This is a genomic window from Acinetobacter bohemicus ANC 3994 (genome assembly GCF_000367925.1).
GTDB lineage: Bacteria > Pseudomonadota > Gammaproteobacteria > Pseudomonadales > Moraxellaceae > Acinetobacter > Acinetobacter bohemicus.
Map to the genome: position 1 here is coordinate 115,344 of NZ_KB849176.1, position 57,671 is coordinate 173,014.

Here is a 57,671-nt window from a genome sequence, read left to right on the forward strand (position 1 = left end):
CTTCAAGTGCAGTACGAATTGCACCAATACGACCATCCATCATGTCACTTGGTGCAAGCACATCTGCACCTGCTTCAGCATGACTTAAGGCTTGTTTAATCAAACATTCAATCGTTTCATCATTGAGCACATAACCCGTGTCATCAATAATTCCGTCTTGACCATGCGTGGTGTAAGGGTCAAGCGCACCGTCAGTGATGATGACCATTTCCGGTAATTCTTTTTTCAGTAAACGAATGGTGTTTTGCACTAAACCATTTTCATGCCAAGCCGCTTCGGCAGTTAAGCTTTTATCTTCTTGTGGCGTGACTGGAAATAAAGCCAGTTTAGACACCCCGAGTTCCAGTAAGCGTTCTGATTTTTTTAACAGCAGATCAGCAGATAGGCGCTGAACATTGGGCATACTTGGAATATCTTGAGTTTGGTTTTGCCCCGGAAGTACGAATACTGGATAGATGAGATGATCGGTCGTCAATTGGGTTTCACGTACCATAGAACGCAATTTATCATTTTTACGAATTCGACGCATGCGAGTGGCAGGAAATGCAGGACGATTGAACGTATAAGTCATAACAATCTCATTGATCAGTATTAAACTAGCGCTATTGTAGCCCTAGAATTCGCTTTTAGGGCATAAGTTAATTGCTATTTCTCAAATTAAGGTATTCGAGCAGATTATGAATGATTCAGATAAAAAGTGGACAGGGAGTATTCATTTGGGTTCAAAAGTGGATATAGATGTTGTCCTCAAACAATTGTGTCATGCATTTAATAGCTCGCCTTACTTTAAACACAACGATATGTTGATGCGTGTGGTGGATGGGCAAATTGAAGCCTATATTGAAATGCAGCCTTTTATGATTGGTAATGTGGCTTTTCAAATTTTGCATGGCGGGGTCGCTGCGACTATTTTAGATAGTATTGGTGGGATCGCGGCAATGGGTGAGTTATATAAAAAGGCGGAAGCCGATGAACTGCCTGATACCATTAAAAAGGTAACGCGTTTGGCGACTGTCGATATGCGCGTCGATTATTTGGCACCGGGTCGTGGCAAATATTTTATTGCGCGTGCTGAAACGTTACGTTTAGGCCGTAAGGGTTGTACGATGCGGATGACCTTGGTTAATGATGAAGATAAGCCGATTGCAACCGCAATCGCATCTTATGCATATTAAGTTGATTTTAAGCTTGTAAAGTTAAAATCAATAGAACTGAAAAATTTATTTGGCATTGAATGACAATTCAATGCCAAAATCATTTTAAAGACTGACGAGTTACATTTTTATTCTCGCATCATGATTTTTTGTTATTAAAATGCGCCATCAATATTAAATAAAAAATGACTTTCTCATCGACACCATCGCATCACATGGATGGTCTTTATAGCTGTTGGTTTTATCTCGATCAAAACAACTCTATGATATGTGGTGACCAAGTCTGTTGGATGTAGGAATAATCATGACAGATGCTCAAAACACCTTGCCAGAACCAGATGAACAAATTTCGGATGCTGCTCTAAAAGCAAAACGAAAGAAAGCTTTAAGCATTGTCGCATTGATACTCATTATTGCTGCTGTTGCATATGCGGTATGGACTTTGTTTTTTAATCACTCCGTCAGTACCGAAAATGCTTATGTCGGTGCAGAAACCGCATCCATTACCTCTATGGTTAGCGGGCAGGTTTTGGATGTGATGGTCAGTGACACTCAACAAGTCAAAAAAGGTGATTTGTTGGTACGTGTGAATGAACGTGATGCTGAAATTGCGTTGGCACAGGCACAGGCTGAATTGATGAAAGCACAACGTCAATACAAACAAACGCAGGCCAATAGCAGTGCTTTAAATTCTCAAGTTTTTGTTAGTGATGACGGCATTCATAGTGCAGAAGCACAGGTGGCTAAGGCACAAGCAGAGCTGAATAAAGCGCAAAATGACTTGGCACGCCGTAGTCAACTCAGTACTTCTGGGGCAATTTCCAAAGAAGAACTCAGTACTGCCCAAAGTGCGGTAAATAATGCACAAGCCGGTTTTGATTTGGCGAAAGCAGGCTTGGCGCAAGCACAATCCAGTCAAAAAGCGGCACAAAGTACCTTGGCTGCCAATGAAGCATTGATCCGTGGTAGTAATGAAACCTCGACGCCAGATGTATTGATTGCACAAGCACGTTTAAAACAAGCCATCCTTGATTTAGAACGTACCGAAATTAAAGCGCCGTTTGATGGGGTAATTGCACGTCGCAATATTCAAGTTGGACAACGTGTCGCACCGGGTACAGTGTTGATGATGTTGGTGCCTATTTCAAAATTGTATGTCGATGCTAACTTTAAAGAAAGCCAGTTGGCCAAAGTTAAAGCAGGGCAGAAAGCCGTCCTGACCTCTGACTTATATGGGGATGAGGTTGAGTTTCATGGCACAGTGATTGGATTTTCAGGCGGAACGGGTTCAGCATTTGCTTTAATCCCGGCACAAAATGCCACAGGTAACTGGATTAAAGTGGTGCAGCGTTTACCTGTGCGAATTGCGCTTGATCCTAAAGAATTAGCCGAGCATCCTTTACGTGTGGGCTTATCTATGGAAGCGAAAATTAACCTCGCTTCGAAGTAGTGGCTTATGAATAATAACTACGTACCATTTGGTGACCTCAAAGGAGGGCGCCTCATCCTTGCGGCTTTTGTATTGGCATTGGCGAACTTTATGGTCGTATTGGATATGACCATTGCCAATGTTTCAGTGCCGCATATTACTGGCAGTTTAGCCGTTTCAAGTTCACAAGGCACATGGGTGATTACCTCGTATGCCGTTGCCGAAGCGATTTGTGTTCCATTGACTGGATGGTTGGCGGGACGTTTTGGTGCAGTCAGGCTGTTTATCATCAGTTTGATTGGCTTTACTATTTTTTCGGTTTTATGCGGATTATCGACCAGTCTAGAAATGCTGGTGATGTGTCGTATTGGACAGGGGCTATTTGGTGGGCCAATTATGCCGCTCAGCCAGACCTTGCTGATGCGTATTTTCCCTCCAGAAAAACAATCTCAAGCCATGGGCATGTGGGCAATGACCACTGTCGTAGGACCGATTCTGGGCCCTATTTTAGGCGGTTCAATCAGTGATAATTTATCTTGGCACTGGATTTTCTTTATTAATATTCCGGTCGGAATTTTTTGTGCTGTTGCTGCATTACGCTTATTAAAACCTGCTGAAACGGTCATTTCAAAAATTAGAATTGATAGTATTGGATTGTTTTTGCTGATTATCTGGATTGGTGCATTGCAGTTGATGCTGGATCTAGGGCATGAAAATGATTGGTTTAATAGTACTTTTATTTGTGCTTTAGCGCTGATTACCGTGGTCGGTCTGATCGTTTTCATTATTTGGGAATTAACCGAACGGCATCCCGTGGTGAATATTCAGATTTTTCGCTACCGTGGTTTTACCATTTCAGTGTTGTCGCTTGCCTTTGCCTTTGGAGCATTCTTTGCCAGTATTGTACTGATACCACAGTGGGTGCAGATTAACTTGGGCTATACCGCAACATGGGCCGGTTATCTCACGGCAACCATGGGCTTTGGTAGCTTAATGATGTCACCGATTGTGGCGAAAATGGCGACCAAATATGATCAACGTGCTTTGGCCTGTTTTGGTCTGATGTTGTTGGGTGTGGTGACCCTGATGCGGTCATTCTGGACCACTGATGCTGATTTTATGGCATTGGCATTGCCGCAAATTTTACAGGGTTTTGCCGTACCATTTTTCTTTATTCCATTGTCGAATATGGCATTGGCTTCGGTCAAGCCACATGAAATGGCATCTGCCGCAGGACTGATGAATTTTTTAAGAACTATGGCTGGGGCAATTGGCGCATCTATTGCAGTGACCATGTGGGATGATCAAGCAAAAGTTGCACGCAGTGAAATGGTAAGCAATTTACATCCTGAAAGTACACAAAGCACTTTGATACAAAGTGGAATGAGTCCAGACGGTGCTTTGGGTTATATGTCCAGTTTGGTGGATAAAGAAGCCTTAACCTTGTCAGCAAACCATGTGTTTTTAATTTTATCGATGGTTTTTGTTTTTGCAGGATTGATCATTTGGCTGTGTCCTAAACCTAAAGCCGGCGTTAGTGGTCAACCTATGCATTAATCGCGTTGGTTTATAAAACTGTCTCTGCATCTCAGATACAGAGACAGTTTTGATTAGATCTCCGATTTTGACCGTTTTAACGCAGTTTTCCATTGGTCTAAATGAAATTGGCGCTGCTCAATATTCATATTCGGTTCAAAGGCACGATCTAGTTGCCAAGATTCTGAAATTTCAGACATATTGGAAAAAATTCCAGATTTTAAACCTGCCATAGCCGCAGCACCCCATGCGGTCGATTCCAACATTTTGGGACGAAGCACGGGAACATTCAGAATGTCGGCTTGGAACTGCATCAACATATCATTTTGACTGGCACCGCCATCGACACGCAATTCTTTCAAGGGGTGTGCAATATCAGATTGCATAGCAGTTAAAACATCGGAAACTTGAAAAGCAATGGATTCCAAGGCTGCTCGTGCAATATGGGCTTTATTGGTGCCACGCGACATACCACAAAGTAAGGCACGTGCATCGCTATCCCAGTGCGGTGCACCCAGTCCTGTAAAGGCCGGAACCAAGACCACACCATCGGTATCTTTGACTTGGCAAGCCAGTTTTTCGACTTCATTGCTATGCTGAATAATGCCTAAACCATCACGTAACCATTGCACAATGGCACCGGCCATAAACACACTGCCTTCAAGGGCATAAGTGGTTTGATTTTGGCATTTCCAAGCCAGTGTGCTGAGTAATTTATTCTGACTAAATTGAACCTTATGCCCTGTGTTAAACAGCATGAAACAACCTGTACCATAGGTATTTTTCGCCGTGCCTATTTCAAAGCAAGATTGACCAAATAAAGCAGATTGTTGATCGCCTAAAATACCGGTAATTGGAATATTGGCACCCAGTAAACCTGTTGCAGTATCTGCGACATAAGTGTCGGATGAAATAATTTTAGGTAAAACAGAATGAGGGATATTAAAGAGTTCAAGTAACTCTTCATCCCACTGTTGGGTCTGTAGATTCATCAGCATGGTGCGTGAAGCATTACTGGCTTCAATGACGTGTTCCGCACCTTGAGTCAGATTCCACATTAACCAGCTATCGACCGTACCAAAAGCGACATGCCCTTGTTCAGCAAGATCACGTAAACCTGCTACATTTTCCAGTAGCCAAACCAATTTCCCTGCACTGAAATAGGGGTCGATGCGTAAACCAGTTTTATGGTGAATTTTATCGTGTAAATTTTGCAGTGTAAGTTGGTTAGACCATTCCGTTGCACGGCGGTCTTGCCAAATAATGGCAGGGGATAAGGGCTTACTGTTTCGTTTATCCCAAACGATGGTGGTTTCCCGCTGGTTGGTCAGTCCAATCGCTTTAATGTCTTTGGCCAGAATGCGAGCCGATGCTAAAGCCTGTTGTACCACTGCAATTTGTGTTGTCCAGATTTCCTGAGCATCTTGTTCCACCCAGCCCGAATGCGGTGTTTTTATGTGGGTTTCACGTTGGGCTGTTGCCTGAACTTTTCCATGTTCATTGAAAATAATCGCACGACTAGATGTCGTCCCCTGATCGAGTGCAAGTAAGTAACTCATAATTTTTTCTATTATTAGACTTGAAAAGTAAAATATTAGCTCAATTATGTAATTAAACGCATCTAGTTATGTAAAAGTTTAGAAATTACATCGTAATTTTTGACATTTATGCTATAATTGCGCTGTACTTTGGGGGTGTTTCTGGCTTCGACGCTGGTGATGAAACTCATAGATGCATGCCGAGAGCGCATTTTCTCTCGTAAATCAAATTTGCATTTTTTAGTCGCAAACGACGAATCATACGCTCTAGCTGCCTAAGGGCAGCTTGTCCGCCTCTCCGAATACTTGTGGTTAGAGAGTCCGACTGAAGCGCACGCACACAAGTCCGTATAAAACCAAGCCTCGGGGTTTTGTACTAAATTAAGAGGATCGCGATTTGTACCCTGTTCGTCGGGTCACAAAGAGTTAAAACAATAGACGATATCTAAGCATGTAGTATTCTCGAGCGTAATGCTGGCGGACGCGGGTTCAACTCCCGCCACCTCCACCAAATACCTTCCCAAACATGGCAAAATATGCCAAGTTTTGGAACTGAAAGGCTTAATCCTAAAGGGGTTAAGCCTTTTTTTATGCCTAAACATACCTAGACATAAAAGCATATAGTGTTGCTTTCCATGTATCCCCACGTGTATCCTTTAATAAAAATTGAACTCAAGGGATACACGGTTAAATGAAAAGATCAGAAATAAAACGCCGTCCTTTGTCTGATACTGTGATTGCCAATCTTGAAGCAGAACTAAAAGAATATCGTGAGCTTGACGGCAATGGCCTGTATATCAGAGTAAAACCCGATGGTAATAAGTCATGGCAACTTAGGTATAAAAAGCCCGATGGTAAGTGGTCGTGGTTAGGACTAGGGGGTTATCCTGAAATCAGTGGGCAATTAGCACGTAAGAAAGCCAAAGAACTTTTAGATGATGTATCTAGGGGTGAAAACCCAATTATTTCAAAACAGGAACGCAAACGGCAAGAAGTGGAACAGAACAATGCCACTTTTGAACTACTGGCTCGTGAGTGGTTGGATACCAAATTAACTTCATGGGTAGCAGACACAATGACCCGAAATAAGGGAGCATTAGAAAAGCATGTATTTCCTGTTTTTGGCAAACGCTTGTACACCACAATCAAGCCAATTGAGTGGATGAATCATTTAAAAGGTATACAGCAGTCACAGGGTATATATGAACAGGTGAACCGTGTCCGTGCGATGTGTCGTGATATTTATGACTTTGCAAAGGTTACAGGTCGAATTGATTACAATCCATTAGAGGGTATTCAAAAATACTTACAGCAAGGTAAAAAAGAAAACATGGCTCATGTGAGTGAGGCAGAGTTACCAACATTAATCCGAGCAATTAATAATTACCCCACTATGGACGTAAGAATGGGATTACAGCTTTTAGCTATGCTGTTTTGTCGCCCTAGTGAGCTAAGAGGGGCTAAATGGGATGAGTTCGATTTAGAACAAGGCTTGTGGAATATCCCTGAAGAACGAATGAAAAAACGCCGTGAGCATGTTGTGCCTTTACCTAAGCAAGCAGTAGCGATACTTCAAGAATTAAAAACCTATGAAACTAATTCTGAGTATCTATTTCCTAGTAGATCGGATAAGAGCAAACCCAAATCAGATACTGTCTTTATCATGGCATTACGTCGCATGGGGTATGAGGGACGACAAACACCACACGGATTTAGGCATATCGCTAGTACTCTGTTAAATAATCGTGGTTTTGATGAGCATCATATTGAATCTGCTTTAGCGCATGTAAAGGATGGCGTGGCGGGTGTGTATAACAAGGCTCAATACTTACAAGATAGGGTGAATATGATGCAGTGGTATGCGAATCATTTAGAAGAAATAGCAGATCAAAGCATTATTCAATTTAAGAAAATTAAATGACAAAGTATATACAAGTATAATAAGTCTTAACTTATTAATTTATTAACAAAGAATAACTGCTATGGGGGACACTATGCAGGGTTTAGTAGAAGAAGATTTATTTAAATTGATGGATGATTTTTCAATTAATGATGCTTCCTGCTTAATAGCAGGGATAAGCCCTCATAAATATTATTTTGAAGATCAATATGGTGAATGGGGATTTAGAGAAATTAATAACAGTGATCCTGATAACATACGTGAAGCTGTTGAACTTGTTAAAAAATCTTTGTGTAATGCTATTAAAAAAGGAAAGTTAAAAGCAACTGTAGTGGTGGATAATCACAATACTAAATTTTTAACAAAAATAGATATGCAGGCTGATTGGTTTTTGACTCATGAATTAGATGTGACCAGAACAACTATTGAAAAAACAGATTTAATAGAATGGCTTAGAGATAGAGGGGTATATCCCTTATCTTTTTTTCCTCAAGGAAAAATTGCTGATATAGGTAATCAGTCTCATCCTTTATATAGCCCTAAATTACATGCAGTTGTCAGTGCATGGGAATCATTATTTACAGCAGACATTCAAAGTACAACAACAAAAAAATATCTAACGGATTGGATATCAACCCATTCTGAAAAATTTTCTTTGAATATTAAATCCCCAACAAAATTTGAAGAAATGGCTGAAATTGCTAATTTTGATAAAAGGGGGGTTACGGTTTTTGGAAACCCCCTCCACCATTTTGGAGGTGATGCCTATACAATTAAAGAAAGTTCTAATTCAACACAATTAAATAAAAATATTTTAGCTGAAATTCCTGAAACATTAGCTGACGCTTTAGATACAGAATTACCTTTTTAGTACTTGAATTTATTGAATTTTTAATCTAATTTAAAACTTATTTAAAAAAATCCCCTACTATGATTTTATCTAGATGGGGATTCTATTTATCATATAAATTCAATGACATATTTGACTTATCTTTTTAACAGAGTAAGTATGAATATGCCTATCTATCCTGTACGTATCCAGTTTAAAACAGCTTGCCAAATTCTTGATGTAAGTCGTGAAACTTTAAATCAGTTAATCAAGTTAGACCCTACATTTCCTCAAAAAATTAAGATGGGAACTGCTAAACAGTCACCTGTGTATTTTGATTATGCCGAGCTTGCAGAGTGGCATAACAGCCAAAAGCAAGGCCTTGCAGCAATGGAGGCTTAATCATGAATCAATTAGTGAATCTTTCTGCTGCTTCAATGTCTAGCATGCATATCTCCGAGTTAGTTCAATCTCGCCATGACAAAGTAAAACAATCTATTGAAAGACTTGTAGAGCGCGGTGTAATTATTCAACCCCCAATGGGGGATGAACAATCTATTGACACTATGGGGAGATCCAGAAGTACGCAAGTTTATGTATTTTCAGGTGAGCAAGGTAAGCGCGATAGCATTATTGTCGTAGCACAATTATGGCCTGAATTCACAGCGCGACTGGTCGACCGCTGGCAAGAGTTAGAAAAACAAGTTAAGCATACTAATCTTGACCTACACGATCCTTATGCCTTACGCCGTGCTTTATTAGACTATACCGAGCAAGTCATTCACCTTGAAATACAAAATCACTCTCTTGAATGTACGATCGACAGCATTACTCAAACACCTTCAGGTGTGAAGTTTCAGCAAGCCTGCAAGATACTGAATATTAAACGTCAGGTATTGGCCACATGGTTAAGAAAACACGGATGGGATCGACATCTAAACAATGCACGTGCATCTACTCACTACAGCCAAGAGCGAGGCTATTGTGAAACCAAATATGAAGAAGTGACGAGAGTCAAAGCGAATGGTGAGTTAGGAAGCTACAGCAAAATTGAATTCTTTATTCTACCTAAGGGCATGCAAGTACTGGCCAAATATTTTGGCAAGGCGGAATAGATATGAATACCTATTCATTTGCAATGTTCATTTCTCGCCAAAATGAGCGTTGCAAATCAATCCCTGTATTTCTAATACCCAAAACATTAAATTTAGGAATTTTCATCGTAGGTCTTGAAAGCTGTCATGAGCCTCGTTATGCTAATGGCGTTCACCCACATGGTGAATTAGCTTTGGTCGGCTACAATAGTAACAAAGGCGCACAGTCCGCAAGGGCTTTTTTTGTGCGTAAAATCTCTATGCGTTCGCATGTTATGGCGGAGCTGGAGAGGGACACTTTCGAGTGTGCAGGTTTCCTTTGTTCCCTGTCGACCAACCCTTTTCAGCTTTGCCACCCTCATTTGGTCGTGAATGGCAAAGCTCCCTTAAGCAACAAAGGAGCGCATTAAACGTGCCTAAAAATATTCATCAAATTACACGTCAACGTATCCAATCTGCTGATTTTGCACACAAGCAAGGTTTAGCCAAGCGCATTTCTTCAATGCTTAAAAAAGTATGGGGAGTGTGATCATGTCCAATTCTAAAAAACCGTATAACCTTGCTTTAGGCTGTATTGAAAGTTTTTATATCCCACACCCAGAAGCCGATTATGCAAATGCTCAGGATGTTGTATATAGCATGGTATCCAGTGCTAAAAATATCTCAATTGCGACGTGGAGCTGTTTTAAAGATGGTAGAGAGTTAGCCGTTAAGGGCGAGGTTGTTGCGGACCTAATCTATGAGCTACAAACAAAATTAGAAATGATTGAAAAGATACTGCCTTTAGCTTTTCAAGGTGAGGAGGTCTAATCATGTCTAAAATCAATTCTAATAACACGCCTAAAACTTATGATGCTGGCGACATGGTTGAAGCCTATTTACTTGCCTATGAACAAATGGCTGACACAAGTGTAATGCTAGGGGTTATTGCTAATGAACTTGAACGCACCAAAGAATATCTAAGCAATGTCTACAATGTCCCTGAATTATGCTTTAACAACCTAAAACGCATTATTGCGATTACCAATACGATAGTTCAAGAATCGGCTGAATTTAATCAAGTGCAAGAACAACAATACAAAACAGAATGGGAAGCAAATAAAAAGGCGGTGTCACTATGAATAACACCGCCCAAAACTTTCAGCAAGACTTTGATCAGCCTGAAACGATATTAGCGCAATGCACTACTCTAAATCCACTGGATGCAACATATCTAAACCATTCAATCATTGAGCGTTTTGGTAGTCCTGAACAGCCGATCTATATTGACCCAAGTAAGGTAGAGATAAACGGCGTTAAGTATGAAAGCCCTGTGATCTTGCCTATTGTGAATGGGCAGCTGGAGCTTGTTCAATGTGCCGTATTGCAGGATGGCCAACGAGTATCTGTCATCCCTGATGGATTGGCCAAAGGTTTTGCAAGGTATGGTGATTTTGACCATGCCAAGCCTGTCATAATCACCTACAACCTAGAAGCATTTTTTAAGATTGCTCAAACCGGTTACGCCGTGGTATTGGTGATATTGCCGACTCTATGTAATACCCAGCCAACAGCACTCAAGCCTTTTGATTTTGAGCAGATTCAGTTTGTGATTCATCAATTATCAAAGGCGGGTTATACACAATTATATCTACCAGTACGCCCTGAACATATTCAGCTTGAAGCCTTTCAAAGCCTAGAGAAAAATACGACAGTTCGATTGCTGAATCAGTATCAAACCATTTTAGAAGGTGAGTTTTTTACAGAATTATCAAAGGATGAAAGCAAAGAGGAAGTTACCGCTTTTATTGATGAAGCTATAGAGCAACTGCCTAAACTTAGTCTGTTACCTAAAGGCCACTTGGCCAAACCTTTTAGGATGGATGACGGCGCATTTCTACATATTTTGGACAATGGCCTCTACCTGATTAAAGAAAAAAGAGATGAAGACGGCGAACTCAAACAGACCCGTACTTTTATCTGTCATTCAGCCATTATTTTAGGTGAGGCACGAAGCCTCAATAATGACAACTGGAAGCGTGTTATTCAGTTTCATGACAAGGACAATACCTTGCACCGGCTATTAATCCCTTATGAGCATTTTATGGGGGAAGCACAGGAAGCCTTAAAGATTATTGCCAATCATGGCCTGATGCCTCCACGCCAAGCCTATAAGAAAAATGTATTCATTAACTACATTCAGGATTACCCCATAGAGCAACGCTTTAGGTGTGTAGATCGTGCGGGATGGCATGGCTATTGTTTTGCCACACCCAATAAAACTTATGGCAATAGTGAAGATGAAGAACTACTTTTTCACAGTGACAATAAAAGCCCTTACACCGTATCAGGGAGCTTTCAAGAATGGCAGCAATTAAGCCAATTAATTGAACCTCATGCTTTGGCGGTACTGGCCTTCTCCAGTGCATTTTCAGGGCAACTGGTTTTGCCTCTAGGCGCTGAAAGTGGCGGTTTTCATATCTATGGTTCATCAACGGATGGCAAAAGTACCGTGACCAAAGCATCATGCAGTATATGGGGCAATCCTAAGCATATCTCTAAGTCATGGCGAACCACAGACAACGCTTTAGAAAATGAAGCAGAGTTAAGAAATGATAGCTTTCTAAATCTGGATGAACTACGCCAAGCAGTACCGAAAGCCGTGTCTGATATTGTTTATATGCTGACAGGTGGCCAAGGTAAAGCCCGAAGCACTAAGGCCGGTAAAAACCGCGATGCCAAGCAATTTAGCCTGATGTATACCTCTACGGGTGAAGTCACCCTTGAGGAGCATTTGCGCCGTGGCAATATCGAACTGGATGCAGGGCTCTTATTGCGCTTTGCACATATTCCCAGTGATGCAGGTAAAGGCTACGGCGTATTTGACTGTATTAACTACGGCACAGCACCACAGGACATAGGCAACCGCATAAATGAACTGGCATCAAAGCATTATGGTCATGCAGGGATTAAATGGCTGGAGTATCTGACCCAAGATAAAGATAAAGTCATGGAGAAAGCCCAAACCCTACTGGATAGCTTTGTTGAACAACATGGTCAAACCAAGAACGGACAGGCCAGCCGTGTTTTACGCCGTTTTGCACTTGTGGCCACGGCTGGAGAACTTGCCACACAAGCAGGTATTACAGGATGGACACAAGGTCGTACATTTGAAGCGGTAGCACACTGCTTTAATACTTGGCTGGGTAATCTAGGCAACAGCGAGAATATAGAGGAAACCAAGACCCTTGAGCATATCAAGGCATTCTTTGAAGCCAATGGCACAAGCCGTTTTGAGGATCTAACGGTAATCAGACAGGTAGATGGCGAGGTAATACGCCCACGTATCAATAACCGTGTCGGCTACTATGACCCTGATTCAGGGCATTACCTTGTATCAACAGTTATGTTTAAAAAGGAAATGTGCATAGGTATGAATGAAGCCAGTGCTAAAAAGGTTTTAAAGGCAAGCGGATGGCTTGATTGTGAAGATGGTCGTTATACCAAGCGGATGGGTGGTAAGCTCCCTGATGGTTCACGTCCAACCATGATGCATTTTAAGGTTGATGCTATACAGAACTTTAATAATGAAATCTAAAAATGATGATTAGCTACTGTGACGAGTGTGACGTAAGGCTTTATTTTGTTAATAAGATACTGTTATATATAATATTTACCGTGTCACACTTTTCATTTAAAGCTATATTTAATAGTGTGACGTGATTGTGACGAGTGTGACGCATATTTTATGCTAAGAAGGAACGTCACACTTTTATGTCACAGTGTCACAATTTAAATGAGTTAGATTATTCAATAAATGTGACGTGTTTTTATTAGATAACTATATATAAAACATGATCTTAATTAGATACGTCACAAACGTCACACTTGTCACAGTGAAAAAGACACATATAGGGTAGGAGAAAGAGAAGCTATGCAAACTTAGATATAAAGTACAAAAATTAACTTCAAACCTTAAATACATATATGCGATAAAAGCTCAAAATATGATCGATGGCCTTTGAGCCATTTCTCGGATATTTTATTACCTATTAGTTGTTGAATTAACTCGTTTTCAAACATCCCATCACTTATATCTATACCTTTCACTACTATTCCATTGCTAATTAAAATATGATTCCTTTCATACAAATAATCGCATCCCATTAAACACAGAGGCATTACAATATAAGGGTCAAGTCTTTCTGCCTCATTACATTGCGAGCGCTTCTTCTTATGTGCCGTAACTAAGCTACAAATACTAAAGGTTCGATTACATATGGCACAACATTCTTGCTTCTTACCATCAAATAACCATGATTGAAGAAAGTACTGTTCTTTACGATATTTACTTTCAGTTGTTTCATCTGTACCACAGTTCAATAGTTCACGAAGTTTCTTTAAATAAATTTTATACCGCTCACGGTCACTATTTGTGGGCTTACTTTCAAAGTTATAGCCAACCAAACTATAAGTATAATGAGTCCGTCCATTCGTTTTATTTACGTAAACCAAAGGAGAATAACTAGTCGCTTTGGATATATGAGGATCCCCATAGCCTTTGTCTCTTAGAAATTGCCTTAGTTCAGGAAATTTAACTTCTCTGTTTTCTCGTAGAAAGTTCGAAACTTCAATTTCAATTTCATTTAATTTACTTGGCTCTCTAAGAAAAGATAATTTCCCATCATTACATTCGAAGTAAATGGATGTCTCAAGGTACTCTTTAATAACAGATTCTGGCGGATAAGGAAGGTTATGTGTCCTGCCATCCATAGCATTTCTATAAACCTCTGCCAATCGAGATGAGTCTACTTCAGCCATAAAAGAAAATACTTTTTCGCTGTAGTTGATAATTGAGCTTTCCCTATTTTCATATAAGAACCAGAAATCATCACCATGCTCATAACACCAACTAGTAGGGGAGCTTTCAATGAGAGATTTAACTAATTGATAATGCGAACCCAATTCATTGGATAAATATTGAAGATTTGCAATTCCACAACGACCAGGCAATAGTTTTGCTTTTTTTAAAAGGGCTTTACCTGTTTTTATTTCATTATTATTAATAAGATAAGTATTCTCCCAAAGGTCAAGACTAGCTCTTGAAGCTTTCTCTAGCTCAGGGGTGTATAACTCATATTCACAGCCTACACCCACATCGATTAATAGGTTAAGAAGTCCCTTAAGGCTATAGCCTTTAGTGACAAACCCTTGTGATATTAGCTGATTTTCTAGATGAGAAGCGATCCAAAAACCTTTACTCTCAATTAGCTGGTAAGCATTTCTCAAGTTAGGGAGATCGCTGATTTTTATGTTATGACGGAAGTTTTTATTTAGAAGTTGACGAATTCGTTCTCGTGTGCCGACATTAAAATATTTAGCCGTTTCTTCATATGTAGGCCAACTTGTTTCTCCAAAGCCATAATAAAATGTTGTGATTCCTATATTTCGAGTTTTATTAACACTTTCTTTCAAATTTCTAGTAAGAAAGTATATTAGCTCATTTTGAATATTCATTATTTCCCTACTATTTGTCGCCTATTGCTACCATTTAGCTACTAAAAGCATCTTCATATACAACGATGATGCAGTTTTTCATTTAACACTGCAATTAACATTAATAGGTTAGTGATAATGGATTGAGTAGTAATAAATTGATGTGAGAATAAACTTACTCTTTTTACGAAAATTATTATTGATCATCTGCGATGATTCAACAAACGTTCTTAACGTAGTACAGCAAGGCATACAGCGATTTAATAACTTTAAGTCTGTATCACTACGTAAAACCAAACATCCTAAAATTATTCTCACAGCATTTATTTAAATTACTTTGATAAGTCACCAGTAGAAAGACTATTAAAACGGATTCAAGGCTTATATATAGCAAGGTTTACCACTATTTGAGGAACACCCATATTATCAAGATCTATCAAGGAAAAACTCCATCACCGTATAGAACCGTAAAGAATTTTTTGTCTTACAGCACCACATTAAAAAGGCTATCAAAACCATACTAAAAGCTAAGCATAGCAAGAATATCCATTTCATAAGACTACGTAATCGCCTATACCGCATTCATTTAATTTATTTTAATGGACATAGGTTTACAGAATAGTTAGTTAATAAAATAGGTAAAGCCTTGCTATATATGCCATAAAGTACAATTTAATGCCTTACTCTTGCCATATCTAGTTAGCCTAAATTGAAAATACCTTGTCTATATAAATTCACGGCGTTATGTCGGCGGGTAATTTCAAAATAATGTATAGTGACGGAATAATAAGTAACTAAAAAGCAATATGGTTTGACGTTTAAGCCTGTTTATCTTGGGAGAGTTAAGCGGGTTTTTTATTGCATTAAAAACAATCAATTGAGGCGATAAGCCCACCAAAATAATTTTACTGTAACAATTAGAAGATATACATAGATTTAAAGTTAGCTGGGGTTAAAAATGGATAAAAGTTTAAAGAATATAAATAAGCAGATTAATAATTTCATTGAGGCTGGGAAGCAACCTGAGTTATTAATTGTAGGCTATAAGACTTATACGTCTTTAATGAGCGAAGATAGATTTGCAGAAAAAATTACTAAGGATGAAACAGATCCAATCATTCGATATTACAAGGGTATCAAAATTCAAATGGTCACAGAAAAACATTATTTTAAAATCAAATAACTTTTAGTCTGCACAAAATTTTGCTGATACTACAGCAAGGCCCTAGCTTACAGCAGGGCTTTTTTAATCAGCATTAACATTGAGCAGAAAGCTGCACAAGAAAAAAACTCTGAAGAATAAAGTTATGTAAAAAGCCCCATAGAAGGGGTCTATCTATCGTTAGCCATTTCTAAACACGTTTTGAGTATCATTGAAAATTGTTCCAATGATTTTTCTTTGCATTCTCAAGAATCAGTTGAACCATTTTGTACTCTTTAACACGTTTCAAATCTTTATCCGTAATTGTAGACAGGCGTGATAAATCCATATTGTGTGCTACATCAGCAAGTTTAACTTCACATGCAAGTCTATTATTTGAAACACGGTGAGCTGAATCAATACGGTTCTCATTCTTAGATTTTGTCAAAGCAACTACCGCTTGAATGATCTGCTCACTGCATCCCTGCGTTCTTAGATCATCTATAGTTGTATCTGTATCTTCAAGTAAATCATGACTCACAGCTACAATTTTTGCGTCTATAGATACGACCTGATTCATAACAGCCAAAGGATGAAGTATGTAAGGTTGACCACCTTTGCACACTTGTCCGCTATGTTTTATCGTAGCGAAAATGATCATTTTGCTGAGTAAATCCATATTGTTTTCAGTGTTCACATTATCACTCCGTTTAAAGTCACCATTAAATTATCAATTTCACTCTTTATTCCATATAGCCAATAAAAATAAATCATTAAATTCCTAAAAACACAAAAAGCCCCATCGAAGGGGCCTATAAGCATCAAAGCGATTGCAGTACATCAGCTCTAATCTCGGTCACTTCATTTTCATTGTTGCTTTGATCTTTCTTCCGCAAATCACTAATAAGCCGCGCTGAAGCAACAAACTTGCTCAATGCTGTATCTTTATCAGCGGTCCATTCTCTAGGGATTAAATCGGCTATTTCCAGCAATTTATCCATTGTCCGGGGATGAGCCTCTCCAAACTTGTTTTTGTAATAACGATAATTTGAGAGTTCAGTTTGAATTTTTTCAGCGGGAGTCATTTTCTCAACCTTTTATGAGCCACATGCAAAAAATCATTGCATGTGGGTGTGGGAACTATTCAATACAGTGGAGTGTTACTACTGGGTATAGATAACTGTTTCTTTGATAGAACGTGCTTCTGTATAAATCTCATCAGTACGTTCATTCAGTAGAATTTTGATTTCATTCTTATATTTAATTTCTTCTAAAATTTTACCTTCATCTAAGGATTCACCCATGCCCAATATGGTCTTAATCTGATCTTGGGTAAGGCCTTCTGCTTTTAATCTTTTTTCTTGCTGGCCATGAATTTCTTTCTTGCGCTGTAAGTCTTTCTCTAAAGAAGAAACTTCCGTTGTTAGTCTTTCAATATCCTGTTTAATTTGCTTCAACTCTCCTTGATTCTTAGCAATATGATGATCATAAGCTTTAACAGCTTCATCATTGCGCCGTTTTTGCTGTTCTTCTAATTGTTTATATTCTTCACATAGAATGCTATATGCGTTGTCTACAGTGGTTTGATGATCGTGGGCGGTAGACAGCAGTAACTTTGCTGTATCAGTGATAATGCCTTGATGCGCTAAGCTAGCTTGTTTTAGGGCAAGCTCTGCACTCAGGATTACAGCAGTAGCTTTGGATTTATTGCTAAAAGTCATCTTTAAATACTCATGGATAAATGATGCAGTCATTATTTATTAGTTTGTTTTAGTGATTTACGAGTAGTTCCAGATCCTAAAATTTTTTTGATTCCAGTAATTTCATTTTCAATGTCCTGTAGATCCTGTTCAAAATCTAGATTTGAAAGTTTCTTTAACAGCTTGACCTGTTTTTTCATTAATTGATCTAGTTCTGCACATGCGAGATTTGCAAAGTTAGATCGGGCGTTCTGGCTTGAGGCCTTTTTTCCATCTTCTGTTGTTGGTCCGGTGGATTTAAGCCACGGTTTATTTTGCATAATCCGTTCACGTTGCTTTCTCCTACGTTCAGGTGTCCAGCTGTTTTTATAGTTGGGAGAGGTGGTCATTCTGTGTCAATTCCATAGCGAAACGAACTAAATAATAGGTCTAAAATCTGACGTTAAAAATGACTAGTTCCATTGTATTTAAGTCAATGAATTATATATAAATATTTTTTGGTGGTTAAACGTCAAAAATAATGTCATTTTGATCAAAAAAAAGGGATTTTGTTTTTAGTGTTAAGTCAAAAATGACTACCTACATGGGAACGCTAGTTTTAGTACATCCATTTCCAAATAAACAATTCTATTTGTATTCATCCATTCATTAAAACTGATGCGGTAATCTTCTTTTAAATTTAGTTTTTCACCGTTTTTTTCCATTGAGCTGGTTAAGCACTTTGTACCTCTTTTCCAGCAATAAAGTAATTTACCGCTATCAATTAAATACTTTTCTATCCTATCTAGATGCACAGAATCTAAAGCTATTACTTCTGATACACAATTACGCCATTCAGTTAAAGTGACCTTTGCATATTTTGTTGGACTGTTGAGAATTATATGTTTTTGGTATTGCATTTCTAACAGGTACAGATAGGCATTAAAAGCACGTGCTTGGCAATCAGCTTCATACAGAATAGAGAAGTATTTTTCCAGTTTTCCTAATCCATACTTGAATTGCGTTTGTATTGGCTCAGGCATTTTTTCATAGCTAATCTTATCTATACTGATGCCTTTATCTGGTGTGTACCTGATAATACCGCCGTGTTCTTTAATCAGATCGGCTAAGCGTTTTGTATTCTGGAGTGAGTAAAGAAATGACTTTTCACTTTCAACTTTATAACGCTTGAACTTTTTAAGTTCTTTCTCAATTTCTTTCGGTGTTTTTATCTTCTTATTTTTATCTGAATCTATTATATCAACGGCGTTATTTACATCACTCATCGTATCTACTTCCTATCTAATAACTTGGCAACATTGTAACGAAGCTGCTAGTTATCATTTTTAGGGAAGACCAATCTATTATATTGTTTAGAGGGCTTAGGCAGAAAATGTAAGAGTGTGGTAGGTGTACCTCACTTTCTAGACTAAGTGGAGGGTAAGGGGGCTAAATAATAATAGGGATAAGCGTTGAGTAATATACTTTGAGTTGTACTCCCGATATAGCAACCAAACCCGAAGAAATGGCCCAGCAGCAAGTAATTTGTATCCCTGTGTGTATCCCTTGTTTTTGATATAAAATTTATTAATTAAAAAACATATACTTATTAATCCAGTTCAATTGTCGCCACCCCAAATACCTAGCTTTATATGACTGAATATGATGTGATATAAGGCGGAAAGGCTTGATTCTAAAAGGATCAAGCCTTTTTTTATGCCTGTATATAACTTTGTATGAATGAGCATATAGCTTGTTGCTGTGTATGGTGGTATGTATAGTGTGAGTTAGTAAAAAGCTATAAATTTTCGGCTTATTTTGCACTATTTTGTTTTTTATTCTGCACTACCTAATGGTATACCAGACAATGCAGGACAGTTTAATTAACGAGTAAAAACAATAACAAAACCAATATCGCCATCCGCCCCGAATTGCTTCCATTTTTCCCGCCTTGGTCTTTAAAAAGCCTTTAAAAATCAATTCTAAAGGCTTTTTTATTGTCCGATTCCATCCAAAGCTATTTGATCCACAAATAAAGTATAGAATGTGGACAATAAATATGGATTTAACGGATATAGAATATAAAAAGGCCCAGCCTAAAAAAACAATATCATCTCTCTAACAATAATAGTTTGTCTTTACGAATAGATCCAAATGGGAAAAATATTGGTCTAGCTGTATGGCAATCTATAAGGCAGTTTCGAATATCGCCATTAAAATTCATTAATGATTTTTATTTTTCAATGGTTTAGTCATAGTCCTCTTTAAATCTTCAAAAAATATAACGATTCAGTTTGCTGTATTAAAAAGCCCAAATAAATTTTAATAATCCTGTATGTCCTTCAGGGCGGTTTTCAACATTGGTTTCTTTTAAATATTTTGCTTCAATAGACCAATTCTGATCCTGATATTGAATAGCAGGACCAACTGCAAGGACTTGTCCTTTTTGACCAATATCATCACCATTGACACGATCTGATTTAACTTGTTTAAAAGCATAACCTTCTATTGCCAATTTGACATGATCATTCAGTTTATAGCCCAAACTGTAGTCACCGGCGAAATATTCTCCGGATTGATAATGCGTGTCGTCATTTTCATCATTAAAGCTATACGACAGTTTGGTTGAAAGATCTAAGCCATTTGCTGGCGCGTAGGTATAAGCAATAATGGGTCGAATGGTATTGTAATTTTTACCAATATTGGCAACCACAGGCTGAGTTGCTGTGGGCGTATCATATTTCCCCGTTGCTACAACGCCCTCAATTGCGCCAATCCAGTGGTGGCTTCCCCTGTGCCAGCCCAACATTGAACCGAAAATTAAATCACCTAAAGCACGGTTATGATCGGACATGCCAGCGGCGGTTAATCTTAGGTCAACCAAAGGTTGTGCTGCATAAAAACCGAGCTGCCCACCCAGATAGTTTTGTTCTGTCATCCAGACCAAGCGTGGGATGAGGGCATTGGCATCTAAATGAAAATCAGAGGGGCCATTGTCCAGCTGACCAGCATGGTAGTTTTGATAGTACGTTAGTAAATAAACACCCGGTGGTGGTAATGCACCCGCCATCATACCTTCAGCACCTAAGGCAAATGAATCGGCACCATTTTCTGTTGCAAATGTGAATGTACTGCTCAAGCCTAGGATTAGGCTCAGAGATAGCTTTAAAGTCAGTTTTTTCATAGAAAATCCTTTTCAATGATGTTGTTATTACAAAGATTGATGTCATCGATAGCGCACCAATAAAACGCTTATTGGTGCGTATTTTGCATTAAGCACTCACACGGCGACGATCGACCTCTGTCGAAGGTGCTTGATCAACTTCTTTAACCAATTCGAAATTAAAAGTGATGTGTTTAAAGGGTTTATCTAGATTGAGTTTTGACATTTCTGTTGAATCGGTAACATCGGTTGCGGTTGCAACCAATCCATCGCGTGTTGCAAAGGCAAAGTCATCCCAAAGGTATTGATCACCCTCAATGTTAAATTGGGTGGTGAGTTTGCGATAACCCGGAGCCGAGACAAAATAATGAACGTGAGAAGGGCGATTACCATGACGCCCCAAGAGGTTGAGAACAGCTTGTGTGGTGCCTTCAGGCGGACAGCCATAGCCTACGGGCATGGTGGTTAAGGCCGTATATTTACCATCTACATCGGTCAAAATCGTGCGACGTAAATTAAATTCAGATTGTGATTTATCAAAGAATGAATAATTGCCTAAACCATTGGCATGCCAAATTTCGACTTTTGCATTGGGGATAATATTTCCCTGAGTATCGGTCACTGTACCTTCAATGACTAAGGTATCGACATGATCTGACTCAGTACCATCATCCATACGTGCAAAACTGACGGATTCAGGTGCGCCAGCCACATACAGTGGGCCTTCGATGGTCCGTGGTGTTCCGCCTATAATTCCTGCCTTAGCATCGGCTTCATCCGCGCGTAAATCTAGATAATGTTCTAAGCCTAAACCCGCAGCGAGTAATCCAAGTTCGTTGGCTTGACCTGCATCGGTGAAATATTCCAAGCCTTTCCAAAGTTCAGTTTGAGAAATATCCAAATCTTCAATGGCCTGAAAAAGATCACCCAGTAAACGCACAACAATTTGCTGCACACGTGGGTTTACTTCACGTATCGCAGTATCTACATTCATTTGTTTTACTAATGTGTCGATTTCTTGACGGTTCATTTTTATCTTCCTTTTTTATCGTGTCATTGTTCCGAATACTCTGAAACGGACATGAAACAGAGCATCCGAAAGGGGGAGAACCAAGTAAAATTGGTTCTATGTCTAGAATTTCTTAAAACGTTTTAATCAGCGTTGTGATTTGCTATATGTGTCTAAATAGCGCTGAGCGAGAGGCGGTTGCTGCACCATCAGCCGCACTTAAGAAGCGTTCGGTATGAATATCTTTTTCAAAGAGACGGCTTTGCATCAGTGTTGAAATAGCCGCATCAATCATGGGCGGTGGGCCACATAAATAAGCTTTATGACCACTGCATTTATTTTCAAAATAATCTGCCACCGCTTCATGCACAAAACCTGTAAATCCTGTCCAGTGATCTTCTGCTTTAGGCGCATTTAGTGCAGGAATGTAGCGGAAGTTTGGATAGTCTTTGACTAAGGTTTCAAACATTTCATGGTTATAGAGTTCAGAAACATCACGCGCGCCTTGGAACAGATAGATGGTCCGTGTATCACCTTGTTCCAAAAGGTCCAAGATCATGGATTGCGGACTGGATAGACCAGAACCACCCGCAATAAAGATGGCATCTTTTTCATCGGATTTACGCACAAAAAACTGCCCATAAGGTCCTGAAACTTCAAGTTCATCACCTACTTGCAGGGTTTCGTGTACATAAGTGGTGGCCGCACCGCCCTGTACTTGGCGAATATGCAACTCAATTACACCTAATTCACTTGGTGCATTGGCAATTGAAAATGCACGGGTCCCTTCAATATTCGGCAATTGAAGATTGATGTATTGCCCAGCCTGAAACTCCATTGGACGGTCAATCTGTAAACGCACACCTTTAATGGTTGGCGACAGTTGTTTGATCTGTAAAACTTTGGCTTGGTAGTCTTGTACCAAGTAACCCAGAAAATCTTCGTCTTCATCAACATCGGCTTCAATCACCATGTCTGATTCAGGCTTGCAGCAGCAAGCAAGGACTTTATTTTCTTCGCGTTCAATGTCCATTAGCGCAAAGGGTGAGGCTTCACCGACATCATAAAAACCGTCCGTGACCTGAACTTTACAGGTGCCACATGTGCCATGACCACAGGCAAAGGGCAGCCAAACACCTTGGCGTAAGGCCGCATCTAAAATGGTTTGATCTTCTTCCACTTCAATGGTCATGCCTACAGGTTCAATCGTGACTTGATAACTCATGATCGTTCTCCCTTATACATGCGTGCCGTTGTAGCCATCTAAACCGGGCGTCACAAAGCGCAGTAGCGATTTATGATCAAAATTTAAATCAGCCAACGTCTGAGAAAAATCGATATCTGTTAATAATTGACGATTGAGGGTGAATTGCACTTTTGACCAATCGATATGTTCAAAATCAGGATGCTGATTGAAACCCGCTTGAATTTGCTGATCAATCAAGTCTTGTAAACTTTGCTGTGGTGAGACTACAAAAGCATGTGCGGCACAAAACAGCGTGTGATGATCCCATCCCACGTAGAGCAACATGTTGTCGCCATAATTTTTTTGTGCATCACGTGCATCAAATTCATAGTTTTTTTGAATCGCTTGTACTGGCATGAGAAAACTCCTAAATTCCTTGTGTGAAGCCATCTCGAAACTTTGATCCATGAGATGACTTCTGATCCTTTTTTACTTAAGCGACATGACCTTTCCATTTTCTCCAACGTTCTTGGTCTGGAGAGCCTTCAATGTCCAGATTGTCTGCACCAACATTAAAGTTGTAGTAATCACGTAAAATACTTTCTAAGTCGGGACCACCACAGTTACCTTGTAAAATTTGATTCACTGGCAACCACGCTTGAATGTATTTTTCAGGTTCACGTTCAAAAATGTCATGACAGCCGTCTGAACAAGTGTGGTAACGCTCGCCTTTATAAATACTGTCACGGTAACTGAACACGGTTGGGTCGCCATCCATTTCAGTAAAGGTCATTGGAATTTGACAAATTTGGCACAGTTGCGGTAAGCCACTGCTATAGAAGCGTTTACCTTCGGCTTCCAACTTACGCGCCAACTCCCATTTCGGACGGTAATATTTGTCGAAAGTGTCTGGATATTTCTCAGATAACCAATCCATTTCTTCGTCGGTTGGAATCCACGTATGGAAACCAGCAGCATGGCCAAAGTTATAGAAAATCCACCATGCTTGATGTGAAATATGCTCTTTTTCTTTCACAATCACGTCTGAATATTTCGGCATACGAATACCGTAACGGCTGAGGTCTTTAAACAATGCACCACCCGCTTCTTCGAAATAGGTTTCCCATGCTTCTTTCCAAGACATCACTTTGTTTGGCAACATGTAATCCATCATCATGCCGACAATCGACAGTAGGCGAGTACCGCGCCAGAACCATTTATCAATCCATTCTTGAACAATCGGCACGTTATCTTCATGCTGTTCCAGTAGGAATTTTACGATTTCCAAACCTAATGTCATGTGGCGTGCTTCATCTGACTGTGCACTAAAACCAAAGGTTACGGTCGCCATATCACCGTTGTAGGCCGCACCTGACATGAACGGCACGAACAATAAGTTGGTGAGTACATATTCAAAGGAGAAACTAATCGCCAGTAAGAATTCGAATGGACCTGCTGAACGTGCATCTTCAAAGAATGATTTTGGTACAGACAAGTACCAAACACGGTCATGCATGTGTGCCCAATCTTGGAAGCCGTCAAAGAACTTGTTGTAATGGCTCATGGCGTGAATTTGCGTTTGCACATGACGCAGTTCATCAATCGATTGCATTTGTGAAGCAATTCGTGCGCCGATTCCGCCAAATTGGCGACCCACATGCGCATAACCTTGATAAGCCTGATATTCCAATGGTGTGACAGCGGTTAAAAACAGTTTAATGGCATTTAAGTAGCGTTCATTGCTGACATTCATTTGACCATTGTTTTGAGAAAATGCATCAAAAATGGCATACAGTTTTTTCTCTTTTTCCGACTGATATTTCCAGTATGAATCCATGGTTAAACGGAACGGGTCTTCCCATTTTGACCAGTCTGTAATTTTAATCCCTTCAAACTCTTCGTAAGGAAAAGCCTCTTTACGATCTGCATAGGAAAAATCCCAATCCAGATCACGGGTCAACATACGATAGCGATCTTTCGCATTGAGTTTTTTGGTTGCAGTTTTAGTCGCGCTTTTTGCTTGGCTATTCATCTTGATCATCCTTTTCAATCTGTTGAAGCGATCGGCTTCTTATATTTTTCGTGTGGGATTAATTCCACTGCAAGGTGAAGGTGTCGTCATCTTCATCAACATTGCCACCTAAGGTGATCATGTTGAGTTGCAATTCTTGAATGTCCCAATCTTGTCCTAGTTTTTCAGACACCGTTTCTGCACGAACCACGAGTTTTCCGATATTTTCCACACGAATCATGGCAGGAAGGTATTGAATGGTGGCCTCAGGGTTATCGTGTTCAATCGCTTCAATGATGTAGCGTGAAGTATCGTTATCTTGTAATGCCAAATAAACTTTTGAGCTCATGTCTACGTATCCTTATGCAACTGAATCTAATTCAAGGGTTAAACCCACTTTTTTACTGCGCTCTGCAATAAAGGCTAAGCCATTGTCAATCGAGGCATTCCCAAGTGCGGTCGTGGCCCATGCACTAAAAGCTTCTGTGACTTGAGGTAAAAGTGTATTGATCCAACCTTGAATTAAGGCTTTATTTTCTTCAGATTCAGCAATGGCTGTTTTTAAAACAGGGTCTGACCATTTGCGTAAATCGGTTAAACAGTCCTTCATAAATTCAGTCAACATCGCCACATCACGTGCGCCTTGTTCAACCAACCATTGATCTAATTCACCATAAACCAGTTCTTGCATTAAGCTGTCGATGAGTAGGTTTTGCAGGACATATAGTTTGAACCAATCTTGTTCGGTTAAGCTTTGCTCACACAGTTTGCGCAGCGGTTGCCAAGCGGTATCATTCATCCAACAGTCTTTGGCTTGTTGTAATGATTCACCCGTATTGCCATCGATCAGTAAACCAATACGAGAGAGGTATTGCGCCATGCCCAAGCGATCCATTGCCGCATAAATACAGGCTTGGGTAATCACGGTGCCATAACCATAGGCACTGCCTGACATCATGTGTAGATTGGCGGTTTGCTCGACATAACGGAATGGCAATAAACAAGTGATGATTTTCTGTTTCACTTCATCACTTAAGTTTTCCACCAAAGCACGCTTTTCAAAAAATGAATAACTCCCTTCCGCGGTCTCTTGTAAACGCGCACGATGCTGTACATATGCACCATAATAAAATTGACGTGGATCTTTAAACGCATACCAATCTTGCATCTGCAAAGCAGTATGGGTGTGATCATTTAAAGTTTTGTCTGGTTTCCACATGGGACGATAGTGAAAATTGGTTGCCCCTTGTACATCAAAACTCACTTCTTGATAACGCGTCGCTGGCTTTTTACCAAAACGGCGTTCGATATAGGCGTAGGTTTGACGAATCGGTTCGAGGTTGGATGTTTTAATTTCTAAAGTCATCACGATTTCCTTATAGGCTTAAGATTGATCTTCTTGATCTAAATGTTTACGAACTTGGCTCAGGACTGTTGGTTCAACGCCATAACGCCATTTATCTTCCTGAGCGTCATTCCATGCTTGCTGTTCAGGAGTCATTTCAACAACATGGTTAATTTCACAAAAATGCTGAAAGGCTTGTTGGGGAAGAATGAGTTCGACAAAAAGTGTTGGGTCGTGGATTGCGAAGTCAAATTCAACAAACTTGGCATGACGGTCGCCTGTTACACGAATGTATTTGGTGAGTTGGTCATGTTGTAGCGTTTGAGTCATTGGAATCATCCTTTTATCTCTACACTGAAATCATTTCAGTGATGCAACCTTGCATTTATTGATAGAGATATATCAAAACGCGTGCCAACTTTAATTAGTTATTATTAATCAATTGTTTATGTTTTTTATCTGCTTTTTTTATATTATTTGAACGATAAAAATTCATGGAATGATGAACATAAAAATGTTTGATTTCATCAAATAATGAATGGTTCGGTGGGGAATTTGAAAATACTTTTTATAGGTCTAGTGATTTATATCTATATGATTTTATAAGTTTAATTTAAAAATACCTTAGAGGTATAAAGTTATGACAATAAGGTAGTAAAGCTTTTTAGTTAGAAGTGGGTAAGATAGGGGGGAGACCTATAGCCAAGGATGGATATTCAGTCATGCCTCAAGCCAAAGATGCGAATTTTTATACTCAAATTTTGGAGAAAAACAAAGATATTCAAGATTTACTGGATAAAATTCAGTTTGATAGTCAGCATGGAAAAATTTGGTTTGAAGAAAACCGTATGCTGCTGATGCATACCAGCATCATGGGTTTTTTAAGAAAAGATTTGTATAACATGTTGGGTTGGGAACGGACTAAGCGTTTTTTTATTCGTTTGGGTTATCAAGCGGGTGTGAGGGATGCAGAAGTCACTTCTAAATTACGTCCGAATTTAAATGAAGCTGAAGCATTTATGGCTGGACCGCAAATGCATGGTATTCGTGGCATGGTTCAAGTTGAAGTCAATGAACTTCAATTAAGTCATGATGAGCATGAATTTTATGCAGATTTTAACTGGCGAAATTCATTTGAAGCGGAAGTTCATTTAAGTGAGTTTGGTGCTTCGGAAGAATCGGCTTGTTGGATGTTATTGGGTTATGCCTGTGGTTATACCAGTCTGGTCATGGGGCAAACCATTATTTATCAAGAAACCCATTGTGTTGCCAAAGGGGATGATTGCTGTCGAATTATTGGTAAACCTTTAGAGGAATGGGAAAATGCCGACGAGCTGATTCAGTTTATGTCACCCGATCCAGTGTCTGATGAATTAATTGCCTTACAGGCGGAACTGAATGAATTAAAGAAAAATATCTATACGGATATAGAAGCAGACTACACCATGTTCAACTCTATTGGTGAATCAGTTGCATATCGTAAAGTCTGTGATCTTTTGAAAAAGGCAGCAGGCAGTAAGGTTGCTGTATTACTGCAAGGCGAAACTGGGGTGGGTAAGGAAGCTTTTGCCCGAGGGATTCATGAAGGTAGTTCCCGTAAAGGGCAGCCATTTGTTGCTGTAAACTGTGCCTGTATTCCGCCAGATTTAATTGAAGCGGAACTTTTTGGTGTAGAAAAAGGCGCATTTACAGGTGCAACGCAAACTCGGAGTGGAAAATTTGAACGTGCCCATCAAGGAACTATTTTTTTAGATGAAGTGATTGAACTTTCACCACGTGCCCAAGCCGCTTTATTGCGGATGTTACAAGAAGGAGAGTATGAGCGAGTTGGTGATCATCAAACTCGAAAGGCTGATGTGCGTCTGGTTGCAGCCACCAATGAAAATTTGGAACAAGCCGTGAAAGAGGGGCGATTCCGTGCTGACTTATATTATCGATTAAACATTTTCCCTGTCATTATTCCACCGCTACGTGAGCGCCGTGATGATATTCCGTTATTGATTACGCACTTCTTATCACGTTTTGAAAATATGTATGGAAAGACTTTAAAAGGTTTAAGTGACAAAGCCAAAAACTTTGTGATGACTTATGAATGGCCCGGCAATATTCGTGAACTTGAAAATTTATTAGAGCGGGCGACCTTACTGACGGATCATCAGCAGGAAATTAAACTTAGTCATTTGTTTCCGCAGATTAAACAAGATATTGAAAAAAAGCCTGAAAAAGTAGACTTAGATGCCGTGATACAAGATGGCTTTTGTTTGGAAGATCATGAAAGGCAACTGATTTTTATCGCAATGCAAAAAGTGAATCATAATGTTTCTGAAGCCGCCCGTGTACTGGGTATTAGCCGAGCGGCTCTGGATTATCGTTTAAAAAAGCAGGCTAGTAATGCTAAGAAAGCGTAGATTTTAATTAAGCACAGATTGACTATTATGATTGGTTTTTTTAAAGACAAACTTTTCAAGATTGCTTGATATGGCTTAAAGCCTTCTAAAATGAACTTAGCAATCAATTTGATGAGGTCTTTAGTCTTACCATAAGCAATCTATTGATCAAGGGCTTCATAATAAAATAAGCGATTTTTAATGATCAACATATGGTGGTTAACCTATTTCCATAATTGTAAATTCATTAATAGGTGAAGAGTACGGCTATTTCTATCAATCATGCGGTATTTCATCTCAAGATGATTATTGACTAATGCTAAAATTGTCTCGAATACTTCACTTGCATCTAGTCTCGACACCTTTTAAATAGAGTATTCCATTTGTCGAATCCAAGTGATAAGCCTAGCTATGGGCGAACTAACTATGCCAGAAAAACCAAAGAGTCCTAAGCAAAAATAAAGATTAAAGAAATAATAAAAACTAAAAACCTTAAATTAAAAATGCCGTTGACAATGTAGAGTTAGGTCGACTGCATACTCAAGTTGTGCCTTGAAAAATAGATATAGAGATTTTTTAAATTTAAAATATTTATGCAATAGAGCTATTTTTTAATAAAATTTAATATTAGACTTTTTTCATAAGTCATTTTTTAAACAATAATAAATTAACAATGGATATTCCCTCTCCTTTTTAAGGAGAGGGCTAGGGTGAGGATTTTATTTCCCCCCCTCATCCTAACCTTCTCCCAAAGGGAGAAGGAACTTTCAATATTAATTCCACTGCCAATTGATGATTATTTGTTAATTTATGAAAGAGTTCTATTGATTAAGATGGTTTTTTGATAACTAAATAAAGTGTATAAAGAAAAATAATTTTTGAATATGTAAAATTTATAAAAATATATTAAATATAAAGTTGGATGGGTTAATAGAGTGACAGGTATGGAAGAAAATAAGTTTGAAAATGATTATGTTATTGGGCAAAAAAATGCCAATTACAATCAGGTTATGGATAGAATTGAAGAGCTAAATCGTCTAGTACTCATTAATAAAGAATGGAAAAAAAATATATATTATGGTTTTCATGCACGTGAATGCTTTGATGTTTGCTATGCAGTAGGTAAAGCAAAAGCAATTCTGGTTTATTTACATGCTGGGTATTGGCAATCAAGAGATAAGAATCAATTTTATTTTATAGCCGATCATTTAGCTGAACTAGGATATCATATTGCGATTATGAATTATCCCCTTTGCCCAGAAGTCAGTATTGAAAAAATAAGAACTTCTTTAAGTTATGGGTTATTAACTGTGAAAACTTACTTAAATGATCCCTCTAACAACTTGCCTATGTATATTTGTGGTCATTCAGCAGGCGCTCACTTAACAACAGAGCTGGTATTAAATGCCAAAGAGATAATAAAAGATCAGTTAAATATTAAGGGCATTATTCCTATTAGCGGCATATATGATTTAGAGCCTTTAATATCCACCAGTCTAAATATAAAGATTAAATTAAATCAAATTCAGGCAAGAAATAACTCGCCAATATTAAGAGTTTCTAAAGATTTAGTACCGGCTGAATTTTTTGTTGGCAATCATGAAACGCAAGCTTTTATTCAACAGTCGCAAGAAATGAAAGATCAATGGGAACTTAAGGGGAATGCTGCGAATTTTACTATTCTTAAGAATAGTGATCATTTTAGCTTGCTTTTTCACTTCCTTGAAGATGGAGAAATCGTAGAATCAATTGAACGGCTGTATAATTCTACAACTTGATGAGTTCTAAAGATTATGAGAAAACTACTTTTTAAAAGTGGTTTTTTTATAAATAAATAATACAGATAGCGAAGAGAGCCAAAATAATTGTGAAAATACCAGAAGACAATAATAAGAGACGATGGATAAATGAATTCTTACTCTTTGTACTAAGTGTGGTTATTTTTTTAAAATTAATCAGCAGAGTAAAATAATAAAAATTAATGATTAAGGCAATAAAAATAGGAATATAAAATAGGGCAGAGGGTTTGCTCATCAAAATTTTAAAGAAGGTGAAATTGATTATAATATAAGAAAATAAACTTCTTTCTAGGGATAAAAAAGTTCTTTCGGGTTGAAGTCCATTATCTTGCATCATTATTCCTATTTCATATGAATAAAAATGAATACAATCAAAATTAAGCTAAAAATTGATAACAATGGAGCCATACAGGGATAAGGAAGTGACTGTTTGGTTCTAAGCGCGTATTCAACTCTGAACCAACGAAAAATCGCACTCACGCTAAGAATAATAGAAAGTAAAATTAGAGCGATAAAAATCTGATGTGCGATGACTTTTTCAATCCTTCCATGACTCAGAGTAATAAATGCAACTGCACCTACTAATATTGCAAGTGCTGTTCTATTCCATGCCAAAAATGTTCTTTCATTGGCAAGCGTAAAACGAGGATCTGGATCTTCACCATCTGTTAATTTTATAATTTTAAATAAATTTTTCATAAAATTTTTATGATTAGTCAAAATTTTAACTATATATAAATTAATAATGAGGAATATGCATTTTTTATTTTTATGTATGTGTTTTATCCATTTTTTTGAATAAATTGTCATGAAAAAATGGATAGTGAAAATGTTGAAAAATTGTTTGAATGATAAAAAAGGGAGTATCAAAATGGAAATGTTAAATCAAAAAAATTTATCGTCTTTAGTATTCAGTGAATCACGTTTAAATAAAGAACTTAAAAATATTAAATGGAATGTGTTGGGTCATGTATATGAACCTATTGTAGGGGGGGATCAACAGTCAAGTTTTGCATGGATTTCGAATGACCCTTCAGGTACTTTTGTTCCGCCTCATATGCATCCAGTTCAGGATGAACATGCTTTTATTCTTGAGGGCGAGTATTCACTTTATCTGGATGGTGAATGGACAACCGCCAAAGCGGGCGATTACCTTTACTGGCCACGTGGCACTACACATGGTTATAAAGTCACTTCGGCTGGACCTGCCAAAGGTATTTTTTGGGTAAGTCCGGGTAATGATTTAGCCAGTCTATTCTCAGAATTGCATAATTTAACAGATCCAGCAAAGGTGGTTCAGGTATCGGCAGCTCGTAATATTCGTTTTATCGATCCTGCACGACTTCCGAATTGTGAGTTTTAAGTACTGAAAATAATATATTTTTATAAAAAGCTTTCAATATTTTGAAAGCTTTTTTTTGTTTTAAAAAGGGATATTGGGCTTAATTTTATACTTTAAGAATATGATCTAATTTTAAAAGATTTTTATAATAAAAAAATGATTTAAATTACGCATAGTGAATTTTTAAAAATTGCATATTGGCCCGTTAATCTACTCAATTATATTAACAACGTGTTATTAGCATAAATTAAAAAGGACTATTCAATGACAATTAATAATCAACAAGGAATGAAAATTATTGCTTTAGGTACCGGCGGTGGTCCAATCGTATCCAGTTCTAGGGCAGGTATTTCAACGGCTATTTGTGTCGACAATGCGACCTATATTGTGGACTGTGGTATGGGCAGTATTCGCAATTATAGAAGTCATGCCACGTGGGGCGAGTTGCGTGGTATTTTCATCACTCATCATCATTCTGACCATATTTATGATCTAGGTTCTTACTTGTTCACAGGTTGGCAAGTGCCTGGCGAATCTTTCAGTCAACCCATTCAAATTTATGGTCCTGGCAAGCCCCTACAAAACCCCGCTATGCCTGCTCACTCACATCCAAAGATTAAAGGCTGTTGTGGTGGCGATCATCCAATGGTCGGGACGGCTGCTATGGTCGATGCCTTAATCCATAATGTGTTTGCCTCCGATATTGCGATTCGGATGGCAGATGAAGGACGTTCCAGCCCAACAGAATGGATTAAAGCATTTGATATTCAAATTCCAGAAAAGGCCAAAGCCGATCCGGTGCATAACCGACATCCCAAAATGGAACCTTTTGTTATTTATGAAGATGAGTTGGTTAAAGTCAGCACAATCTTGGTGGATCATCGTTTATGTTTTCCTGCTTTTGGCTTCAGATTCGATTCTAAATATGGTTCTGTGGTCATTTCAGGCGATACGACTTATTCTAAAAACTGTATTTTATTGGCCAAAGATGCAGATGTGTTAATGCATGAAGTCATCGATCTGGATGCAATTTTAGCGACTTTCCCTGAAGGACCAACACGAAATGGTATTGCTGTTCATCTTGAAGAATCTCATACTTCTTATGAAAAAGTAGGTCTGGTTGCTCAAGAAGCCAATGTTAAGGCACTTATTTTGCATCACATTGTGCCCAATACACCCGACTCAGCAGATGTCCAAAAAATGGTGAACGTTGCTCAAAATGATTTCGATGGCTTGATCTTGGCAGCAGAAGACAATGACACTTTCAATGTCATCGATATTGTTAAATCTCGTCTGGAAGAGGGCAAAGCTCGTGAGTTAATTCGGGAGGCAAATATATGAAGAGCCAAACCAAAAATTTCCCGACTTCACTTGTGGAGTCGCTTGAGACAGGAAAAATTACTAATCGGGCGTGGTTAATCACCGGAATGTTGATCATATTCCAGATGGTTAACTTTGCCGATAAAGCGGTATTAGGACTGGTGGCTGAACCGGCAATGCGCGAATTGGGTATGTCGAGTAGTCAATTTGGTTTTATTGGAAGTTCTTTTTTCTTCTTGTTTGCCATTTCCTCTATTGTAGTGGGATTACTGGCGGCAAAAATACAAACCCGCTGGATTCTACTTACCATGGGAATTGCATGGGCTGTTTTACAATTTCCCATGCTTCTAGGAGGAGGGATAACGCTCTTATTGATGACACGAATTATTTTAGGTGCGGCAGAAGGGCCTGCTACACCTATTACTTTGCAACATATTCATGGATGGTACGAGCCAAAGGAACGTGGCTTACCAAGTAGTTTGGTTGCCATAGGATCGACCTTAGGCCCTATTATTGCTGCTCCAATTTTAGCGGCTATTATTGCTCATCCGTCTTATGGATGGAGATGGGCATTCGGTTTTTTAGGAATATTCGGTCTGGGCTGGAGCCTATTATGGTTTTTAATTGCAAAAGAAGGACCATATAGCCATATTAAAGCGAAACAACAACTGACTCAACCTAAGCCCTTGGTTCATCCAAATACAAGTTATATTAATAATAAAAGTATTGCTGAGTTTTCAGACTTACTAAAAGTAGTCCCTTTATTTAAGGTCTTTTTCTCGCCGATGTTTATCTCTGCATTTTTAGCCGGTGCTGGATGCTTCTGGGCTATGGGCTTTTTAACAACTTGGGCACCTCGTTATTTGTCGGCAGTACTTAGCACTTCTCCACAGATGATCGGAATGATTTCGACATTTCCCTGGATATTTGGTGCTTTGACCTTACTGGTGGCAGGTTATCTATCGAAAATTTTAATGAAGAAAGGGAGCTCTGTACATAAATCAATGGGCTGTGTATTTGGATGCTTAATTTTAATGTCAGGTATTTTCTTTCTGTTATTACCTTATACCACGGGCATTGCAGCCGTTTGCGTTCTGACTATTGCAGCAGGTTTGGCAATGACATTCCCACTGGCACCTATTACTTTAGCTTATAGTATCTGTTCTAAACAACGAGCAGCTGTTATGGCGACAGTCACCGCATTGGCATCGTTAGGTGGAATGATTTCACCGACTATGGTGGGAATGTTTATGGAATCGGCAGGCTATATTCAGCCGATGAAAGGAATACTTCCCGATGCTGCAATGTTAGGCAAACTGGTCACAGGAATGAATCTAAGTTTTTCATATATTGGTGTCTATTTACTAACTGTAGGATTAGCGGCAATTCTGTTCCTTAATCCAGATAAAACGGCAAAAAAATTGCAAAATGATATCGAAGTCAAAAATGACTAAATAATGCAAGTAAGTCAGTTTTTAAAATCTGATGTAAATAAATAAAAAGAGTGCTTGATTTATAAAGTGCTCTTTTTATTTGAATTTATTTTAAGATTTTTTTAAAAAAATTAAAAACCAGATAAAGAATAAATATTTAAAATAGATTAAATCACAGTAGTTTTAATTCAAATAATCATCTTTATATACAAACCAACTGTATTATTAAAACAGTCGGTTTAAACAGCCTTATACTATTTATTGTTTTTTAGTGTTTCAGAAGGAAACTCTCCGAAACGGGTTTTATATTCTTGGGAAAATCGTCCTAATTGCTGGAAACCGCAGTCCATGGCAATACTTGAAACATTTTCCCAGGGCTTGATCTCTTTTAAACGCTTATAGGTTTCTTCAAAGCGTAAATTACGCAGATAGGCAACAGGGGATTGACCAAAATAGGTATGAAAATCGCGATATAATCTTTCACGAGAAATTCCCAAGATTTTCTCAACTTCGCTTAATTTTAAAGGTTGCGATAAATTTTCTTTAAATAAACTTTCAATATAATTTAAATAAGAAGGTTTTCCCTGTAAACGGCGTTCAAGTTCTAAACTGTAATTGTGCGGTTGAGAAGTGAGTAAAAGAGCAATCAGATTATTTTCAAAATTATTCCAAATCCCTTGTAAATCCACAACAGAATCATATTCTAATAAGAATTCTTGCAAACTCATGGCTAAATTGAACCATTGTTTAATTGAACCTTGCATCGGGGCTTGAATATCAAAAATTAACGGCCGAGTAATTTTATAGCCCAACATCCGGATAAGATGATTTTCCATATTTTTTTTGGAAATTCGAATCATTTGCTTTTGGCAGTTGGGTTCCAAAACCATAGAAAAGGGTTGATCAGGTGAAAATATTGCCGCTACATTATTAGTAGAATATATAGTTGAAGATTTAACTTTAATTTCTTGTACGCCCTCAAGCGGCACATTAAAAATATAACAATGCTGTAAATTATCAATATTAATATTTACAAGTGTTGAGTACTGGATTTTACCAAAAGTGGTTTCACCAATTTGTATACCTTCATGTAAAAAATTAATTTGTTTCGGATTTGGAATATGTAACTGGTGGGGACCATTTACCTTGATTGTCCAGTCTAAAACCTCTTGAGATTGATGAAAATGAGCAAAAAATTTTTTAGGCAGCCAATTTTCACTTTTTCCTAACTCAATCATTTCTATATCCTTATATCTTGATCAGAGAGAACTGTTATTTTAGTATCTTAAATAATCTATTTTTAAGTTATATTAAAAAATATATAAGAGCAATGAGTATATATAACAAAAAAATGTTTTATGTAAGGATTATAATGTAAGAAAAAACTATAAATAATATATTTCATTGATATATATAATTCAAAAATAGCATCTAGAGGTAATATACTTCATTAATATGGTTTAATACTTTATAGGTATAAATAATTTATTAAGAGTTGTAGGGTATTTAAAAATATATAAATAAAATAATTTTTAGAATAAGTATGGGTTATCTATATGATTTTAATAGTCATAGAGTTGATAGTTTTACCAAATAATAAATTTAATAATAAGTTATAGAGGGTGAAGTGATTTTAAAAAATTGTAAAAATGAGATTAATCTATTCAGTATGAGTATTTAGCTGATATATTAATGAGGATAATAAACTTTAGCTAGGTGAAAATGGAATGCAATCACTAAGCCAACAAAATTTTGAATTAAATCACTATTCTAGTAAAGCTGATTTTGCTCAAAATTTGATGTCAACTATTTGTGGTGAACATCGTCTGGATACAAGTTGCCGAGATACTTTGGATTTTCATTATGATGGCATGCGCTTACCTCATAAAAGAATGACGATTGGTACAATTTCTTATGGTGCCAATGTTGCAATTAATACTTCTAATCTTAAAGCCTATAGTATCAGCCTGCCTGTGAGCGGAAAACAAATTTTAAATATGCGTGGGGAACGTTATTTATCAGATGAAAAAAATGGCTTGATCGTTTCCAATGCAGATTTACAAGATCTGACGATCGATAAAGATTGCAAAAAGCTTCAGGTGGTCGTTCCAGAACAAAGTCTACAAAGTGTTTTAGCTGATTTGCTTCATCAGCCAGTGGAAAAATCGGTTGTTTTTAATCCCAAAATGCATTTTGACTCAGAACATTTAATTAATGCTTGGTGGAAGAACATTCAGAATTTTTTACAGTGTAAATCACAATATACTGGTTTTTATGGATTACCCTTACTGGCTGAAGATTATGAAAATTTTATAATTAAAGCTTTATTGTTGTCTCAAGAAAATAATTATTCAGAACAGCTGAAACAATTATCCACTCAAACACAGCCTACTTATATCCAAAGAGTACACAAATTTATCCTTACCCATGCCCAAGAAGATATTTGTGTTGATCATTTACAAGACTTGGCAGGCGTTTCAAAATCAAAACTATATGAAGAGTTTCAGCATTACTATGGGACTAGCCCGATGGCATATTTAAAAAAACATCGGTTACAGCAAATTTATAAAGTATTGAGTGCATCTGGCCTCAATCGAAAAATATCAATTTCACAATTGGCTTCTAAATGGGGATTTAATCATTTAAGTCGGTTTTCTCAAGAGTATCGTGAGGAATTTGGTGAAAACCCGAGTGAAACTAAAAATAAATTTATGGATATCAATTAATATCTTAAAAATCAAAAATAAAGAACCTAATTTAAATGATTTAAATTAGGTTCTTCAATTTCAGATGAGTCTAAGCTAGTTCTTCAATTTTAGATTGATTTTGTCGTTTGGATTTTTCACTGAGCACTTTTAAACTTAGTGCAATAAATGAAATAAAAGTAGGGATCGCAAGAATATAGAATAAACTACTTAAACTTAGGTCAAATGTGAAAATTAAAGATCCAAAGAAAGCCCCTAAAATTGCGCCAATTCGACCAATCCCATGCATCCATGAGACGCCGACAGCTCGACAGGTTGAAGGATAGGAAATAGCGGCTAAAGGCAGTAAGGACGATTGAGCGCCCGCCAGCAAAGCACCAATTAAGAAGATGGTGATTCCAAAAAATAATAGATCTGAGCTTAGAAAGCCCGCTACAATAAATAAGCCAAAAGCAATCAGATAAGAATAGCGAATCACCTTGGTTGGGTTGGTTTTATCCATATACCAGCCCATAATTGTGGCACCAATTACACCGCCAAAAGGGAATATAGCGGCGATTAAGCTAAATTGCTGAGTGGTAAAACCTGCGGTTTTTAAAATGGTTGGCATCCAACTGGTTAACAGGTAAAAAACCAGTAAGCTCATAAAACAGCAAAGCCACAACATACTTGAGCTGACTAAATATTTACCTAGTACTTGTTTAACCGGACTTTGGTTAGACTGAACTTCAGTTTGAGCAAGTTTGATGGTAACTGCTTCGGAAAAAGGCTTGCCTTGAATGGTTTCTAAAATACGCTGTGCTTTTAAAGGTTGATTATTTTTAATTAAATATTGGGTAGATTCGGGTAATTTAAGGATCAGTATGATGACCAGAATAAGTGGAATAATCCCCCCAATAATAATTACTTTAGCCCAACCTAGATTTTCCAATAAATAAGCAGACAATAGCCCGCCACATGAAATCCCGAGCATAAAGCCACAGCCTGCCAATCCGGTTAAGAATGCTTTACGTTTCGCAGGCATATACTCTGAAACAATGGTACTGATATTCGGCATGGCAGCTCCTAAGCCAATACCGGTAATGAATCGATAAATCATCAACTCTTGTGTAGAAGTGGCAAAGCCACAAAGCACGGTAAATGTAGCGAAAAGCAGGGTGGTGGATGTAATGACTTTCTTACGCCCAAATTTATCGGCAAGCGGGCCAGACAGAATTGCGCCAATCGACATACCCACTAAAGCCGCACTGAGTACGGGTGCAAGTTGAGGTTTGCTTATGCCCCAATCATCCAGTAATGCAGGCGCAATAAAACCGATAATCCCGGTATCCAATCCATCACAAAAAAATACTAAGAAGCCAAGTGCAAATACCAGCCATTGTAACGGTGATAGTTTTTCGCGGTCTATCACCGCATTAATCTCAATTGTTTTCATCTTTAATCCTTTAAAAATTTTAGAATTTTTTACTGTAATTTACGAAAAAGCGATTTTCAGTAAAATCAGTACCATGCTTAACGTTGTAGTCGATTAGGAGGTATTGCAAAGCAAGCCCTTTAAGATAGGGCTGTTGAAATGCATAGTTGCCAATGAAATTGGCTTCACTTTCTTTATTTTCGCGACCATCAGCGGTCTTGAAATTATGCCCAGACACATATTTAACTGTGGTATTTAGTCCCGGAATATAATCTTTAAAATCATAGTTGTAGATAAAGTGATAAGACTTTTCATCTTGTTTAAAGAAACCTGTCGCATTCCAGTTAATAAAATAAGGTTCTGGTAAAAAACCATCAGGCAAAGGATAGGCGGATTCACCAATAATCTGCTGATAACCCATACCGATACTGTGATTGCTGATTTTTACAGTTTCTAGCAAGCCAATATTTTGCGCATCAATATTTAATTGGTTATTGTCCTCTTGCGCATTAAAATATTTTAATTTTGAATTTAAAGAAAAATCATCGGTTTTCCAGTTATGCTCAACTCCTAAGTAATGTTTGTTATAAAGATTGTCCAGATTGCCAAAATAATATTCCGTTTTTAAATTGGGTAAAATTTGATAGCGCAAATCAATATAATTTAGACCATCAGAATAGGTGGTTACTCCTCTGGCCGTATAAGAGAACTTACGGAAATCTTCTTCATTTCTCGGCGACAATTTAGTGACATGTCCGAGCTCAAGTTGCAATTGATCACTGAGTTGCGAACGTAAATTCCCCCCCAAATAAGAGGTTAGCAATTGGCGGCTGCCATCGACTGTAGTCAAAGGAAGATCTAGCCAAAGTTCCCCTAAGCTCAGCAAAGTATTTTGGTAGCCTAATTTAAGCGTGGCGCCATATTTTAAATAGTCAGCGGCTTGTGATTGAGTTGTGGAATCAAAAGGCAGAATAGCGTCGGGTACATGTTTATCTGAACTGAGACGAACTGCATATTGGGTTGAAGCATTGGCTCCTATTGTAATTGGACTTCCTGCAATGCTAAGCGGAGTGTCTTTCATTTTAGAGGTATAAAACAGTGATGTTGCCTGAGACCAACTGCCGATATCTTTTACGGCCGAAGAGTCAAAATCTCGTTCAATATAGGCATTTTTGAGCGTGAATTTCCATTCTTGCTCTACTGCCTGCGCCTGAACAGATAAGCTAATTCCGCTTAAAATACTCAATAACAAAAATGATTTTTTTGATTCTACTTTTGACCATGTCCGATATGTCATCTCATGCCTTCCTTTGAGAAATTACTTATTTTCTATCTGTAATTCATTAACTTTAGAAACTATTCCATAGTTTTGATTGAACTCTTTTTAGCCGTTTCAAACTATCCAAAAATTCCTGAAAATCATCCATTTTTTCCAAATTGCATGAATAGTCATTCGATCTAAGCGACTGAAATAAAGATTTAAATTTGGATGATTTATTTAAAGATTTTGTTCGGGATTTTGGGTCAAATCGTTAAGTGAGAAAACTATTCGCTTTCGTTAATCAGCAATTTGCTTTAATGAAAATATGCCTAGGCATATCCTTAATTTGTAAAGAATAGAAAAATAAATGAATATAAAAAATATCCATTTTTTGAGTATTCTTTTAGAAAAATAATAATGAGGGGAGAGGAAAGTAAAATTGAGTTTTTTGAGTGGTAATACCCTTGAACCAAGATAAATCAGTAGTTCAAGAGTAGTTTTAGCAAAAGAAGGTTATGCACATAAGCGACGACGTTCAACTTCTGCTGAAGGTGCCGCGACACTGTCTTTGACCAGTACAATATTAAATGTAATGTGTTTAAACGGTTTATTTAAACCATAACGTTCAATTTCGCGTGGATCGGTAACGTCTACTGCTGTTGCGACTAAACCATCACGTGTTGCAAAAGCAAAGTCATCCCATAAATATTGATCACCTTCAATATTAAATTGGGTAGTGAGCTTACGGAAATCAGGGGCAGAGGCAAAGTAATGGACATGCGATGGGCGGTTACCATGACGACCTAACTTGTTCAGCAAGGCTTGAGTCGTACCCTCGGGAGGACAACCATAACCGACCGGCATCGTGGTTAAAGCCGTATATTGTCCATTTTTATCGGCAAAAATTGTACGGCGTAAATTGAATTCAGATTGAGCTTTATCGAAGAAAGAATAGTTTCCTAAGCTGTTTGCATGCCATATTTCGACCTTGGCATTTTCAATCAAGTTACCTTCTGTATCGGTTACTGTACCTTCAATGATGAGCGTATCAATTTGGTCAGACTCAGAGCCATCATCCATTCGGGCAAAACCCACAGACTCAGGTGCGCCTGCTACATACAGAGGGCCTTCAATGGTACGTGGGGTTCCTCCGCTAATGCCTGCTTTAAGATCAGTTTCATCGGCACGCAAATCCAGAAAATGTTCCAGCCCTAATCCTGCTGCTAACAATCCCAGTTCATTGGCTTGACCTGCATCAGTAAAGTACTCTAACCCTTTCCACACTTCAGAAGGCTGAATATCGAGTTCATCAATGGCTTGAAATAAATCAGTGACTAAACGTACAACAATTTCTTGTACTCGTGAATCTACAGGGCCGGTTGCTGTGTCTACATTCATTTGTTTGACTAGGGCACTTATTTGTTCGCGGTTCATACTAGGTTCCTTAAGTATATTGTTTTAGAGTTATTTAAAACTGCGCATATCATGCTGAATGGTTTCAGTACTACAAAATTTAAGCCTTGAATGACAAGGCTGGTTGTTAAAGGCGACTGGTATTGCTTTGCAAGAATTTTTCACTGTAAATACGATAATTTTGCAAGGCCTGATCACCTAACCAGCTTTTCACTGCTTCAATCATTGGGGGCGGACCACACAAATACATATCGAAAGCTTGTTCTGCCAGTTGATCTTTATTTAAATGCTCCTGAATAAAACCTGTTTTACCTGTCCAGTTATCCGAAGCTTGGCTAATAATCGGTTGATAATTAAAATTAGGCATCCGTTCGGTATAGGCATGTAAACGTTGTTGCTCACACAAATCGGCTTCTTGGCTTACGCCATAATACAGATGCACTGCTGGGGCATTAGGTTGTTCAGCGATATTATCCAGCATCCCTAAAAAGGCAGATAATCCCGTACCACCGGCAATAAACACCAAGGGACGCTCGACTTCGCGCAAATAGAAACTACCTAACGGGGCTTCCATAAATATGGTCTGCCCAACTTCACAGCATTCACGCAAGTAATTACTCATTACACCGTTTGGCAGCAGGCGAATTAAGAATTGCAGCTGGTTGGTTGCATTAGGCCGGTTGGCAAAAGAATACGAACGCCAGTCCTCAGAATTTGGAATTTGCAAACGTGCATATTGACCGGGTAAAAAGTGTAAGGGCTGCTTATAACTGCTGGCATCCACATGCAAAATGGCCGTGGTTTCTGAAACCAATTCTACCGCAGTCACGGTGGTGGCAATTTTTAAAGACTCGCCAGCATTACAAATATCTGAATTATGATCGAAATAAAATGCAGCATTGGATTTCACTCGGGTTTGGCAAGCCAATATCTTACGCTCTGCCAAATCACGTTCACTGAGCGCCTCTTCATCGACATATTCCTGTTCGTAAGCGCCACTTTCGCATTGGCCCTGACAGGTTCCACATACCCCTTCACGACAATCCAAAGGCAGGGTAATCCCTTGACGAATGGCTGCATTGAGCAGCAATTCGTCATCATGTACAGAAATGAAAAAGGTTTTACCATCAGCGAAATTGAGCGCGACTGAATGAGTCATACGATTGATCCTTAAACGTGATAAAAGTCTAAGACCGAGTCAATTTTGTCATTCAGTAATACTGTATGTTGACGGCGGATGCGGAAGCTATCTTCATTTTTGCGTAAGGTATAAGTGGCATGACCATAAAAACTACCTTCCAAACCTTGACGGTTATATAGGGTGTGCCATGCTACTTTTGCTTCAATTAAGCCATCATCCAGTTCTTTAACCCGAACATTCTTAATCATGTGTAAAGTGCGTGGTAAGGGGGTGGCAGAGGCCGCCTTACCGGTACGGATACGAAAAATTCGGTCTTCCAATCCGGTACGGTCTTCATAATAAATATAGGACAGGCCCTGATTGGGATCTTGGATATAGTTATGGTCATCGATCCACTGCGGAATATGATATTCACTATCTTCATCATACAGATCCAGATAAGCGTCCCAATCATAAGTGTCACAGAGTTCAGCTTTTTTAATTAAAAACTGGGAAACAGCGAAGTTAAGTTCAGCAGTCATGATTACACCTCTTCCTTGACAGTGTGTTGCTCAAAAGTCACATCTTGCATTTTTAACGCTTTTTTATTTAAGCCATTGAGCATTAAGCGTTGCCATTGACCGTGTTGATTGACATATAAGCCTTCATGGGTAAATTCACGTCCGGTAATGACGGGTTTAATATTTAAATCCTGCGCATTTTGGGTGGTGCCATATTCCCAAGTGTGATGACCGCGTGAAATATCGCTCCAGCGTTCAAGACGTGCTTGAAAACCTTTTTGTTGTTCACGGAACTCTACCAAGTCATCAGGCGTTCCTAAACCAGACACATTAAAGAAGTCTTCAAACTGGCGAATACGGTTACGGCGTGCTTCGGCAGACTCACCTTTAACTCCAATACATTGGCTAATCACTTCTGTTTTGTTCCAAGCTACAGGACGAATAATGCGTAATTGCGAACTGATTTGATCCATAAAGAACAGGCTAGGGTACAAATTCAGGTTTCTTAAACGATGCATGGCCCATTCCGCACGTTTTGCCCCATATTTTTCTAAAAGGTACGGCATAACCGTGCTATAACCCGGACGAACCGTTGGGTTTGGCATATCACTGAATAAAACACTATGACCATTTTTAAAGCTGAACCAGCCATCATCTGTTGCTGAATCGCCAGCACCTAATTTACTGTAATCTAATGTGTCAAGGTCTGCGCCTTTGTCGATATTGACTTGCTGACGATGCTGCACTGTAGACACGTAGTTATAGTGCACCGTACTGACGTGGTAACCGTCTAAACCATTTTCATTTTGGAGTTTCCAGTTACCTGCAAAAGTATAGGCGGACTTACCTTGTAATACTTCAAGTTCACCTGTTGGAGACTGATCAACCATTAAATCAAGGAAGACTTTTGCATCGCCTAAGAAATCCTCTAAAGAATCTGTCGCCTGACTGTCTAAACTAACAAATACGAAACCGCGATAACTGGCAATACGACCTTGTTTAAGACCACGTGTGGTTTTATCGAAGTGTTCGCAATATTCACCTGGCGCTTTGACTTTAATCAAGCGACCATCTGACTTATAGGTCCAAGCGTGGAATGGACAGGTGAAAGTAGCTTGGTTTCCTTTGCTGACACGTGTCAAGGTTGCACCACGGTGCTCACACGCATTGACCATCGCGTGAAGTTCGCCATTACTATCACGGCTGATAATCAGAGGCTGGCGGCCAATTTGAACCGTCACAAAATCGTTATTATTTGGAATTTCACTTTCGTGACAGGCATAAATCCAGACTTTTTCAAAGATCTGTTCCATTTCTAAATCGAACAGTTCAGTTTCGGTAAACATATCTCGAGCAATGCGGTACACACCATCGTGTGGGCGAAAATCAATACAGTTCTTAACGAAGTCTTGCCATTCAGTAATGCTGCGTGAGGTCATTGTTGTATCCTCTAGTCCATTAGGGTATTTCCCTCATTGAAGCGAAATTCATCCTACACAGCTATCCGAATCCTCCAGATCTTTATCCATTTTTTAAGGTACGAAATACTTTTTTAATTTTTTAAAGCTGATGATGCACATAAGTTGATTTCTCAAAGTATTGATCTAGTTGTAAAGAAAGAAGAAGAAAGGTTAGCAGTGTTGGAAGAACATGGTGTTGCACTTCAAATGCTAATCTAAGACTTTAACTTTTAAATGTTTGTGCAACAAAGCAGTGCTTTGTTCTTGCTCATATGGACGATTAAACCGTGCAAAAGCAAAATGATTAAATTGATATAAGCTTAATGATATTGATGAGTATCGAATATTTTTATCATGATTATTTGTATAGGCTTGTATATACAAATAATATCGACTCAAGATACAATGATTTAGAATATTTTGTATGAGTTTTAGCCAATGTCAAGAGCGTCAAAGCACAATGATCTAGACTTATCTCTAGAAGAAGATAGTCCTGTTCCTTTGTATTTGCGCGTGAAACAAATGATTTCACAAAAAATTTATGAAGGAACATGGACTGTAAATAAAAAAATTCCTTCAGAAAGTGAATTGGTCAATTTACTGGGCTGTAGTCGCATGACCGTGAATCGTGCATTACGTGAACTCACCAGTGAAGGTTTATTGGTTCGCATACAGGGTGTCGGGTCCTTTGTGGCCGAAGGACAAGGTCGTACAGCATTATTTCATGTGAATAATATTGCAGAAGAAATTATTGCGAGAAATCATAAACATGATGCTGAAGTATTGGTACTTGAACAAATTCGAGCCAATGCAGAACAAAGTCGTTTAATGCACATTCGAGAAGGGCAACGCTTATTTCACTCGATCATCGTACATTATGAAAATGATGTGCCTGTGCAAATCGAAGACCGTTTAGTTGATCCTGTACTGATTCCAGATTATTTGGCACAAGATTTTAAAACCATCACGCCTAATGCTTATTTAATGTCAAAAGCACCTGTCACTGAAGGTGAGCATGTGGTTACTGCGATTCTCGCTTCGGCACAAGAATGTAAATGGCTAAAAATAAATAAAACAGAACCTTGTTTATTGATTCGTCGCAGAACATGGTCCAATAAACAACTCATTTCGAGTGCAAGGCTCATTTATCCGGGTAGTCGCTATTATTTGGAAGGTAAATTTACCCAATGATTGCGCTTTTAAAAGCCAGCCATTACAAAAAAATGCGATGGAAAAATGGTGAAGGCTATACGCTTGAGATTGCCCGTAGTGTGGGTGAAAGCTTAGATGCGTTTGATTGGCGGATTTCGATGGCCGATGTGAAAACATCAGGTGATTTTTCCAAGTTTAATGGGATGAATCGCTTTTTGACGGTATTGGAAGGTCAAGGTATTTCATTGTGTATAGATCATGCTGTTAAGCATTTAAAGACATTGCAGTCCGTTGAGTTTAGTGGGGACAGTGTGGTCAGCTGTGAATTGCTGGCAGGACACATTCGAGATTTTAATTTGATTTATAATCCGAAAAAGTTTTATGCACAATATCAGTGGATTTTCTCTCCAGAAGTGTCAGAAATACCCATATCATCTGACTTGATCTTTATTTTTAATCAGAGTGTTGGAGCTTTAGTGATCGAAATTGATCAACAGACTTTTCATTTGCAACATCAGGACAGCCTTAAACTCGAAAATGAAAAATCATTGCAAGCAATCATTTTAAATCAGCAATTTTTAAAGCAAGCTTGTCTTATACAACTCACAAAAATCTAAATTTTATTGATTTTACTTAAACGCATACAACCTGAGGTTGTCTGCGTTTTTTTGTTTTTACGAAAAATAAATTTATATATTTTATATGCTTATAAATTTTTTTAAAAATAATTAGAAAAGCATCTTTTCAATATTAAAGATTTGTGTAGTATATGGATGTATATACAAGTTGGTACATTACTATACAGTGAATGCAGTTTAATTTGCTGGCTTAAACTCAAAGGAAGGAGTCCTATTGTGACAACAACGACAACAAAATTTCGTGATGTAGAAATTCGCGCACCTCGTGGTACAAAGCTCAATGCAAAAAGTTGGTTGACTGAAGCTCCACTGCGTATGTTGATGAATAATCTTGATCCTGATGTCGCAGAGAATCCAAAAGAACTTGTGGTTTACGGTGGTATTGGTCGTGCTGCACGTAACTGGGAATGTTATGACAAAATTGTTGAAACGCTTAAAACTTTAGAAAATGATGAAACTTTATTGGTTCAATCTGGTAAGCCAGTGGGTGTTTTCAAAACCCATAAAGATGCGCCACGTGTTCTTATTGCCAATTCAAACTTAGTTCCACATTGGGCAAATTGGAAACATTTTAACGAGCTAGATGCCAAAGGCTTGGCAATGTACGGTCAAATGACCGCAGGTTCTTGGATTTATATTGGTAGCCAAGGCATTGTACAAGGAACTTACGAAACTTTTGTAGAAGCTGGTCGTCAACATTTCAATGGTGATTTAACGGGTCGTTGGGTGTTAACTGCTGGTTTAGGCGGTATGGGTGGCGCTCAACCTTTAGCTGCAACACTTGCAGGTGCATGTTCACTCAATATTGAATGCCAACAAACCAGTATCGATTTCCGTTTACGTACCCGTTATGTCGATGAACAAGCTATTGATTTAGATGATGCTTTAGCGCGTATTGAAAAATATACCAAACAAGGCAAGGCGGTTTCGATCGCACTGCATGGCAATGCCGCTGAAATTTTACCTGAGTTGGTTCGTCGTGGTGTACATCCAGACATGGTGACGGATCAAACCAGTGCACATGATCCACTCAATGGCTATTTACCAATTGGTTGGACATGGGACGAATACCGTACTCGTGCCAAAACTGAGCCAGAAGTAGTTGTAAAAGCGGCTAAACAATCGATGGCAAAGCATGTTCAGGCGATGCTGGATTTCCAAAAAATGGGTGTCCCAACTTTTGACTATGGTAACAATATCCGTCAAATGGCGCAGGAAGAAGGCGTAGAAAACGCATTTGATTTCCCTGGTTTTGTACCTGCCTATATCCGTCCATTATTCTGTCGTGGTATCGGTCCATTCCGTTGGGTTGCACTTTCTGGTGATCCCGAAGATATCTACAAAACAGATGCGAAAGTCAAAGAATTGATTCCAGATGATGAACATTTACATCGCTGGTTAGACATGGCACGTGAACGGATTAGCTTCCAAGGCCTACCTGCACGTATTTGCTGGGTCGGCTTAGGCTTACGTGCAAAATTAGGTCTGGCATTTAACGAAATGGTACGTAGCGGTGAGCTTTCAGCGCCAATCGTGATTGGTCGTGATCATTTAGACTCAGGTTCAGTGGCAAGTCCAAACCGTGAAACAGAAGCAATGCAAGATGGCTCAGATGCAGTTTCTGACTGGCCATTACTCAATGCTTTGCTTAATACAGCAGGTGGTGCGACTTGGGTGTCATTACATCATGGTGGTGGCGTAGGGATGGGCTTCTCTCAACATTCAGGTGTAGTGATCGTGTGTGATGGTACAGATGAAGCTGCCGCACGTATTGCACGTGTACTGACCAATGACCCTGCAACAGGGGTAATGCGTCATGCCGATGCAGGTTATGACATCGCGATTGACTGTGCTAAAGAGCAAGGCTTGAACTTGCCGATGATCACGCAATAAACAGACAAGGACATTACGATGCTTTTTGCAATTGTGTAAGCAGCATCGTAAGAGAACAATATAGCGCAAAACAGGACGTCAAAATGGAACTTTTAATTCAACCAGGCAAGCTCACACTCGCAGATCTTCGCCAAGCATATTTAAATCCAATCAAAGTTAAACTGGATGACAGTGCTTATGCTGGCATCAATGCAAGTGTTGCATGTGTCGAAAAAATTGTGAATGAAGGGCGTACAGCTTACGGTATCAATACTGGTTTTGGCTTACTCGCTTCAACTAAAATTGCCCCTGAAGATTTAGAACAGCTACAACGCTCATTGGTACTTTCTCATGCTGCTGGTGTGGGCGTACCTTTAGATGATGCGATGGTTCGCTTAATTATGTTGTTAAAAGCCAATAGTTTGGCACGTGGTTTTTCTGGTATCCGTCTTAAAGTGATTAATGCAATCATTGCCTTGATCAATGCAGAAGTCTATCCGCATATTCCATTAAAAGGTTCAGTGGGTGCTTCAGGCGACTTAGCACCACTTGCACATATGTCTTTGGTTTTATTGGGTGAAAGTAAAGCACGCTACAAAGGTGAGTGGCTACCTGCTGTTGAAGCATTAAAAATCGCAGGCTTAGAGCCAATTTCTTTAGCGGCGAAAGAAGGTTTGGCGCTTTTAAATGGTACACAGGTTTCAACAGCCTATGCATTACGTGGTCTATTTGAAGCAGAAGATTTATTTGCTGCGGCAACCGTGTGTGGTGGGTTAAGCGTTGAAGCTATGCTCGGTTCACGCGCACCATTTGATGCACGTGTCCATGAAGTTCGTGGTCAGCGTGGTCAAATTGATGTTGCCGCTGCATATCGTGACTTATTGACTGAATCAAGTGAAATCGCACATTCACATGAGGATTGTAGCAAGGTTCAAGACCCGTACTCATTGCGTTGCCAACCTCAAGTCATGGGTGCTTGTTTAACGCAAATTCGTCAAGCGGCAGACGTTCTAGAAATTGAATCAAACGCAGTTTCAGATAACCCATTGGTCTTTGCTGCCGAAGGTGACGTCATCTCTGGCGGTAACTTCCATGCTGAGCCTGTAGCAATGGCAGCGGATAATTTGGCATTGGCGATTGCTGAAATTGGTTCACTGTCTGAACGCCGTATTTCGATGATGATGGACCGTCATATGTCCCAGTTGCCACCATTCTTGGTTGCCAATGGTGGTATTAACTCAGGCTTTATGATTGCTCAAGTCACGGCTGCTGCCTTAGCCAGTGACAATAAAGCACTTGCACATCCTGCCAGTGTTGATAGTTTACCGACCTCTGCCAATCAGGAAGACCATGTTTCTATGGCACCGAATGCAGGAAAACGCTTGTGGTATATGGCTGACAACGTCCGCGGCATTCTTGCAGTTGAGTGGTTAGGTGCATGTCAGGGTCTTGATTTCCGTGAAGGTTTGAAGAGTTCTCCAAAACTTGAGCGTGCACGTAAAATGCTACGTGATCAAGTGCCTTATTACAGTGAAGATCGTTTCTTTGCACCCGATATTGAGCAAGCAAGTGAATTGCTCGCGAGTGGTTGCTTGAACGAATTACTGATTCCAAAGCTATTACCGAGCTTGTCTAACGTGTGATCAATAAAACGGTCACATGGAGTGACCGAATCTAACTAAATTTCCTCAAGGATTGGAGATTATAATGTCACAACACTCCACATTACAGCGGGGGTTAAACACCCGTCATATCCGCTTTTTGGCATTAGGTTCAGCCATAGGAACAGGACTTTTTTATGGTTCTGCAACGGCAATTAAAATGGCAGGTCCGTCTGTTTTAATTGCTTATATGGTTGCAGGGATTGCAATTTATATTGTGATGCGAGCATTAGGGGAAATGGCTGTTCATAACCCCGTATCTGGTTCTTTTAGTGAATACGCTTCGAATTATCTTGGCCCTTTAGCTGGTTTTACCACAGGTTGGACCTACGTCTTTGAAATGATCATTGTCGCCTTGGCTGACGTGACCGCTTTCGGTATCTATATGGGGTTCTGGTATCCCGATGTGCCCCGATGGATCTGGATTTTATCGCTGATTATGTTCTTAGGGGCAATTAACCTGATCCACGTTAAAGTCTTTGGTGAAGTCGAGTTCTGGCTATCTATCATCAAGGTCAGCGCTATTGTTGCCATGATTTTGGGTGGTTTTGGTCTGATGTTCTATGGCTTCAATGCAGATCACACTGGTTTTGTACCTGGTATTCAAAACCTATGGATTCATGAAGGTTTTATGCCGAATGGGATTATGGGTTTAGTTGCCTGTTTATCTGTGGTGGTGTTTGCATTCGGTGGCATCGAAATCATTGGGATCACGGCGGGTGAATCACAAGATCCAAAAACGTCGATTCCGCGTGCGATTAATGCGGTTCCTGTACGGATCTTACTTTTTTATATTCTGACAATTTTTGTATTGATGTCGATTTTCCCATGGAATCAAATTGGTAGCCAAGGCAGTCCCTTTGTACAAATTTTTGAAAATCTAGGGATTAAATCTGCTGCAACTGTTTTAAATATTGTGGTGATTACGGCTGCGATTTCCGCGATCAATAGTGATGTCTTTGGTGCAGGACGTATGCTGTATGGTATGTCCAAGCATAAACAAGCACCTCAAGTTTTCCAAAAGCTCTCTAAAAATGGTGTGCCTTGGATGACTGTCTTAGTAATGGCAGGTGTGTTACTTGTCGGCGTCGTGCTTAACTATCTGATTCCTGAAAATGTATTTCTTATCATCGCTTCAATTGCAACATTTGCAACGGTTTGGGTGTGGTTGATGATCTTACTTTCTCAAGTGGGTATGCGCCGTAAACTGTCTAAATCAGAAATTAAAGCACTCGATTTCCCTGTGATTGGCTGGCCTTATGCACCTGCATTCGCCATTGTATTTATGCTGTTTATTTTAGCCATGATGGGATATTTCCCAGACTCACGACCTGCACTTTATGTCGGTATAACATGGTTAGTTTTACTTTGGATTGCTTACACGATATGGGTCAAGCCTAAGCAAAACTCAGTAAAAGAAAAACAAGATCTTCAACAAAACATCGAAATGGAAAGCTGATACTGAAGCTGCCCAAGCGTGATTCAAGCATGGGCAGCACGAGGAAATGTCAATGAAAAAACTTTGGACAAACTGTCATATTGCCACCATGCAAGATGGGCAATATTCCAGTATTGAACAGGCTGCAATCGTTACTTTCGCACAGCGTATTCACTGGATTGGCGCAGAAAAAGATGTTCCTGTAGATGACTATGCTGAGACCATTGACCTCAATGGCGCATGGGTGACTCCCGGTTTGATTGATTGTCATACCCATAGTGTATTTGGCGGAAATCGGAGTGTTGAGTTTGAAAAACGCTTACAAGGTGTCAGCTATGCTGAGATCGCGGCAAGTGGCGGTGGGATTGCCAGTACGGTTCGTGCCACGCGTGAAGCCAGTGAAGAACAACTGCTTGCATCGGCCTTAAAACGAATTCGTTGTTTACTTAAAGATGGTGTCACCACCATTGAAATTAAGTCAGGTTATGGTTTGGACTATGTCAATGAACGGAAAATGCTCCGTGTCATTCGGAAAATTGCAGACACATTACCAATGACAGTACGTGCTACTTGCTTGGCTGCGCATGCTTTACCACCTGAGTATCAAGATCAAAGTGATGCTTATATTGAGCATATCTGTACGGAGATGTTACCCAAACTGCATCAAGAAGGTTTAGTCGATGCAGTCGATGCTTTCTGTGAGCACTTGGCATTTTCTCCTGCGCAAGTTGAACGTGTTTTTAAAGCAGCTCAAGCATTAAACCTACCCGTTAAACTACATGCAGAACAATTGTCTGCACAGGGTGGTTCAAGTTTGGCAGCGCGTTACCATGCATTATCCGCAGATCATTTGGAGTTTATGACCGAGGATGATGCCAAAGCCATGGCCACTTCAGGCACAGTTGCGGTGTTATTGCCAGGTGCATTTTATTTCTTGAGAGAAACCAAATATCCGCCATTAGACAGTTTGCATCAACAGGGTGTACGTATCGCATTATCCAGTGATTTAAATCCGGGAACATCTCCAGCTTTATCTTTACGTTTGATGATGAATATGGGCAGTACTTTATTCCGTTTAACGCCTGAACAAACGCTGGCAGCTGTAACAATTCATGCCGCATATGCACTGGGTTTGCAAGACACACACGGTAGTTTAGAGCAGGGTAAAGTTGCTGATTTTATTGCGTGGGATATTGAGCATCCTTCGGAAATTGTCTATTGGTTGGGCGGTGATTTACCGAAGCGAATCATTCAGCATGGCACCGAAATTTCGATCTAGGCTCAAGACTAATTTTTAAAGAGTTGTATTCATGATGAATCATTCATTTAAGTGGCAAGGACGACAAGATGGTGAAGGCGAACAACATTTGCGTATCCATCAGGTGGTCAATACCCGTCAACATGCTGCTTTTGCTTTAATCGGTTTTAGTTCTGATGAAGGTGTGAAGCGCAATAAAGGACGTTTAGGTGCAGCTGATGCACCTGATATGATCCGTGCTCAATTGGCAAATCTACCCGTTCATCAACCTGTCTCAATTGCGGATTTGGGTACGGTAGTTTGTGATCATGGAAAATTAGAACATGCTCAGGCTGAATTGGCAGAGCAGGTTGAACGCAGCTTAAAACAAGGTATGAAACCGATTGTTTTAGGTGGCGGGCATGAAGTTGCATTTGGTAGTTTTTCTGGGTTATTTCAATATATCCAAAACAACGAGCTAAACCGTAAAATTGGGATTATTAATTTTGATGCGCATTTTGATTTACGTGAAGCTGAAGAGGTGACTTCAGGAACGCCTTTTTTAAATGCAGCAAAATTATCAGAACAGCATGATCAGGAATTTAATTATCTCTGTATTGGTGTGGCGAAACATTCAAATACTAAAGTTTTGTTTGAAACAGCGGATCGTTTGAATTGTACTTATATCTACGATCATGAATTACAACTGACCAATCTTGAAAATTTAATTGCGAAAATTAACGGTTTTATTGAAAAGGTTGATGACTTGTACATCACGGTAGATTTGGATGTGTTTAGCGCCAGCATCGCACCCGGTGTCAGTGCACCGGCAGTCAAAGGCATTGATTTATCCGTTTTTGATCCATTATTAGAGGCTATTAAAAAAACTGGAAAAATTAAAGTTTTTGATGTGGCTGAATGCAACCCACGGTTCGATTTGGATAATAGAACTGCCAAATTAGCCGCGTATATCATTTTTAATTACCTATTTGATTGATGATTCAGTTGAACTCATCAAAAGCATATCTATGGTGTTAACTCCTTCTCTTTAATTTCCCCCAAATTAAACTTTTTAAAACAGTATCAAAAATTAATTTGATGAAAGCTTCGGTAAGGCTTAATCCTAAAGGGTTCCTTTTTTAAGCCTGAACATAACTAGCTACAGTGTACATACGCTGTGTACACTCTCATATACATTGCATGTTCGGGTGTACAAAGTGTAATTTTCGGCTTATTTTGCACTAAATAATTTGCAGTATTAAGCAAGTTCGTTGCTTCAGCGCAGCTAGTGATGTGCAAAAGAAAGACCAAAGCAGCGATGAAAATGAAGTGATCGAGATTAGAGCGGATGGGTTGAAATTGTGTATTTTAGTGCCTATAAGCACCTCTAAATAGGCTTTTATCGATATAAATTATAATAAGAGTAATTAATTACCCCCCTTGAAAGCCAGACTATACATTTAGCTTTCAGGGGAGAAATATTCGTTATAATAATTTTATTCTTATTTTTGTTCTTCACTGAACTCTTTGAAGTCTGCTTTACGTATTTTGGCATGGATTCCTTTGGTTCTATCCACGACTTGTGAAACTTCAAAATCTGTAGCAGCACTTAAGTAAGCATAGGCAATTGCCTCATCAATGCCGTATTCCTGATTTAAAAAACGAATTGCTTCACGAGTAGATTTTTTCATTGCCTCATCTAAATCTACATCTAAACCTGGTGTAATCCAAAATTCAGCATTCTCCGCCAAAGGTTGCACAATTTCTTTACCAGGAATCTTATCTTTGCCTGTTTTTAATAAAGTAAATTTAAGTGTTGCACGAGCGGATGCCTCAAGTGCTGTCAAAGCTACTTCACCATCTCCTTGTGCAAAATGACTATCGCCTGTGTAGAACAGAGCACCAGAGACTTGCACAGGATAATAAGCAGTTGATCCAGCGCCTAATTCATTGATATCAATATTACCGCCATACATTGCCGGCGGAACAGAATGTACAGGTTTTGAGGTATTAGCAGCGACCCCCATAATGCCCATAAATGGATAAAGTGGGAAACGAATAGACTTACCTGATTCTGTTTTTAGCACACCCTCATATTCACCGTTCGCATTTTTTTCTATTGGGGTAAATACTGAAACATTGCCATATCGTTCAGGATGGGCAGCAGAGGCATTTTCTTGTTGTGGCTTTTTCGGAAATTCACCAACCAGTGCACCTTTACCATGACGGTTGGAGATGACACCATAAGGAACACGCGGCTCAACCTTAATCACTTCTACTTTTAATATATCACCCGGTTGCGCGCCTTGAATTTCAATAGGTCCAGTCACAATATGCGGACCATCTTTATGAAAATCATGGCTTAGTTTGGATTGAGTGATTTTTTTTGCTTCATCTAAAATGAATTCGGCTTTAACACCTTTTGACTTGAAGAACTTTTCTGCATCGCGTCCTTGATCTTCAAGTAAACCTTCATGTGAAACTGTATCAAAAGTCACAACACTACCAGATGGAACAGAAATGACAGGCTTAGCATCTTTATTTGGCAAGTATCCCCAAGTAATAGTATTTAAAGTCGAAGGTACATAATAATTACCTTTGTATTCACCATCTTTTAACTGAACAGGTTTATTTGATATCTGCTTAAGAACATTAAAACTTTCTGCATAGACCGCTGAAGTACCAAGAGCACTGAGAACAAACAATGAAAGGAGCGTGTGCTTAAACATAGAACATACCTTTAATAATTGAAAAATAAAAATATTGTAAATATGTTTAGAGCAAATTTCATGCCACGGTAAAATTGATTTTATTGGATAATTTAAATGAAAAATGCACTATTTACTTACAATCATCCGATCTAATCAGGTGCATAAAGGCGTAAGTGAGAGCGAAATTTATACAATACCTATTACTTACGTTAACAACCGAATGCTTAAAATCACAATAAAAATTATCTCAAAACCTTAGATGTCGTGACATATCGCACTTTATTGAAATAGGCATCTGTTCAACGTACATCACGTAATTTTTGTTTTATGGGGTATTTATGCAAATTGATACCTATGACCCAGTAAGCATTACAGCAATTTAAGATCTTTAATTTCGTAAAGCTAAATAAAACAAAAACTCTTAAATAAACCTATTCATGGATATATTTTAGTATGACGTTCTTGTGCATTGGTTAGAGTGCTATTCAGACCCATTAGTCATACGATAAATTTTAGGTGCAGGCTTATTCATTAGAAAATTGAATAAGCCTTCAAAGATTAGTTTGTACGACACAGCTGTTATTAGCTACAACTGAAGTTTTCAGCTTTTTCACTATCACCTTGACCCTTATAACGAGCAATAAGTGGATAAGCACATAATGGACGAGTGCGATCCGCTGCCCAATCAGATAGCAATTCAGTATTTATTTTACCGCTTAAGTTGCCTATTCCGCGTGCTGTCGCAATAATGCGCTCAGGTTTTTCCCCATATTCAACCCATCTTACTAAAGCATGAAGTGCATCAAATTGATCTGTGGCTAGGCCAGCAGATGAGTGATTCATTCCAGGGACTCGAAAGAAACGCACAAAGTCAGATGCTTTCGCTGAAGTATTGTTCGCATAACTTTGCATAAGCTGGTCATACCAGTTTTGAGTATCGTCTACAGAAAAAACACCGTCAGCAGCGCCCTGTACAATTAGCATTTTTCCACCGCGGTAAAGCAGCGGGTCTAGGTTTAATTCATTCGGTGGCAGCATGAAGGACATGGCACTTTCTTGGTAAGTATCATTTGTTGCCGATAATTTAGGATAATCTGTATCAAAATTAAAGTTGAATGCAAACTGTCTGGAATTTTGAACAACAGTTAAATCAGGTGGAACCTGAAAAATGATTCCGACGGCAACTGGGTCTCGTGCTGTGCCTATGGATGATTCAAATTTCCAACTTGCCCAATTGCTTCCGAGTAACCCCGGATCATAAGGTTGGGTTGCATATAAGGCTTCACCTTTAGAGTTTACTGGCCCAGTAAAAATATTGGATATTGCTTGAATTTGCGCTGTGCTTAAACAGTTTCCATTTCTTTCTTTTTGGCACACGGGCACATGTTTATAAATGTTGAATGCAGAACGACATGCTTCAATATCCTGAACCATGCCATCAACAATTCCATCTAGATGATCACAACGCGCCAAAATAGAATTGGCCACAGTTTGTCGTTCAGATAAGGTGAATGCTGTACTTAAATCATTTTCATTTGTAGCCACCGTTCGTAACTGTTGCGCTGTGTAAAGTTGGGCTGCTGCTGCACGTGGTAAATGAAATCCTGGGGTGCTGGCTAAAATACCGTCATATTCATTCGGCAGACGAGTGGCTGCAATCATGGCATGTCGTCCACCATTTGAAGTTCCTCCCGCATAGGAGCGGTCAGGTGTTTTTCCATAGGTAGCTTTGATCAAATTTTTTGCCATCGGGGTTAGCTTGGTTATGGCACCATAGCCGTAATCAATTCGAGCCTGTGGGTCTATTCCAAAAGTAGGATTCTGTTGAGCAGAATGTCCTGCATCAGAGGAAATGACAGCAAAGCCTTCATATAAGGCATTTGTTAATGGACCACCGCTACCCACATTACCCACAGCTTGCGCAATATTACCGTCTGTACCTCCATTACCTTGATAAAGAAACCGACCATTCCAGTCCAAGGGTAAGCGCATTTCAAAACCAATTTGATACTGTTGCCCATCTACAGGGCTTATCCGCGAATACATGTGTCCTGTGACTAAGCAATGTGCTCTTATCGGTTTGTTTGCCACACTCAAACTGCCTGCATCTTGTAACGTTGCGGTAGTAATGGTCGTGTGTTCAAATGAGAAAGATTTTAAATCATCACAACTCCCTTTTATTGAGGTTCCAACAGCAGGGGACAGTTGTGGAATCGTTTGTTGTGTTATTGGGGATGTTTCATTATCACTTCCACAACTGGCTAAAAGTAGGCCCATGCCTAATATGCTACTACCCGT

At 38.9% G+C, this 57,671-nt stretch carries 52 protein-coding genes and 1 other RNA gene (2 of these 53 cut by a window edge); 26 read left to right on the plus strand and 27 right to left on the minus strand.

The annotated features are described in order from the left end of the window. On the minus strand, positions 1 to 571 hold the 5' portion of the coding sequence (hemB, locus tag F994_RS13355; RefSeq protein ID WP_004651066.1) for a porphobilinogen synthase. The gene continues 443 nt to the left of window position 1, outside the view; only the first 571 of its 1,014 coding nucleotides appear in the window; it begins with the start codon at positions 569 to 571; its stop codon lies beyond the left edge, outside the window. 106 nt (positions 572 to 677) lie between these two features. On the opposite strand from hemB, the gene F994_RS13360 reads away from it, so the two are divergent. The 3 genes from F994_RS13360 (at position 678) to F994_RS13370 (ending at position 4,140) form a co-directional block, all read left to right on the plus strand. Continuing rightward, entirely contained in the window at positions 678 to 1,175 is a 498-nt protein-coding gene (locus F994_RS13360; protein ID WP_004651067.1) for a thioesterase family protein, read from the plus strand. 283 nt (positions 1,176 to 1,458) lie between these two features. Further along, positions 1,459 to 2,604 carry an HlyD family secretion protein gene (locus tag F994_RS13365; RefSeq protein ID WP_004651068.1) on the plus strand — a complete coding sequence of 382 codons (1,146 nt, stop codon included), beginning with the start codon at positions 1,459 to 1,461 and terminating at the stop codon, positions 2,602 to 2,604. 6 nt (positions 2,605 to 2,610) lie between these two features. Next, the gene (locus tag F994_RS13370; RefSeq protein WP_004651069.1) at positions 2,611 to 4,140 is read left to right on the plus strand and encodes a DHA2 family efflux MFS transporter permease subunit; all 1,530 of its coding nucleotides are present in this window, start codon (positions 2,611 to 2,613) and stop codon (positions 4,138 to 4,140) included. 53 nt (positions 4,141 to 4,193) lie between these two features. Here F994_RS13370 and glpK read toward each other — a convergent pair whose 3' ends face one another. Continuing rightward, entirely contained in the window at positions 4,194 to 5,678 is a 1,485-nt protein-coding gene (gene glpK / locus F994_RS13375; protein WP_004651070.1) for a glycerol kinase GlpK, read from the minus strand. Positions 5,679 to 5,809: 131 nt separating this feature from the next. Between glpK and ssrA the strand changes: the two genes are divergently transcribed. From ssrA to F994_RS13415, 9 genes are all read left to right on the plus strand, one after another. Beyond that, positions 5,810 to 6,168: a transfer-messenger RNA gene (gene ssrA, locus F994_RS17260) on the plus strand. A 180-nt stretch (positions 6,169 to 6,348) separates the two neighbouring features. Then, a complete protein-coding gene (locus F994_RS13380; protein WP_004651072.1) occupies positions 6,349 to 7,578 on the plus strand; it encodes a tyrosine-type recombinase/integrase in 1,230 nt (409 codons plus the stop codon). Between the two features lie 73 nt (positions 7,579 to 7,651). Next, complete coding sequence (locus tag F994_RS13385; protein ID WP_004651073.1) at positions 7,652 to 8,428, plus strand: hypothetical protein; 777 nt, start codon at positions 7,652 to 7,654, stop codon at positions 8,426 to 8,428. A gap of 144 nt (positions 8,429 to 8,572) precedes the next feature. Then, positions 8,573 to 8,788, plus strand: a complete 216-nt coding sequence (locus F994_RS13390; RefSeq protein ID WP_034697337.1) for a helix-turn-helix transcriptional regulator — start codon at positions 8,573 to 8,575, stop codon at positions 8,786 to 8,788. A gap of 2 nt (positions 8,789 to 8,790) precedes the next feature. Continuing rightward, a complete protein-coding gene (locus tag F994_RS13395; RefSeq protein WP_004651075.1) occupies positions 8,791 to 9,501 on the plus strand; it encodes a phage antirepressor KilAC domain-containing protein in 711 nt (236 codons plus the stop codon). Between the two features lie 2 nt (positions 9,502 to 9,503). Next, positions 9,504 to 9,890, plus strand: coding sequence for a hypothetical protein (locus F994_RS13400; RefSeq protein WP_004651077.1), 387 nt, complete (start codon positions 9,504 to 9,506; stop codon positions 9,888 to 9,890). 121 nt (positions 9,891 to 10,011) lie between these two features. Further along, entirely contained in the window at positions 10,012 to 10,290 is a 279-nt protein-coding gene (locus F994_RS13405; RefSeq protein WP_004651078.1) for a hypothetical protein, read from the plus strand. Between the two features lie 2 nt (positions 10,291 to 10,292). Beyond that, positions 10,293 to 10,601 (plus strand): hypothetical protein, encoded by a 309-nt coding sequence (locus tag F994_RS13410; protein ID WP_004651079.1) that lies wholly within the window; start codon positions 10,293 to 10,295, stop codon positions 10,599 to 10,601. After that, on the plus strand, positions 10,598 to 13,057 hold the full coding sequence (locus F994_RS13415) for a DUF927 domain-containing protein (protein ID WP_004651080.1): 2,460 nt from the start codon (positions 10,598 to 10,600) through the stop codon (positions 13,055 to 13,057). Before F994_RS13410 ends, F994_RS13415 begins: the two co-directional genes overlap by 4 nt. A gap of 377 nt (positions 13,058 to 13,434) precedes the next feature. On the opposite strand, the gene F994_RS13420 is transcribed toward F994_RS13415, so the two are convergent. Further along, the gene (locus F994_RS13420) at positions 13,435 to 14,976 is read right to left on the minus strand and encodes a hypothetical protein (protein WP_004651081.1); all 1,542 of its coding nucleotides are present in this window, start codon (positions 14,974 to 14,976) and stop codon (positions 13,435 to 13,437) included. Between the two features lie 937 nt (positions 14,977 to 15,913). Between F994_RS13420 and F994_RS13425 the strand changes: the two genes are divergently transcribed. Continuing rightward, a complete protein-coding gene (locus tag F994_RS13425; RefSeq protein WP_004651082.1) occupies positions 15,914 to 16,138 on the plus strand; it encodes a hypothetical protein in 225 nt (74 codons plus the stop codon). Between the two features lie 187 nt (positions 16,139 to 16,325). Here F994_RS13425 and F994_RS13430 read toward each other — a convergent pair whose 3' ends face one another. From F994_RS13430 to F994_RS13490, 13 genes are all read right to left on the minus strand, one after another. Continuing rightward, complete coding sequence (locus F994_RS13430) at positions 16,326 to 16,775, minus strand: bifunctional (p)ppGpp synthetase/guanosine-3',5'-bis(diphosphate) 3'-pyrophosphohydrolase (RefSeq protein WP_034697341.1); 450 nt, start codon at positions 16,773 to 16,775, stop codon at positions 16,326 to 16,328. 142 nt (positions 16,776 to 16,917) lie between these two features. Then, on the minus strand, positions 16,918 to 17,181 hold the full coding sequence (locus F994_RS13435; RefSeq protein WP_004651085.1) for a hypothetical protein: 264 nt from the start codon (positions 17,179 to 17,181) through the stop codon (positions 16,918 to 16,920). Between the two features lie 78 nt (positions 17,182 to 17,259). Beyond that, positions 17,260 to 17,817, minus strand: coding sequence for a hypothetical protein (locus F994_RS13440; RefSeq protein WP_004651086.1), 558 nt, complete (start codon positions 17,815 to 17,817; stop codon positions 17,260 to 17,262). A 32-nt stretch (positions 17,818 to 17,849) separates the two neighbouring features. Next, positions 17,850 to 18,185, minus strand: coding sequence for a hypothetical protein (locus tag F994_RS13445; protein WP_004651087.1), 336 nt, complete (start codon positions 18,183 to 18,185; stop codon positions 17,850 to 17,852). A gap of 186 nt (positions 18,186 to 18,371) precedes the next feature. Then, positions 18,372 to 19,061, minus strand: coding sequence for a hypothetical protein (locus F994_RS13450; RefSeq protein ID WP_004651088.1), 690 nt, complete (start codon positions 19,059 to 19,061; stop codon positions 18,372 to 18,374). Positions 19,062 to 20,077: 1,016 nt separating this feature from the next. Next, on the minus strand, positions 20,078 to 20,959 hold the full coding sequence (locus tag F994_RS13455; RefSeq protein WP_004651089.1) for a SphA family protein: 882 nt from the start codon (positions 20,957 to 20,959) through the stop codon (positions 20,078 to 20,080). Positions 20,960 to 21,047: 88 nt separating this feature from the next. Next, entirely contained in the window at positions 21,048 to 21,968 is a 921-nt protein-coding gene (gene catA / locus F994_RS13460; protein WP_004651090.1) for a catechol 1,2-dioxygenase, read from the minus strand. Positions 21,969 to 22,110: 142 nt separating this feature from the next. After that, on the minus strand, positions 22,111 to 23,172 hold the full coding sequence (locus F994_RS13465) for an NADH:ubiquinone reductase (Na(+)-transporting) subunit F (RefSeq protein ID WP_004651091.1): 1,062 nt from the start codon (positions 23,170 to 23,172) through the stop codon (positions 22,111 to 22,113). 12 nt (positions 23,173 to 23,184) lie between these two features. Next, complete coding sequence (locus F994_RS13470; protein WP_004651092.1) at positions 23,185 to 23,550, minus strand: phenol hydroxylase subunit P4; 366 nt, start codon at positions 23,548 to 23,550, stop codon at positions 23,185 to 23,187. 76 nt (positions 23,551 to 23,626) lie between these two features. Beyond that, complete coding sequence (locus F994_RS13475) at positions 23,627 to 25,165, minus strand: aromatic/alkene/methane monooxygenase hydroxylase/oxygenase subunit alpha (RefSeq protein ID WP_004651093.1); 1,539 nt, start codon at positions 25,163 to 25,165, stop codon at positions 23,627 to 23,629. Between the two features lie 58 nt (positions 25,166 to 25,223). Further along, positions 25,224 to 25,493, minus strand: coding sequence for an MmoB/DmpM family protein (locus tag F994_RS13480; protein ID WP_004651095.1), 270 nt, complete (start codon positions 25,491 to 25,493; stop codon positions 25,224 to 25,226). 12 nt (positions 25,494 to 25,505) lie between these two features. Beyond that, positions 25,506 to 26,510 carry an aromatic/alkene monooxygenase hydroxylase subunit beta gene (locus F994_RS13485; RefSeq protein ID WP_004651096.1) on the minus strand — a complete coding sequence of 335 codons (1,005 nt, stop codon included), beginning with the start codon at positions 26,508 to 26,510 and terminating at the stop codon, positions 25,506 to 25,508. Positions 26,511 to 26,528: 18 nt separating this feature from the next. Beyond that, positions 26,529 to 26,819, minus strand: a complete 291-nt coding sequence (locus tag F994_RS13490) for a phenol hydroxylase subunit (RefSeq protein ID WP_004651097.1) — start codon at positions 26,817 to 26,819, stop codon at positions 26,529 to 26,531. 392 nt (positions 26,820 to 27,211) lie between these two features. Here F994_RS13490 and mobR point away from each other — a divergent pair, with 392 nt between their 5' ends. Together mobR and F994_RS13500 are read left to right on the plus strand one after the other, a co-directional pair. Then, on the plus strand, positions 27,212 to 28,897 hold the full coding sequence (gene mobR / locus F994_RS13495) for a phenol degradation transcriptional regulator MobR (RefSeq protein ID WP_004651098.1): 1,686 nt from the start codon (positions 27,212 to 27,214) through the stop codon (positions 28,895 to 28,897). A gap of 923 nt (positions 28,898 to 29,820) precedes the next feature. Beyond that, complete coding sequence (locus tag F994_RS13500) at positions 29,821 to 30,654, plus strand: alpha/beta hydrolase (protein WP_004651099.1); 834 nt, start codon at positions 29,821 to 29,823, stop codon at positions 30,652 to 30,654. Positions 30,655 to 30,700: 46 nt separating this feature from the next. Here the strand turns inward: F994_RS13500 and F994_RS13505 are convergent, their stop codons facing one another. Both F994_RS13505 and F994_RS13510 read right to left on the minus strand, forming a co-directional pair. After that, entirely contained in the window at positions 30,701 to 31,012 is a 312-nt protein-coding gene (locus F994_RS13505) for a DUF202 domain-containing protein (RefSeq protein ID WP_322740056.1), read from the minus strand. 5 nt (positions 31,013 to 31,017) lie between these two features. Further along, positions 31,018 to 31,374 (minus strand): YidH family protein, encoded by a 357-nt coding sequence (locus F994_RS13510; RefSeq protein ID WP_004651101.1) that lies wholly within the window; start codon positions 31,372 to 31,374, stop codon positions 31,018 to 31,020. Positions 31,375 to 31,546: 172 nt separating this feature from the next. Here F994_RS13510 and F994_RS13515 point away from each other — a divergent pair, with 172 nt between their 5' ends. The 3 genes from F994_RS13515 to F994_RS13525 all read left to right on the plus strand — a co-directional run bounded on the left by F994_RS13515 (position 31,547) and on the right by F994_RS13525 (position 34,791). Next, entirely contained in the window at positions 31,547 to 32,038 is a 492-nt protein-coding gene (locus F994_RS13515; protein WP_004651102.1) for a cupin domain-containing protein, read from the plus strand. Between the two features lie 243 nt (positions 32,039 to 32,281). Then, positions 32,282 to 33,358 (plus strand): MBL fold metallo-hydrolase, encoded by a 1,077-nt coding sequence (locus tag F994_RS13520; protein ID WP_004651103.1) that lies wholly within the window; start codon positions 32,282 to 32,284, stop codon positions 33,356 to 33,358. Beyond that, positions 33,355 to 34,791 (plus strand): MFS transporter, encoded by a 1,437-nt coding sequence (locus F994_RS13525; RefSeq protein WP_004651104.1) that lies wholly within the window; start codon positions 33,355 to 33,357, stop codon positions 34,789 to 34,791. Before F994_RS13520 ends, F994_RS13525 begins: the two co-directional genes overlap by 4 nt. A 233-nt stretch (positions 34,792 to 35,024) precedes the next feature. On the opposite strand, the gene F994_RS13530 is transcribed toward F994_RS13525, so the two are convergent. Continuing rightward, positions 35,025 to 36,008: an AraC family transcriptional regulator gene (locus F994_RS13530; protein WP_004651106.1), complete on the minus strand. Its 984-nt coding sequence runs from the start codon at positions 36,006 to 36,008 to the stop codon at positions 35,025 to 35,027. Positions 36,009 to 36,497: 489 nt separating this feature from the next. On the opposite strand from F994_RS13530, the gene F994_RS13535 reads away from it, so the two are divergent. Further along, the gene (locus F994_RS13535) at positions 36,498 to 37,496 is read left to right on the plus strand and encodes an AraC family transcriptional regulator (protein ID WP_004651107.1); all 999 of its coding nucleotides are present in this window, start codon (positions 36,498 to 36,500) and stop codon (positions 37,494 to 37,496) included. Positions 37,497 to 37,566: 70 nt separating this feature from the next. Here F994_RS13535 and F994_RS13540 read toward each other — a convergent pair whose 3' ends face one another. From F994_RS13540 to antA, 6 genes are all read right to left on the minus strand, one after another. After that, the gene (locus F994_RS13540) at positions 37,567 to 38,910 is read right to left on the minus strand and encodes an MFS transporter (protein WP_004651108.1); all 1,344 of its coding nucleotides are present in this window, start codon (positions 38,908 to 38,910) and stop codon (positions 37,567 to 37,569) included. A 19-nt stretch (positions 38,911 to 38,929) separates the two neighbouring features. Further along, entirely contained in the window at positions 38,930 to 40,186 is a 1,257-nt protein-coding gene (locus F994_RS13545) for an OprD family outer membrane porin (RefSeq protein WP_004651109.1), read from the minus strand. A 477-nt stretch (positions 40,187 to 40,663) separates the two neighbouring features. Next, positions 40,664 to 41,584, minus strand: coding sequence for a catechol 1,2-dioxygenase (catA, locus tag F994_RS13550; protein ID WP_004651110.1), 921 nt, complete (start codon positions 41,582 to 41,584; stop codon positions 40,664 to 40,666). A 106-nt stretch (positions 41,585 to 41,690) separates the two neighbouring features. Beyond that, complete coding sequence (gene antC, locus F994_RS13555) at positions 41,691 to 42,722, minus strand: anthranilate 1,2-dioxygenase electron transfer component AntC (protein ID WP_004651111.1); 1,032 nt, start codon at positions 42,720 to 42,722, stop codon at positions 41,691 to 41,693. 11 nt (positions 42,723 to 42,733) lie between these two features. After that, positions 42,734 to 43,225 (minus strand): anthranilate 1,2-dioxygenase small subunit, encoded by a 492-nt coding sequence (antB, locus tag F994_RS13560; protein ID WP_004651112.1) that lies wholly within the window; start codon positions 43,223 to 43,225, stop codon positions 42,734 to 42,736. A gap of 2 nt (positions 43,226 to 43,227) precedes the next feature. After that, on the minus strand, positions 43,228 to 44,643 hold the full coding sequence (gene antA, locus F994_RS13565) for an anthranilate 1,2-dioxygenase large subunit (RefSeq protein WP_004651113.1): 1,416 nt from the start codon (positions 44,641 to 44,643) through the stop codon (positions 43,228 to 43,230). A 459-nt stretch (positions 44,644 to 45,102) separates the two neighbouring features. Between antA and hutC the strand changes: the two genes are divergently transcribed. The 7 genes from hutC to hutG all read left to right on the plus strand — a co-directional run bounded on the left by hutC (position 45,103) and on the right by hutG (position 53,659). Beyond that, positions 45,103 to 45,855, plus strand: a complete 753-nt coding sequence (gene hutC, locus F994_RS13570; RefSeq protein ID WP_004651114.1) for a histidine utilization repressor — start codon at positions 45,103 to 45,105, stop codon at positions 45,853 to 45,855. Further along, positions 45,852 to 46,433 carry a HutD/Ves family protein gene (locus tag F994_RS13575; RefSeq protein WP_004651115.1) on the plus strand — a complete coding sequence of 194 codons (582 nt, stop codon included), beginning with the start codon at positions 45,852 to 45,854 and terminating at the stop codon, positions 46,431 to 46,433. The genes hutC and F994_RS13575 overlap by 4 nt, the downstream gene beginning before the upstream one ends. Before the next feature lie 237 nt (positions 46,434 to 46,670). Beyond that, entirely contained in the window at positions 46,671 to 48,347 is a 1,677-nt protein-coding gene (gene hutU, locus F994_RS13580; RefSeq protein ID WP_004651117.1) for a urocanate hydratase, read from the plus strand. 83 nt (positions 48,348 to 48,430) lie between these two features. Next, entirely contained in the window at positions 48,431 to 49,969 is a 1,539-nt protein-coding gene (gene hutH / locus F994_RS13585; RefSeq protein ID WP_004651118.1) for a histidine ammonia-lyase, read from the plus strand. Between the two features lie 64 nt (positions 49,970 to 50,033). Further along, positions 50,034 to 51,446 (plus strand): amino acid permease, encoded by a 1,413-nt coding sequence (locus F994_RS13590; RefSeq protein WP_004651119.1) that lies wholly within the window; start codon positions 50,034 to 50,036, stop codon positions 51,444 to 51,446. Between the two features lie 52 nt (positions 51,447 to 51,498). After that, positions 51,499 to 52,704 (plus strand): imidazolonepropionase, encoded by a 1,206-nt coding sequence (hutI, locus tag F994_RS13595; RefSeq protein WP_004651120.1) that lies wholly within the window; start codon positions 51,499 to 51,501, stop codon positions 52,702 to 52,704. Between the two features lie 34 nt (positions 52,705 to 52,738). Then, positions 52,739 to 53,659, plus strand: a complete 921-nt coding sequence (gene hutG, locus F994_RS13600; protein WP_034697345.1) for a formimidoylglutamase — start codon at positions 52,739 to 52,741, stop codon at positions 53,657 to 53,659. 505 nt (positions 53,660 to 54,164) lie between these two features. Here hutG and F994_RS13605 read toward each other — a convergent pair. Beyond that, positions 54,165 to 55,391, minus strand: coding sequence for an acetamidase/formamidase family protein (locus F994_RS13605; protein ID WP_004651122.1), 1,227 nt, complete (start codon positions 55,389 to 55,391; stop codon positions 54,165 to 54,167). Between the two features lie 564 nt (positions 55,392 to 55,955). Continuing rightward, a protein-coding gene (locus F994_RS13610) for a tannase/feruloyl esterase family alpha/beta hydrolase (RefSeq protein WP_004651123.1) crosses the window boundary here: on the minus strand, positions 55,956 to 57,671 show its 3' portion. The gene runs 30 nt beyond the window's last position; the window shows 1,716 of its 1,746 coding nt (coding positions 31-1,746); its start codon lies off the right edge, out of view; the stop codon is at positions 55,956 to 55,958.

What these genes read in the sequence shown, in the direction of transcription:
- F994_RS13360 (WP_004651067.1), top strand. Translation starts at nt 678, where the DNA reads ATGAATGATTCAGATAAAAAGTGGACAGGGAGTATTCATTTGGGTTCA.
- F994_RS13365 (WP_004651068.1), top strand. Translation starts at nt 1,459, where the DNA reads ATGACAGATGCTCAAAACACCTTGCCAGAACCAGATGAACAAATTTCG.
- F994_RS13370 (WP_004651069.1), top strand. Translation starts at nt 2,611, where the DNA reads ATGAATAATAACTACGTACCATTTGGTGACCTCAAAGGAGGGCGCCTC.
- glpK (WP_004651070.1), bottom strand. Translation starts at nt 5,678, where the DNA reads ATGAGTTACTTACTTGCACTCGATCAGGGGACGACATCTAGTCGTGCG.
- F994_RS13380 (WP_004651072.1), top strand. Translation starts at nt 6,349, where the DNA reads ATGAAAAGATCAGAAATAAAACGCCGTCCTTTGTCTGATACTGTGATT.
- F994_RS13385 (WP_004651073.1), top strand. Translation starts at nt 7,652, where the DNA reads ATGCAGGGTTTAGTAGAAGAAGATTTATTTAAATTGATGGATGATTTT.
- F994_RS13390 (WP_034697337.1), top strand. Translation starts at nt 8,573, where the DNA reads ATGCCTATCTATCCTGTACGTATCCAGTTTAAAACAGCTTGCCAAATT.
- F994_RS13395 (WP_004651075.1), top strand. Translation starts at nt 8,791, where the DNA reads ATGAATCAATTAGTGAATCTTTCTGCTGCTTCAATGTCTAGCATGCAT.
- F994_RS13400 (WP_004651077.1), top strand. Translation starts at nt 9,504, where the DNA reads ATGAATACCTATTCATTTGCAATGTTCATTTCTCGCCAAAATGAGCGT.
- F994_RS13405 (WP_004651078.1), top strand. Translation starts at nt 10,012, where the DNA reads ATGTCCAATTCTAAAAAACCGTATAACCTTGCTTTAGGCTGTATTGAA.
- F994_RS13410 (WP_004651079.1), top strand. Translation starts at nt 10,293, where the DNA reads ATGTCTAAAATCAATTCTAATAACACGCCTAAAACTTATGATGCTGGC.
- F994_RS13415 (WP_004651080.1), top strand. Translation starts at nt 10,598, where the DNA reads ATGAATAACACCGCCCAAAACTTTCAGCAAGACTTTGATCAGCCTGAA.
- F994_RS13420 (WP_004651081.1), bottom strand. Translation starts at nt 14,976, where the DNA reads ATGAATATTCAAAATGAGCTAATATACTTTCTTACTAGAAATTTGAAA.
- F994_RS13425 (WP_004651082.1), top strand. Translation starts at nt 15,914, where the DNA reads ATGGATAAAAGTTTAAAGAATATAAATAAGCAGATTAATAATTTCATT.
- F994_RS13430 (WP_034697341.1), bottom strand. Translation starts at nt 16,775, where the DNA reads ATGGATTTACTCAGCAAAATGATCATTTTCGCTACGATAAAACATAGC.
- F994_RS13435 (WP_004651085.1), bottom strand. Translation starts at nt 17,181, where the DNA reads ATGACTCCCGCTGAAAAAATTCAAACTGAACTCTCAAATTATCGTTAT.
- F994_RS13440 (WP_004651086.1), bottom strand. Translation starts at nt 17,817, where the DNA reads ATGACTTTTAGCAATAAATCCAAAGCTACTGCTGTAATCCTGAGTGCA.
- F994_RS13445 (WP_004651087.1), bottom strand. Translation starts at nt 18,185, where the DNA reads ATGACCACCTCTCCCAACTATAAAAACAGCTGGACACCTGAACGTAGG.
- F994_RS13450 (WP_004651088.1), bottom strand. Translation starts at nt 19,061, where the DNA reads ATGAGTGATGTAAATAACGCCGTTGATATAATAGATTCAGATAAAAAT.
- F994_RS13455 (WP_004651089.1), bottom strand. Translation starts at nt 20,959, where the DNA reads ATGAAAAAACTGACTTTAAAGCTATCTCTGAGCCTAATCCTAGGCTTG.
- catA (WP_004651090.1), bottom strand. Translation starts at nt 21,968, where the DNA reads ATGAACCGTCAAGAAATCGACACATTAGTAAAACAAATGAATGTAGAT.
- F994_RS13465 (WP_004651091.1), bottom strand. Translation starts at nt 23,172, where the DNA reads ATGAGTTATCAAGTCACGATTGAACCTGTAGGCATGACCATTGAAGTG.
- F994_RS13470 (WP_004651092.1), bottom strand. Translation starts at nt 23,550, where the DNA reads ATGCCAGTACAAGCGATTCAAAAAAACTATGAATTTGATGCACGTGAT.
- F994_RS13475 (WP_004651093.1), bottom strand. Translation starts at nt 25,165, where the DNA reads ATGAATAGCCAAGCAAAAAGCGCGACTAAAACTGCAACCAAAAAACTC.
- F994_RS13480 (WP_004651095.1), bottom strand. Translation starts at nt 25,493, where the DNA reads ATGAGCTCAAAAGTTTATTTGGCATTACAAGATAACGATACTTCACGC.
- F994_RS13485 (WP_004651096.1), bottom strand. Translation starts at nt 26,510, where the DNA reads ATGACTTTAGAAATTAAAACATCCAACCTCGAACCGATTCGTCAAACC.
- F994_RS13490 (WP_004651097.1), bottom strand. Translation starts at nt 26,819, where the DNA reads ATGACTCAAACGCTACAACATGACCAACTCACCAAATACATTCGTGTA.
- mobR (WP_004651098.1), top strand. Translation starts at nt 27,212, where the DNA reads ATGCCTCAAGCCAAAGATGCGAATTTTTATACTCAAATTTTGGAGAAA.
- F994_RS13500 (WP_004651099.1), top strand. Translation starts at nt 29,821, where the DNA reads ATGGAAGAAAATAAGTTTGAAAATGATTATGTTATTGGGCAAAAAAAT.
- F994_RS13505 (WP_322740056.1), bottom strand. Translation starts at nt 31,012, where the DNA reads ATGATGCAAGATAATGGACTTCAACCCGAAAGAACTTTTTTATCCCTA.
- F994_RS13510 (WP_004651101.1), bottom strand. Translation starts at nt 31,374, where the DNA reads ATGAAAAATTTATTTAAAATTATAAAATTAACAGATGGTGAAGATCCA.
- F994_RS13515 (WP_004651102.1), top strand. Translation starts at nt 31,547, where the DNA reads ATGGAAATGTTAAATCAAAAAAATTTATCGTCTTTAGTATTCAGTGAA.
- F994_RS13520 (WP_004651103.1), top strand. Translation starts at nt 32,282, where the DNA reads ATGACAATTAATAATCAACAAGGAATGAAAATTATTGCTTTAGGTACC.
- F994_RS13525 (WP_004651104.1), top strand. Translation starts at nt 33,355, where the DNA reads ATGAAGAGCCAAACCAAAAATTTCCCGACTTCACTTGTGGAGTCGCTT.
- F994_RS13530 (WP_004651106.1), bottom strand. Translation starts at nt 36,008, where the DNA reads ATGATTGAGTTAGGAAAAAGTGAAAATTGGCTGCCTAAAAAATTTTTT.
- F994_RS13535 (WP_004651107.1), top strand. Translation starts at nt 36,498, where the DNA reads ATGCAATCACTAAGCCAACAAAATTTTGAATTAAATCACTATTCTAGT.
- F994_RS13540 (WP_004651108.1), bottom strand. Translation starts at nt 38,910, where the DNA reads ATGAAAACAATTGAGATTAATGCGGTGATAGACCGCGAAAAACTATCA.
- F994_RS13545 (WP_004651109.1), bottom strand. Translation starts at nt 40,186, where the DNA reads ATGACATATCGGACATGGTCAAAAGTAGAATCAAAAAAATCATTTTTG.
- catA (WP_004651110.1), bottom strand. Translation starts at nt 41,584, where the DNA reads ATGAACCGCGAACAAATAAGTGCCCTAGTCAAACAAATGAATGTAGAC.
- antC (WP_004651111.1), bottom strand. Translation starts at nt 42,722, where the DNA reads ATGACTCATTCAGTCGCGCTCAATTTCGCTGATGGTAAAACCTTTTTC.
- antB (WP_004651112.1), bottom strand. Translation starts at nt 43,225, where the DNA reads ATGACTGCTGAACTTAACTTCGCTGTTTCCCAGTTTTTAATTAAAAAA.
- antA (WP_004651113.1), bottom strand. Translation starts at nt 44,643, where the DNA reads ATGACCTCACGCAGCATTACTGAATGGCAAGACTTCGTTAAGAACTGT.
- hutC (WP_004651114.1), top strand. Translation starts at nt 45,103, where the DNA reads ATGTCAAGAGCGTCAAAGCACAATGATCTAGACTTATCTCTAGAAGAA.
- F994_RS13575 (WP_004651115.1), top strand. Translation starts at nt 45,852, where the DNA reads ATGATTGCGCTTTTAAAAGCCAGCCATTACAAAAAAATGCGATGGAAA.
- hutH (WP_004651118.1), top strand. Translation starts at nt 48,431, where the DNA reads ATGGAACTTTTAATTCAACCAGGCAAGCTCACACTCGCAGATCTTCGC.
- F994_RS13590 (WP_004651119.1), top strand. Translation starts at nt 50,034, where the DNA reads ATGTCACAACACTCCACATTACAGCGGGGGTTAAACACCCGTCATATC.
- hutI (WP_004651120.1), top strand. Translation starts at nt 51,499, where the DNA reads ATGAAAAAACTTTGGACAAACTGTCATATTGCCACCATGCAAGATGGG.
- hutG (WP_034697345.1), top strand. Translation starts at nt 52,739, where the DNA reads ATGAATCATTCATTTAAGTGGCAAGGACGACAAGATGGTGAAGGCGAA.
- F994_RS13605 (WP_004651122.1), bottom strand. Translation starts at nt 55,391, where the DNA reads ATGTTTAAGCACACGCTCCTTTCATTGTTTGTTCTCAGTGCTCTTGGT.